The following is a 52,152-nucleotide window of genomic DNA, read 5'->3' as shown; positions in this document are numbered from 1 at the left end:
ACGGAGATGCGACAGCTGATCTCTCCCTCGGCGCCGCTGCCCGTCGCGCCCACCGCGAGCACGTTCTCGTCGACCGGGATCCTGCCGCGCCACGGCGTCTCCACGAGGAACCCCTCCTCGTTGCCCACCTGCACGGTGCTCACGCCCACCACGCCGTCGGGCCCGGACGGCCCGGGGCTCGGGGACGCCCCGCCCTCGTCCCGCACCACCGTCGCCGCGTACCCGACGAGGACCTGCTCGCCGGGCGTGGCGGTGGTGATCACGATCTCGACGAAGTGGTCCGGGTCGGGGTCCGGCGCGATGCGCTCGCCCTCGATCGTGTACCAGCCGTCGGATGCCACGCTCGGGCCCGGCGGGTTCGCGAGACGGTCGTACAGCGTCCACGCGCCCACGGGGACGAGCAGGCCGGCAAGACCCGCCGCGACGACCTTCAGCGCGGCGGTCCTCCTCCTGCCGGCCCGGGAGGCCCGGGAGGGACCGGCCGGGCTCCCGTCGGCGAGCGGGCTGATCTCCTCGGTCTCCTCGGCCTCGCTCCTGGCCTCCAGCGCCCGGACCGCCTTGGCCCGCGCGGCGATCATCGTGTTCAGCGCCGCCGTGGTCCGCCACGTGACGGGCCTGGCCGTGCGGCGGGTGATGCGTTCGACGATCTGCTGCGGGGTCGGCCGGGCCGCCGGATCCTTCACGAGACAGTCGCGGATCAGGACCATCAGCTCCGGCGGCACGCCGTCGAGGTCCGGCCCGGTGTGCACCACGCGATAGGCGACGGACTCCGCCGGGCCGCTCCCGAACGGCGACCTGCCCGTGGCGGCGTAGGCCAGCAGGCAGCCGAACGAGAAGACGTCGGAGGCCGGGCCGGCCTCGTGCCCGCGCACCTGCTCGGGCGACATGTACGACGCCGTGCCCAGCACCTGGCTGACGGACGTGAGCGCGGTGGCCTCCAGCGCCCGGGCGATACCGAAGTCGATGATCCGCGGGCCACCCGTGGTGAGCAGCACGTTCCCGGGCTTCAGGTCGCGGTGCACGAGACCGGCGCCGTGGATCGTGGTGAGGCCCTCCGCGAGACCGAGGCCGAGCGCGCGCAGGGTGGCGACGTCGAACGGCCCGGACTCGCCGATCGCCTCCCGCAGCGACGGGCCGAGCACGAAGGCGGTGGCCATCCACGGCCGGCGGGCGTGCGGGTCGGCGTAGACCAGGCCCGCCGTGTGGCTGCCCGACACCCGGCGCGCGGCGTCGACCTCCCGCGCGAACCGTTCGCGGAACTCCTGCTCGCCGGTCAGGTCCAGCCGGACCACCTTGACGGCGACCTTCTCGCCCTCCGGCGTCCGGCCGAGGTACACGGTTCCCATCCCACCGGAACCGAGCACACCGAGCAGCCGGTACGGCCCCAGATGACGCGGGTCCTCCGGACGCAGTGGCGCGGCGGCGCCTGCGGCCCCGGGCACGCCGGGACCAGCCTCGATCGACACGCTGTGATTCCCCCTCACACGCGAATCTCGTCTGTTCTCGGCTCGTCGGCCGCGGGCCGCGCCCTGCCGAGCCCGCACGTGCCCGGGGCGATGCTACTGGTGCGCGACCGGGCGGGCGAAATCAGCAGGGGCCTTGACGAACAGCATCAGGATCAGTCCGGCGAGGACGACCGCGACGATACCGAGCGTGCCCCAGATGGTGGCACCGGTCAGGGTGATCATCACGGTCCACAGCCCCGCGGACATGAACGACGCCGCCCGGCCGGTCGTCGCGTACAGGCCGAAGATCTCCGACTCCTTGCCCGCGGGGGTGACGCGTGTGAGGAAGGACCGCGACGCCGACTGGGCCGGTCCGACGCAGGCCGAGAGGACCATGCCGCCGATCCAGTACACCATCGCGCCGCCGTCGCGGGCGAGGACCACGAACAGGCCCGCCGCGACGATGATGCCCAGCGCCCAGAGGATGACCGCGCGCGGACCGAATCGGTCGTCGGCGCGGCCGGCCAGGATGGTGCTCGCTCCGGCAACCAGGTTCGCGGCGATGCCGAAGATGATCACCTGGTCGTTCGTGAAGCCGAAGCTGACCTTCCCGATGATCGCCCCGAACGCGAACACACCCGCGAGGCCGTCGCGGAACACCGCACTGGCCAGCAGGAACCAGAACGTGGGGCGGGACGTGCGCCAGAGCGCCGCGATGTCCTGGACGAGCACGACGTAGCTGCGCAGGAACCCGACGGGCGACCGGGTCGCGTTCGGCGGCGGCTCGGGCACGTAGGCGAACAGCTGCCACGCGAACGCGCACGCCCAGATCGCCGACCCGATCGCGATGACGCGGAACGGCAGGCCGTCGTCGGTCGGCATCCCCCACCAGTCGAACGCGTTCGCGATGACGACCAGCACCAGCGCGAGGATGCCACCCACGTACCCCAGACCCCAGCCGAGGCCGGACACCTTGCCGACGGTCCGCGGCGTCGAGACGCTCACGAGCATCGCGTTGTAGTTCACGCCCGCGATCTCGCTGAACACGCTGCCCAGCCCGATGAGGAGTGCGCCCAGCACGAAGTAGCGCGGGTCGGCCTCCACGAACCAGAGCGCCGCCATGCAGGCGATGAGCCCGATCGTCCCGCCCGCGAGCCACGCCTTGCGCCGGCCGGACGCGTCGGCCCGCTGCCCGAGCACCGGCGCCAGCACGGCGATGAGGATGCCCGCCACGGTGGTCCAGAAGCCGAGGCCGCTGGTCAGCTCCGCCAGGCCCCGCTCGTACTCCGGGCTTCCCTCCCCCAGCGCGGCGACGTCGGGCGGCAGGAACGACTCCGTGGTCAGGTACAGCGCCGTGAAGACGAACGTCAGGATCACCGTGTTGAACGGCTGCGTGCCCCAGTCCCACAGGGCCCAGGCCAGGACGCGCTTGCGCGGGATATCGGCGTCGGCCTGCAGCTCGAGCCCCGTCGCGGGGGCGGCATTCTCGCTCATGGGACGGAACTCTCCTCGATGGGGATGAACGAAAGGTAGCGCAGGTCACCCGGCGAGGTGCCGCCCGGTGTCCCCGCCGCGGCCGTCCGGCGCGCTCAGAGGGTCTCGATCGGGGATTCCTTGTGCTGCCAGTGCCAGGGCTCGGGGACGCGGCCGTTGGGTGCGGCCCATCGGGGGTGGACCCAGCCATGGGCGGGTGCGTTGGCCTGCATCCACTCGTGCTGGGGGGTGCCGAAGGTCTGGATGCCGCCGCCGAGGTCGATGGCGAGGCCGAGGCCGTGGGTGGAGCAGCCGGGGGCGGCGGCGAAGGGTGAGGTGGGGTCGTACAGGCCGGCCTGGTCGTCAAGGGTGCGGTAGGCGGAGTTGACGGTGAGGTCGGTGCCGAAGTGCGCCCGGTAGGCGTTGTTGAGGGAGACGAGGTCGTCGAGGAGGTCGGCGCGGACGCGGAACCGGGTGTCCCAGGGGACGGGGGTGAGCCGGTCGTCGGGGATGCGGCCACTGTCAGGGGTCCACAGCTGGTCGGGTGCGGGGCAGGTGGCGGCGTCCTGCGCGGTGACCATGGAGTCGGTGGTGGCGCTGAGCTCCGCGTGACGGGCCGTGAGGTCGTCGACCGCTTCTGCGAGCTGGGCGAGGTCCGCGCCGGCGAGGCGGTCGTCGCGGGTGCGGGTGCGGGTGACCTCGGCGGAGTCGAGGGCGGAGCGGAGAGCGGAGCGCGTGAGGTCGTCGCCGTCGAGGGCATCGGTGACGGTGTAGACCTTCTCGGCGTGGACCATCGTCCTCTCGAGCTCGTCGCGGCCCGTGGTGATGTCGTTCCTGGCACGCTCCACCATCGAGGCCCAGACGCGGTCGGAGGCGGCGATGAGGCCCTCGGTGGCGTCGACGGCCTCACCCGGCTGCCGGTCGACGAACGGGGTGCCGTTGAGGACGTCGTCGGCGGCGGTCAGCTGCTCGGCAAGCGCCTCGCGGATGGCGGGGTCGGCGACGCGGCCCTCCGACTGCGCGAGCAGGGTCTCGGCGGATTCGGCCTGCCTCGCCAGGTCGTCGGCCTCGCGCTCCAGGTACCAGTACGCGGCGCCGGCCGTCAGAGACAGCAGGAAGGCGACGACCGTGACGATGATGGTGTTGGTGCGACCGCGGTGGCGCTTCCTGGGCTGCTTCGCGCGGACCGGTTCCGGGAACGGCGGCGGCTCGGCGGCGGGAGGTGGGAAGGCCGTCTGGGTCACAGCGTCAGAACCTACGGCACGACGCGGTGACGTGGACAATCGCGGCCGGGTGATTTCGGCTCGCGCGGCGGGGATCCCGGGCGGGGCGTCCTACCGTAGGGCTCATGTCGCGAACCCCCCTGGCCCTGCTCACCGTCGTGGTGCTGTCCGTGTCGGCCGGTTGCGCAGCCTCCGGTGGCGCCGGGATGCCGGGCGCGACGGCCGGCACGGGTGCCGGCGCGAGCCCCGGTGCGGCGTCCGCGAGCGCCGTGGGTCTTCCTCCGGCGGGCGGGCGGCTGGACTATCAGCTCGGTGCGGCGTACGAGCCGGGGGGTGGTCTGGACGTCGTGGTGCGGGACGCGTCGGCGGAGCCGTTGGCGGGCGTGTACTCGGTGTGTTACGTCAACGGGTTCCAGACGCAGCCGGGTGAGGCCGGCCGGTGGGTCGGCGGGAACGAGGATCTGCTGGTGCGCGACGGTGACGGGGAGCTGGTGGTGGATCCGGACTGGCCCGACGAGTACGTTCTCGATCCGTCGACGGCCGGGCGGCGCGCGCGGATCCTGGCGATGGTCGGTCCGGTGATCGCCGGGTGTGCCGCGGACGGGTTCGACGCGGTGGAGATCGACAACCTGGATACGTGGACGCGGTTCGGTGATCCGGATTCGGGGCTGGTGGAGCGGGCCGGGGCGCTGGCTCTGGCGCGCGGTTACGTCGAGGTGGCGCACGGCGCGGGGCTCGCCGTCGGGCAGAAGAACGCGGCCGAGGCGGCGGAGGCGGGGCGTGATCTGGGGTTCGATTTCGCTGTGGTCGAGGAGTGCGGGGCTTATGCGGAGTGCGGGGCCTACCGTGCCGTGTACGGCGGCCGGGTGCTGCAGGTCGAGTACACGGACAACGTGCCGGTGTCGTTCGCGGAGCTGTGCGCGGATCCGGACCGTGCGCGGCTGGTGGTCCTGCGGGATCGCGATCTGGTGGGGCCGGGTGAGCCGGGGTATGTGCTGGAGCGGTGTGGTGGGCGGTAGCGGAGTGGTGGGTGTGTCTCTGCCCGCGTCGTGGGCGGGGTGGCGCCGGCGGCCGGTGTGGTCGGTCCTTGTGTGAGTGGTCGGCACGTCGAACTGCCGATCATTCGTGGACGGACCGACCACGCCCCGGCCGTGCCGCCGCCCGTGCACGCGTCACGCGCCGCGGTAGGCCTCCAGCCAGTTGTCGGCGATGAGGCGGGAGCCGGCCAGGGTCGGGTGGACGCCGTCGGGTGCGAGGCGTTCGGGGTCCTGGCCTGCGGCCTCGGTGAGGATGCGGTGGAGCGGGACCAGGCCGGCTCCGGTGTCGCGGGCGATCCGGGCGACGGCGGCGCGCTTGGCGTCGAGGTCCTCCAGCCAGTCGCGCTGGGCGTCGTGCACGGGCAGCACGAAGGGTTCCATGAGGATCAGCCGCGCCCCGTCGGTGCGTGCCACGAGGCGGCGGTAGGTCGCCTCGAAGTCCGCGGCGCTGGTGGGGTCGTCGCTGTCGAAGCGGCGCCAGGTGTCGTTCACGCCCACGTAGACGGTGAGGACGTCGGCGGCGGCCGGTTCGACGTCGTCGGCCCATCGCCGCTCGAGGTCGACGGCGCGGTCGCCGCCGATGCCGAGGTTCACGACGACGTCGTCCGCGACCTCCTTGGCGATGAGGCTCACGTAGCCGTCGCCGAGCGAGGCGGTGTCGGCGCGGTCGCGGTCGGCGTCGGTGATCGAGTCGCCGACGAAGACCAGGCGTGCGGTGCTGGGCATGCTGCCCCTCCTTGGATAGCGTTTACCGTGTTGCGTAGGCTAGCTCAGGTCCCGGCGCGTCCTGGTCTTGCCCCGCTGTTTGCTGACCGGTTGCCGGATCCCGGGCTACCATCCATCCGTGCCCGAACCTCAGCCGTCCGCGTCGTCGCAGGTGCCTCTGCGCTGGCAGCCCGACACGTTGCTGGGCGAGCCGTTCGAGCAGAGCAAGCTCGGTCCGGCGACGCTCGTGCGCTACGTGCCGGCCGGGCCCGTGGCCGGCCGGGGTGAGCCTGGCGGGGCGCCCGACGCCGTCCTGCCGCCGCACGCCGCCGTCGTGCACGTGCACGGCTACAACGACTACTTCTTCCAGGAGCACCTCGCGCGCGCCTTCGCCCGCGCCGGGTTCGCGTTCCACGCCGTCGACCTGCGCGCGGCGGGCCGTTCCCTGCGCGAGGGACAGGTGCCGCACTACGTCGGGGACCTGCGCGAGCAGGCCGCCGACATCGACGAGGCCGTACGGGCCGTGCGGGGCCTGCACCCCGGTGTCCCGCTGGTGGTGCACGCCCACTCCACCGGCGGGCTCACCGCGGCCCTGTGGGCGCACGCCCGCCGCGACACGCTCCCCGACGGTTCCTACCAGGGTCCCGACCTGCTGGTGCTGAACAGCCCGTTCCTCGACCTGCCGGGCACCCTCTTCGAGCGCACCGTGGGCACGTGGATCCTGCGCATCGCCGCGCCCGCGAGCCCGCACCGGGTCGTCACCGACGGCCGCAGCGAGTACGCCACGCACCTGCTGGCCGCGAACGGCGGCCGGTGGGAGTTCGACACCCGCCTCAAGAAGCCCGGGGGGCAGCCGGCCCTGGCCCTGTGGATGCGCGCCGTGCGGCGGGTCCAGATGCAGGTCGCGCGCGGCCTGCGGATCCCCGTGCCGGTGCTCGTGGCGCGGTCCGACTCCTCCGGGCCGGACCGCGCCGACAACCCGCTGCTCGACGCGCAGGACACCGTGCTCGACGTCGACCAGATCGCGCGCCGTGCCCGCCGGCTCGGCGACGACGTCACCCAGCTCGTCGTCCCCGGCGCCGTGCACGACCTGGCGCTGTCCGCGGACGGGCCGCGCACCGAGTACCTCGGCAAGCTGTTCGCGTGGCTGGAGGAACGGCTGTGACGGGCGGCGCGCACGCCGCGGCCACCGGCTACTTCGACGCCCCGCACGGGTTCGCCGCGCTCGCGCACCGCGGCTTCGCCCGCCCCGGCGGCGTCGACAACGGGCTCGAGAACTCTCTGGCCGCCTTCGCCGCCGCCGTCGCCCTGGGCTACTCCTACGTCGAGACGGACGCGCACGGCACCCGCGACGGCGTCGCCGTCGCCCTGCACGACGAGTCTCTCGACCGCACCACCGACGCCGCCGGACTCGTCGCCGACCTGCCCTGGAGCACGGTCCGCACCGCCCGCATCGGCGGCACGGAGCCCGTGCCCCGGCTCGACGACCTCCTGGGCACCTGGCCCGGCCTGCGCGTGAACATCGACGTCAAGGCCGACTCCGGCGTGGCCCCCGTGGCCGACGCCGTCGAACGCACCCGGTCCCACGACCGCGTCTGCGTCACCTCGTTCTCCCCCGCCCGCCGCCGCGCGACGCTCGCGCGCCTGTCCCGCCCGGTCGCGACCTCCGCCGGACGCGGCGAGGTCGCGCGCTTCCTCGCCGGGGCGCGCGCCCGCGTCGCCCCGCTCGCACGGCACGCCCTGCGCGACGTCGGCGCCCTCCAGGTCCCCGTGACGGACCGCGTGCCCGTCGCGGGACGGCTCACGGTGGTCGACGCCGTCACCGTGCGCACCGCCCACCGCGCCGGCAAGCAGGTCCACGTGTGGACCATCGACGACGCCGCCGAGATGCACCGCCTCATCGACCTCGGCGTCGACGGCATCGTCACCGACCGCGCCGACGTCCTCAAGGACGTGCTGACGGCCCGCGGCCTCTGGACCTGACCCACCTGCGGCGCTGGGCGACCTCCGGTCAGGGGCGCACTTGGCTCGTCACGGCTCGCTCCGGGGGAAGCACTGCACCGACGAGGGTGTGGTCGGGGCCGTGCCCGAGCCGATGAAGCCGTACGTCGCCGACTGGCCCGAAAGCACACGGCCGTTCCACGCGACGTTGCCCACGGACACCGTCCCGCTCCCGCTGTACAGCTCACCGTTCCACAGCTGCGAGACGCTCGATCCGGACAGCATGAACCGGGTCTGCCAGTCGAAGATCTGGTCGTTCGTCGCGGTCACCGTGACCTCCGCCTGATAGCCGCCCTGCCACGCGTTGACGACGGTCAGCACCGCCTCGCAGGTCCCCGACGGCGGCTGCGAGAACGTCGGATCGTCCGTCGGATCGTCGGTCGGGGTGGGAGTGGGCGTCGGCGTCGGCTCCCCGCCGCCCTCGTCCAGGCCGCCGAAGAACTCCATCGCGTACCCTGCCATGCCCGTGCGGTACAGGTCGTGCGGGTACCCCTGCAGGCTGATCGACTGGAACGCCGGGCGCGCGGCGTCCCCGTACGTGGTCCGCGTCCAGTCCGGCTGCGGCTGATCCACCACGCCCGAGCCCTGCGCGAGCCCGTGCAGGTTCGTCCACTGCTTGACCTGCTCGCCGAGGTTCGGGTACGCGAGCGCCGTGTCCTCCGTGCCGTGCCACGTCTGGAACCGCGGGTAGGAACCGCCGTACCCCGGGTACATGCCCCGCGCCGCGTCACCCCACTCCTGCGCCGTGCGGATGTCCTGCCCGCTCGAGCAGGTGCTGTTCCACGTGTTGTCCGCGCTGCCCGTCGCGAAACAGGTCGCCGGGACCCCCGCGAACGCCGCCCCGGCCGCGAACACGTCGGGATACAGCGCCAGCAGGACGTTCGTCATCATCGCGCCCGACGACACGCCCGTCGCGTAGATCCGCGAGGTGTCCACGCCGTACTCCGCCGTCGCGTGGTCGATCATCGACCTGATCGCCACCGGGTCGCTGCCGCCGCCGCGCGTCAGGGCGTCCGGTGAGTACACGTCGAAGCAGTGCCCCTCACGCGTCGCCTCGGGGAACACGATGACGAAGCCCTGCTCGTCGGCCGCCCGGACGAACTCCTGCGCCCCGCCGCTGAAGTACGCGGGCGCCGAACCCGTGCAGTAGTGCACCGCGACCAGGAGCGCCGGGTCCGGGTCCACGTCGTCGGGCACGTACACGTACATGTTCAGGCCGCTCGGGTTCGGCCCGAAGTCCGTCACCTGCTGCAGGCTCGCCGCCGACGCCGGCCGCATCGCCGCGCCGACCCAGAGCACCCCGAGCGTCAGGGCGAGCGTGGCCGCGAGCGCCCCGGCCACCGGGCGCAGGAATCGGCTTCTCGAGGCTGCGTGTATGCGGCTGCTCATCATCGAGCCCTTTCGTCGGGGTGCCGGGAGGACGCCGGAGTGCGACGACGCCGGCCGCCCCCACCCAAGCGACGGCGGGCCGCGCGGTCCACACCCTGAACCGATTAAGTGATCGGGCCGGTAGAAATGAGGTCGGGGACGCCGACCTCGTTCCTCCTGGCGGAAGCCTCCAAGCCCGGACCCGGCGCTCAGCCCAGGGTCAGCTGTGTCTCGCGGCCCGCCGGGGGTTCCTTGGACACCTCGGCGTACGCGGCCGCCAGCAGGGTCGGGTCCGGGCCTTCCAGGCGGACCGGGCGGGCGACGTCGTCGAGCACGACGAAGCGCAGCATGTCGCCACGGGACTTCTTGTCGCGGCGCATGGCGCCGAGCAGGTCGTCCCACTTGTCGCCGCGGTACGACGTCGGCAGCCCGAGCGCGGCGAGCAGGTCGCGGTGGCGGTCGACGACGGCGTCGTCGAGCTTGCCGGCGAGCCGGGCGAGCTCGGCGGCGAACACCATGCCGACGGCGACGGCGGCGCCGTGGCGCCACTGGTAGCGCTCGGCGAGCTCGACGGCGTGTCCGAAGGTGTGCCCGTAGTTGAGGATCTCGCGCAGGCCGGACTCCTTGAGGTCCTCGCCCACGACCCTCGCCTTGACCCGCACGGAACGGGTGACCAGTTCGGCGAGCACGTCCCAGGTGGCCGCGGGCGCGTCGGCGCCCTGCCAGCCCTTGAGGTCGGCGGCGTGCTCGTTGACGAGGCGCAGGATCTCCTCGTCGGCGATGAAGCCGGTCTTGACGACCTCGGCGAGCCCGGCCACCAGGTCCCACCGGTCCAGGGACTCCAGGGCGGCCAGGTCGCACAGCACGCCGGCGGGCGGGTGGAAGGCGCCCACCAGGTTCTTGCCCTCGGCGGTGTTGATGCCGGTCTTGCCTCCGACGGCGGCGTCGACCATCGCGAGCAGCGTGGTGGGCATGTGCACGACGCGGATGCCGCGCAGCCAGGTCGCGGCGACGAAGCCGGCCAGGTCCGTCGTCGCGCCGCCGCCCACGGACACGATCGCGTCGGACCGGGTGAAGTCGGCCTGCCCGAGGACCTGCCAGCAGAAGGCGGCGACCTGCGCGGTCTTCTGCTCCTCGGCGTCGGGCAGCTCGACGGCGAACGCCTCGTAGCCCTGGGCCTTGAGGTCCTCGCGCACGGTCTCGCCGGTGGCCTGCAGGGAGGCCGGGTGCATGACGAGCACCCGCCGCGCGTCGCGGCCGATCATCGCGGTCAGCTCGCCGAGCAGGTGCTTGCCGATGACGACGTCGTACGGGCGCTCTCCGGGCACGGTCACGCGGGTGGGGCTCACTGCTGGTCCTCCTGCTCGGTCCGGGCGGGCCGCGTCGTGGGCGTCTCGTCGTCCGGGTGCTCGTCGTCCAGGTGCTTGGGATCGGCCAGTTCGGCCACGGGCTGCAGCCCGAGCGCGGCGACGATCTCGGCCGCCGCCTCGGCCGCGGGACGTTCCGTGGACTCGACCCGCAGGGTCGCGAGTCGCTCGTAGGTGGGGCGGCGTTCGTCCATGAGGGCCTGCCACCGCTGCCGCGGGTTGCCGAGCAGCAGCGGGCGGGCCTGGTTCATGCCGACGCGGGGCGCGGCCACCGCGAGGGTGACGTCGAGGAACACGACGTTGCCGCCGCGTTCGGCGTAGGCGGTCAGGGCGTCGGCGGTACCGGGGTCCATCACCGCTCCCCCGCCGAGTGCCAGGATCCCGTCGTGCTCCTCGAGCGCGTCCGCGACGGCCCGGCGTTCCATGGCGCGGAAGGCGGGCTCGCCGTCGTCGACGAAGATGTCGGAGACGGGCTTGCCCGCGCGCTCCTCGATGTCGTGGTCGGTGTCGCGCACGCCCAGGCCGAGGCCGTGGGCCAGGACGCGCCCGAGCTTGGACTTGCCGGAGCCGGGCGGGCCGACGAGGACGAGGACGGGGCCGGGAGCGGGGCGGGTGTCCGGGCTCGCCGGCGGTGTCGTGCCGGCGGCCGGGGACGCGTCGTGGCTCATCGCAGCGCTCGCGGGATCGTGGCGAGGTAGGCCTCGGCGTTGCGCCGGGTCTCGGTGAGCGAGTCCCCGCCGAACTTCTCGATGGCGGCCTCGGCGAGCACGAGCGCGACCATCGCCTCGGCGACGACGGCCGCGGGCGGCACCGCGCACACGTCCGAGCGCTGGTGGTGGGCGGTCACGGCCTCACCGGTGGCGACGTCCACGGTCGGCAGGGCGCGCGGCACGGTGGAGATGGGCTTCATGGCGGCGCGTACCCGCACCGCCTCGCCGTTCGACATGCCGCCCTCGATACCGCCGGCGCGGTTCGTGCCGCGGGTGATCCCCGGCCCGCCGTCGTCCCCCGCGGCGCCGCTGCCGGGCAGGATGGCGTCGTGCGCCGCCGTGCCGCGGCGGCGGGCGGTGCGGAAGCCGTCGCCGACCTCGACGCCCTTGATCGCCTGGATGCCCATGAGCGCCGCGGCCAGCCGCGCGTCGAGACGCCGGTCGCCCTGGACGTACGTGCCCAGACCCGACGGGACGCCGTAGGCGACCACCTCGACCACGCCGCCGAGCGTGTCGCCGTCGGCCTTGGCCAGATCGATCTCCTCGACCATCAGCTTCGAGGTGGCGGCGTGGTGGCAGCGCACCGGGTCGGCGTCGAGCGCGGCCACGTCGCCGGGCCCGGGCACCGGCGCGTCGCCGGGCACCTCGACCGGCCCGATCCCGACGACGTGCGAGACCAGCCGCACGCCCAGGGCCTGCTCGAGGAACTTCGCGGCCGCCGTCCCGAGGGCGACGCGCATCGCCGTCTCGCGGGCGCTGGCGCGCTCCAGGACGGGGCGGGCGTCGTCGAACGCGTACTTGCGCATCCCCACCAGGTCGGCGTGGCCGGGCCGGGGGCGGGTGAGGGGCCGGTTGCGGGCGATCTCCCGCTCGTCGCCCGTGCCGGCGTCCCTCAGGAGCGCCTCACGTGGCACCGGGTCGGCGGACATGACCTCGGTCCACTTCGGCCACTCGGAGTTACCGATCTCGACGGCGAGCGGCCCGCCCTGCGTGAGCCCGTGCCGCAGGCCGCCGAGCACGCGCAGCTCGTCCTGCTCGAACTTCTGCCGCGAGCCGCGCCCGTAACCGAGACGACGACGGGCGAGCGCCGCCCGGATGTCGTCGGTGGTGAGGGCCACACCCGCCGGCAGACCCTCCATCACCCCCACCAGGGCAGGACCGTGCGACTCTCCCGAGGTCAACCAGCGAAGCATGCCGCAATCCTTACACGTCGAGCGCGGCCGCGAGCGCCGCGTCCATCGCGGCGAGCACCCCGGGGAGCGGGCCGGTGCCGCCGGTCATCAGGCGTACCTGTTCGACGGCCTGGTGCAGCAGCATGCGTTCGCCGCTCACGGCGACCCCGCCCGCGGCGGCCCAGGCGGTGTGCAGGGCGGTGGGGCGCGGGTCGTAGGCGACGTCGAGCAGGACGCCGCGGGGGGCGTCGAGGTGGCCGACGGCGGGGGCGAGCGGGTCCGCGGCACGGGGCGGCAGCGTGGACACGACGACGTCTGCCGCCGCGAGCTCCTGGGCGACCTGGCCGTCCGCGCCGGTCAGGTCCGCCTCGGCGAGCTCGGGGGTGACGCCCATGCGGGCGATCGCGGCGCGCAGCTCCCCGATCCGGTCCAGGGAGCGGACCAGGACGCGGGCGGAGGTGCAGCCCAGCTCCGCGAGGGCGGCGAGCGTCGAGGCGGCGGTCGCTCCCCCGCCGAGGACGACGGCGTTCGTCACCGCGGCCGGCCGGGACGAGAGTCCTTCGCGCAGCGCCTGCACGAGTCCGTACACGTCGGTGTTGGTGCCGGTCAGCGTGACGCCGCCCGCGGGGCCCGCGGGCGAGACGAGCACGGTGTTCACCGCGCCGACGGCGGCGGCCGGCGGGTCGACGTGGTCCACCAGTTCCAGCGCGCGGTGCTTGAGCGGCATGGTCAGGGACAGGCCTGCCCAGTCGCGGTCGACGCCGGCGAGGAACTTCTCCAGGTCGTCCTCGGCGACGTCGTGGCGGCCGTAGTCCCAGTCGTCGAGGCCGAGGGCGCGGTAGGCGGCCGTGTGCAGGGTCGGGGACAGGGAGTGCGCGATCGGGTGGCCGAGGACCGCTGCCCTCACGTCCAGGCCTCGCCGGTGAGGGTCTCGTAGATCTCGATGTACCGGGCCCGGGTCTCGGCCACGATGTCGGCGGGGATCTCGGGGCCCGGGTCGGTGCGGTCCCAGTCGGTGAGGCCGGCGGACCAGTCGCGCACGTACTGCTTGTCGAACGACCACTGCGGCCGGCCCGGCTCGTACTCGGACGCCTTCCAGAAGCGTGAGGAGTCCGGGGTGAGTACCTCGTCGGCCAGGGTGAGGACGCCGTCCGCGTCGTACCCGAACTCGAGCTTGGTGTCGGCGATAATGACACCGCGCTCGCGGGCGATCTCCGAGCCGCGCGCGTAGACGGCGAGGGTCAGGTCCCGCAGTCGCGCGGCCGTGTCCGCGCCGGTCGTCGCGACGACCGTCTCGAACGGGATGTACTCGTCGTGGCCCTCGTCGGCCTTGGTCGACGGCGTGAACACCGGCCGCGGCAGGCGGTCCGCCTCCACCAGCCCGGGCGGCAGCGCGACGCCCGACACGGCGCCGGACTCCTCGTAGGAGCGCAGGCCCAGGCCCGCGAGATAGCCGCGCGCGATGCACTCGACCGGCAGGATGTCGAGCCGCTTGCAGCGGATCGCCCGGCCCTTCCACCCGTCCGGCACGTCCTCACTGATCACATGGTTCGGCACGAGGTCGGCGAACTGCCGGAACCACCACAACGACAACTGCGTCAGGATCGCGCCCTTGTCCGGGATCGGCGTCGGAAGCACCACGTCGTACACCGACACCCGGTCCGAGGCGACCAGGACCACGTCCTGCCCGTCCGCGTACACCTCACGCACCTTGCCCTGGCGAATCAGTTCCACGCCGGAAATGCTACGTCACTCGTGCCAGTCCGGGTGCTCCGCCTCCCACTGCCGCAGCTCGGCGACCAGCTGGTTGAACTCGTCGTTCGTGGTGGCGAACTTCGTCTCTCCGGACTCGTGGTTGACCGTCACCCAGTACATCTCCGTGCCCTCGGCCGGGTGCAGCGCCGCGTCGATGGACGCGCGGCCGGGGTTGGAGATCGGGGTGGGTGGCAGGCCCTTGTGCTTGCGCAGGTTGTACTCGTTGGACACGTCGTCGAGCTCCGACCGGGTCAGGGCGCCGTTGGTGCGGCCCGTCCCGTACAGGATCGCGGCGTCGATACCCAGGTACCAGTTCTGGTCCAGGCGCCGCTGGATGACCCCCGACATCCGGGGCCGGTCCTCGGGGCGAGCCGCCTCCCGCTCGATCAACGAGGCGCGGATGAGGATGTCCTCCCACCGCTCCTGCGGCACGCCCGCGTCCTCGAGCTGGGAGATCGTCATCTGCGCCATCATCCGCACGACGTCGGCCGCCGGCGTCTTCTCCGGGTCCGCCTCGTACGTCTGGGGGAACAGCCAGCCCTCGGCGTTGCCGCCGGCCTGCTCCGGCAGGTACTGGGAGACGTTCGCGAAGGCCTCGTTCACCTGCTTCTCCGGCCAGCCCTCCGCGATCATGCGCTGGCGGACCTGCTCCACGGTCAGCCCCTCCGGCACGGTGAAGCCGCTGCGGTCGACGTCGTTCCGCGCCAGCATCGCCACCGCGTCGGCGGCCGCCATCTGCGCCAGCACGGTGTGGGTACCCGGCTGGATGCCCGCGGCGCCCGGGTCGGCGTCGAACGCCCGCTTGAACGCACCGTAGGACGCCACGACGTCGTTCTCCAGGAGCACCTCGCCGATGACCGCGCCACCGGCTCCCTCCGGGATGTCGACCTGGATCTCCGCGCCGCCCGGGCCGGCGTAGTCCTCCGCGGCCAGCGGCGTCGCGATGCCGAAGAGATAGCCGTCGTTCTTCCACGTCCACGCGCCGAGCCCGCCGACGACGAGCAGGAGCACGATCACCAGGACACCGCCGGTGCGCCCGCCGCGGCCCCCCGATCCTCCGCGGCGGCGTCCCTGCGCCGCGCGGGTTCCTCGCCCGCCGGAGCGGGTGCTCCGGCGATTCCCGGTTCCTGCCCAGTGGCGTGGCGGTCCCTGGTTCGACACGTCTGCCATCGGCGCGCGGTTCACCCGTCTCTCGTGCTCGTCTCCCTCGCCGCGGCGCGAGGCCCGTGCTGCGGCGAGACGGTTATATCAGGTCTGCGTACCGGGCCCGGACCCGGCCGCCGACCCCGGATCAGCCCTGCTTCGCCTGCCACTGGCGCAGCTCGGCCACGTAGGCCTGGTGCTGCGCGTACGTCTCGGAGAACTTCGTCTCGCCCGTGTCCAGGTTGACCGTGACCCAGAACTTCCAGGCGCCCTCGGCCGGGGACAGCACGGCGTCGATCGACTCCGCGCCCGGGCTCGCGATCGGACCCGGCGGCAGGCCGACACGCCGCTCCAGGTTGAACGGCGTGTCGGCCTCCTTGTCGGCGTTGGTCAGCTCGGTGCCGGGCTTGTCCAGCCCGTACGCGAGCGACGCGTCGATCTGGAGCTTCATGTCGTCCTCGAGCCGGTTCTCGATCGCACGGGCGATCTTCGGCCGGTCCTCGGCGATCATTCCCTCACGCTCCACGAGCGAGGCCTTGATCAGCACGTCCTGACGTTCCTTCGCCGGCACGTCCCGGTCGTCGAGCTGCTCGACCGTGTTGCGCACCATGCGCGCCAGCACGTCGGCGGCCGTGTCCTCCTCGGGATCCACCGGGTAGGTGTGCGGGTAGAGCCAGCCCTCGGCGTTGCCGCCCGCCCGCTTCGGCAGCCCGAACGACCCGGGCCGATCCAGCGCCTCGGTGAAGTCCGCCACGGGGATCCCGGAGACGGACGCGAGCCGCTCGACCGTCTGCGCGACGGTGAAGCCCTCGGGGATCGTCACCTCGAGGTGCGCCATCTCGTTCTTCGCCAGGAGCGCGACCGCGTCCGACGCCTTCATCTCCGTGAGCATGTCGCGGGTGCCGGGCCGGATCCCGCCGGCGTCCGGGTTCTCGCCGAATGCCTTGACGAAAGCGTCCTTGCTGGCCACGACACCGGCGTCGTACAGCACCTCGGCCATGTCGAAGCCGGTGGCGCCCTCCGTGACCTCGATCGTCACGTCCTCGGTGCCGGGGCCCGGGTAGTCCTTGGCCTCGATGGGGCGCTCGAAGGAGAGCAGCATGTCCCTCTGCTCCCACACCAGGTAGCCGGCCCCGGCCACGAGACCGAAGGTCACGAGCAGCACGACGAACGACCGTCCTTGACGGCGCCGGCGCATGCGCCGGGAGCGGCTGTCGCGCGGGTTCCGGGTGCGGGGACGTACAGCGGTGGCCGGCGAGCCCTCCTGAGTGCCAGGGGGCGCCGTGAACAGGTCCGTCACCTCGTCGATCCTTCACTTCCGGGAAAACGTGCTGGGGGGTGCGCGTGCGTGTCGTGCACGGTCTACGTCTCGATGCCGGTGCCGGCACGAGCCCCTGTCGCCCGCTCGGCATCGAGTGCGGATTGCAGAATGATAACGGCAGCCGCCTGGTCGATCACAGACCGATGCCTTCGGGTGTTTCGTCCGGCCGCGTGCAGGGCCTGCGTCGCGGTGACCGTGGTCATCCGCTCATCGACGAACCGCAGCTCCGTGTCCCCCTGCCCGGCGTCGGCCAGGGCACGGGCGAGACCCCCGGCGAACCTGCGCGCGTCCGCGCTCGACGCACCCTCCCTGCCGTTCAGGTGTCTCGGCAGGCCGACGTAGACCACCGCGGCGGGCCGCTCCGCGGCCTCGTGCGCGATGCGGCGCAGCGCCGCCGGTTCGGGGGTGCGCGGCACCGTCTCGACGGGCGTGGCCACGAGGCCGTCGGGATCGCTCGCCGCCAGGCCGACGCGCGCCCTGCCCACGTCGATCGCGAGGCGGGCGCCCCGGGGCAGGGGTGCCCGCCCGGGGGCGTCCGCCGGATCCTGCGACGCCATCACGCGCCGACCGCGGCCAGCCGCACGCCCTCCGCGACCCCGGCGAGCGCCTCGCCGAGCCTCGCCGGATCCTGGCCACCGCCCTGGGCGAGGTCCGGCTTGCCGCCACCCCCGCCGCCGAGCGTCCTGGCCGCGGTGCGCACCAGGTCCCCGGCCTTGTGCCCGGCCGCGCGCGCGGCCTCGTTCGTCGCGACGACCACGATCGGCCGTCCCTCGGACGTGCCGCCCGCGGCGACGACCACGGGCTCGGCCTCGCCCAGACGCGCCCGCACGTCGAGCACGAGGGCGCGCAGCCCGTCGGCGCCGGCCTCGCCGGCGTCGTGGGTGACGACGCGGACGTCGCCCACCCGTGGCGCCTCGGCGGCCAGCGTCCCGGCAACCGCGAGCAGCCGGGCCTGACGCATGGCGGCGAGCTCCTTCTCGGCGTCCTTCAGCCGGGTCAGGAGCGAGCCGACACGGTCGGCGAGCTGGTCGTGGCGGACGTTCAACATCCCCGTGAGCTGCCCCACCAGGGCGTGCTCCGTGGCATGGAAGCCGTACGCGCCGTCGCCCACGAGGGCGTCCACGCGCCGCACGCCCGAGCCGATGGACGACTCGCCCAGGAGCGTCACGCGCCCGAGCTCGCCGGTCAGCTTCACGTGCGTGCCGCCGCACAGCTCGCGGGACCAGTCCCCGCCGATCGACACGACGCGCACGACGTCGCCGTACTTCTCGCCGAACAACGCCATGGCGCCGAGCTCCTTGGCCTCCGACAGGGGCATCTGCTGGTCGGTGACCTCGAGGTTCTCGGTGAGCAGCGTGTTGACGCGCTCCTCGATCTCGCCGAGCGCGCTGGACGGCACGGCCTGCGGCGAGCGGAAGTCGAAGCGGATCCGGCTCGGGGCGTTCTCCGAGCCGGCCTGCGTGCGGTCCGGGCCGACCAGCTCGTGCAGCGCCTTGTGGATCATGTGCGTAGCCGAGTGGGCCTTGCTGATCGCGGTGCGCCGGGCCAGGTCGATCGTGGCGGTCCCGGGGTCGCCCAGCGCAACCGTGCCCTCGGTCAGGCGGCCGCGGTGCACGTTCAGGCCCTTGACAGGCCGCTGCACGTCGTCGACCTCGATCGTGGCGCCGCCGTCGAGCACGATCGTGCCCTGGTCGGCGAGCTGTCCGCCGGCCTCGGCATAGAACGGGGTGCGGTCCAGGATCACCTCCACGTCGGCGGGCGCGGTGACGGCGGGCGCGGGGGCGCCGCCGGACAGCAGGCCGACGACCCGCACCGTGGCGTCGTGCTCGGTGTAGCCGAGGAACTCGACCGGGCGGGTCAGCTCCTTGGCGACCGACTCGTAGGCCGCGACGTCGACGTTGCCGTGGCGCTTGGCCATCGCGTCGGCACGGGCGCGGGTGCGCTGCTCCTGCATGAGCGTGCGGAAGGCCTGCTCGTCGACGCGCACGCCCTGCTCGGCGGCCATCTCCAGGGTGAGGTCGATCGGGAAGCCGTAGGTGTCGTGCAGCTGGAACGCGGCGTCGCCGCCCAGCACGAGGGAGCCCGCGCCGGCGGGGGTCTGCGCCTTCAGCTTCGACACGGCGGTGTCCAGGATCGTGGTGCCGGCGGCCAGGGTGCGGCGGAACGCCTCCTCCTCGGCGTAGGCGACCTCGGAGATCTGCTCGAAGTTCGTCTCGAGCTCCGGGTAGGAGGCCTTCATCGCGTCCTTGGACACGGGCAGCAGGGACGGCAGCGCGACGTCGTCCACGCCGAGCAGGCGCATCGCGCGCACGGAGCGGCGCAGCAGGCGGCGCAGCACGTAGCCGCGGCCCTCGTTGGAGGGGCGCACGCCGTCGCCGATGATCATCAGGGCGCTGCGGACGTGATCGGCCACGACGCGCATGCGCACGTCGTCCTCGTGGTCCGCGCCGTACGTCCTGCCCGAGAGCTTCTCGGCGGCGTCGATGACGGGGCGCACCTCGTCGATCTCGTACATGTTGTCCACGCCCTGGAGCAGGAACGCGACACGCTCGAGGCCCATGCCGGTGTCGATGTTCTTCGCCTTGAGGTCGCCGACGATCCGGAAGTCGTCCTTCGCCTTCACGTCGTCCAGGGCGTACTGCATGAACACGAGGTTCCAGATCTCGATGTACCGGTCCTCGTCGGCCTCGGGGCCGCCCTCGACGCCGTACTCGGGCCCGCGGTCGTAGAAGATCTCCGAGCAGGGGCCACCCGGACCCGGCTGGCCGGTGTGCCAGTAGTTGTCCTTCTTGCCGCGCGACTGGATGCGGTCCTCCGGCAGGTCCGTGTCCTTCTTCCAGAGCTCCCGTGCCTCGTCGTCCTCCTCGTAGACGGTGGCCCACAGGCGGTCCGGGTCGATGCCGAGGCCGCCGTCCTCGCGGGAACCGGTGAGGAACTCCCAGGCGAACCGGATCGCGTCCTCCTTGAAGTAGTCACCGAAGGAGAAGTTGCCGTTCATCTGGAAGAACGTGCCGTGCCGGGTGGTCTTGCCGACCTCGTCGATGTCGAGGGTACGCACGCACTTCTGCACGCTCGTGGCGCGCCGCCACGGCGGGGTCTGCTGGCCCGTCATGTACGGGATGAACGGCACCATGCCCGCGATCGTGAACAGCGTGGACGGGTCCGGGCTGATCAGCGACGCAGACGGCACCACCGCGTGAGCCCTTGCCTCGAAGAAGTCGAGCCAACGCTTGCGGATCTCGGCGGTGCGCATCTATTGCGGTCCTTGTCTCGTGGGCCGGCGCGCGACGCGCGCCGGGAGTCGGTCTACGTGGTCCTAGTCTCCCGCGCCGGAGGGCGAAAGACGAAACTGATTGTGGTGCCCTGTGGACAACGTCGCGCGGCCGCGCGAAAGTCCGTGCGGGCCCCGCTGCGACGTCCGTGTGGTCGCCGGCCGGCGGCGCGCCGAGCGGTCAGCGGCCGGTGCGGCGGCGCAGGTCGTCCAGGTCGTGGGTGCCGCCCGCGCCGTCCGACAGGAGCGAGGCCATGAGCTCCGCCTCCCGCTCGGCGCGCGCGGACCGGAAGTCGCCCGCGAACCCGCGCGCGCCGCGCACGAGCCGTACCCCGGCCGCGTCGGCCGCGTCGACCGCCCTGGCCCCGGCGGCCGCCGCCATGTTCGCGGGCGTGTACCTCGCGGCCAGGCGCTGCCCGCGCCGGATCACCACGACGGTCACGACGACGCCGACGCCGATCCAGAACAGCCGGGCCCTCACCGGGTGCCGCCCTCGGGTCCCGCGGCGTGCCGGCCGGTGCCGGGCGCGCCGTCCGCGCCACCTCCGCCGTCGTACCGTCCGGTGGCCTTGGCGAACGCCTGCCGCACGCCGTACGAGAACGCGGCCACCTTCACCAGCGGGCCGCCGAGCGTGGCGGCGTACAGGCCGGTCAGGGCGCTCACGTTCTCGCTGACCGACGCGGCGCTGGTGGTGACGACGTCCACCTTCTCCAGCTGCGTGTTGGCGCTCGCCACGGCGGTCGCGGTCTCGTCCAGGATGGGCACGGAGTGCTCGGTCACCTCGCGCAGGCCGGACCGTGCCTCTTCCAGCACCCGGCCGAGCTTGATGAGCGGATAGGCGAGGAAACCCACGAGCAGCAGGAACGCGATCGCCGCGAGCAGTCCCGCCACGTCACCGAGGGAGAAAGTCATGGCCGCAACCCTAACGTGGGACGACGACGCCCCGCCCGGGCACGAGGGCGCGGACGGGGCGGAACCGGACGACGACGCCCCGCCTGGGCGTGAAGCACAGACGGGGCGTCGGGCTGGCTACTTACCGCGCGTAGTACTCGGTCGCTGAATTCCGGGTTTGCCGCAGCATCAAGCCGTTTCCGGCGTATCGCGCCTCGGCCGACACGCCGGGTCGCAGAGGGTCGGAAGTTGGCGTGTCGTTACCACGGTAACGGGCGGACCGGGCCAGCACGCGGGCCCCTGCGCACCGAGCCGGGAGGAGCCTCTCCCCCGGGGCCGAAGCGTGACCGCCGTCTACAGATTGTTTACGAATGGTCAACTGAGAGTGTACGGAATTCCGTACACCCGGAATCATCGGGCGCACGAGTAGGACACCTTTCATGTCCAGCGAGCAAGAACGAGCAAGCATTTCTCGGATGTGCTCGGCGAGCCGTCCCGCCGGAGTGGACGGGGCGTCCCGTCCGAGTAGACGCAGGTCACGCCGTGTGGGTGATCTTTCGCGTGCGGATTCTAATGCCACTATTGGCCCGACCTGGGAAAACGCTGTCATGGGTGAGGGCGTGCGTGAATTCGGAGACAGTGATTACCCTTTACGCCCGCAAGAAATGAGCGCATGATCGGCTCATGACCGAGGCCGACACGCCTGACATCGGAGACTCGCCGGGCGAACTACCGCTGCACCAGCCGCGCGCCGCAACGCGCGCGGCGTGTCCGATCACTTGGTGCCGTGCGACCTGGTGCGCCCAGCACGTTGAACACGTGCCGGGTTTGGGCCGTGGGCAGGACGGGACGGGGCTTGGCGCGTGTCCCCGGCGGCGGGCGCCGCGGGATGCTCACCATTGCGCGGGCGCTCGGGAAGGGGTGGGGGCTCGGACTCCCCCACGGTGATCTCGGCTTCGGGCGGATCCATGTGGCCCATGTCGACGAGGAAGGCGTCGAGCAGCTCTTGCCGGTCAACCTGGGCTTCGCGAGCGGCGGCGGCGATCACCTCTGGCTTGGGCAGGCGATTCAGGCCGCGCTTCCATGAGTTGAGAGCCTGAGCGCTGATGCCAACACGGCGCGCAAAACCGGCCTCGCTCACCTGGAAGCGATCCAGATGGGCCTGGATGAGGCCCCAGGCTCTACTGCTCATCGTCTACCTCCGTGCAGGTCCGTCCATGGCGTCTTTGGAGGCTGCGCACACACCTTCCGTGTACCAGCACGGAGCCTCATCATGCCCCACTCTCCTGCGTGAGCGGAAGTGCTGCCACCTCTGCCGTGTACCAATACACGGCGTCGCGAGGCGAAACATACGGCGACACTTGACACCACGATCGTGTACGGGCATGCTCGTGCCATGCCTCAACTCACCTCCCCGGACACGCTGCGGGCTCTGATCAAACAGCGAGGCCTGTCCTACAGCGAGCTCGGCGCGAGTGCGGGGTGCGGCAAGAGCTTCATCGGGCACCTGGTGGCCGGTCGCAGGGCGAGTGCCAGCGACGAACTCGCCATGCGCCTCGTGGACGCCCTCGACGTGCCCGCCGACCTCCTTTTCCAGCCCACCGCATCAGGCGAGACCGTAGATATCACCAGGTCTCGCGAGACCACCGCGGCCTGACGGATTCAGGCACAAACCAGCGCCCGCCCCAGGGAACCCATCGCCAGACAAGGCCCAAGGGCGGACGCCGACGAGAGGAATCTTCCCATGAACCGCATGTACCCGGCGAAGCCGCCGGAGACCGCGAACCCCGACGACCCGACGTCCATGGCCCTGCCCGTGATCGGTGACCGCGTGCTCCTGCATGACGGCACCCAGGCGATCGTCGACAGCCGCCACCGCTACCAGGACGGCGACGGCCGGGTCCGCCGGTGGAAGGTGAATCCGGTCGACGGGTCGGCGCCGCGACAGGTCACCCTCGACGAGATCGCTGGCTACCCAGAGGGCGAGCCGGAGCCGACCAGCCCTGCCGGCGGAGGCGTCCTGAGCCTGGAGCCCATCACGGAGCGCGGCCTCCAGGCCGTCATCGAGGTCGGGAGCCGCGCCTCGTCGCAGGCGGGCCTGGCCGGCATCCGGCCCGCCCTCGTCCAGCTCGACCACGCGGACGCCGCCGCACGTGCGCTGGACGTGCTCCTGGAGTGGGAGGAGATCTACCACGGCAGGGTCCAGCCCGGCGAGAACCTCATCGGCCTCGTGGACCGGCTCGCCGACGCCGCCCGCGACTACCGCCAGGCGGTGGCCCGATGAGCGAGCACACCGACTTCACCGTCGGCGAAGAGGTCGTCACCCCCCGGGGCGTCGGCATCGTCGAGCACACCGACATCGTGTCCGGCGTCACGGTCCGCTTCGGCGACCCTGACGGCGAGGCCATGCGGTACAACCCCGAGCAGCTCCAGAAGCCGTCCGCGCGCCGGGCGGCCCTGGCCGCCGACCTGCGCCGCCTCGCACATCTGGCCGAGTCCGGGCTCCTGGACGGTGAGCACATCGCCCTCGACGTTCACGTCGACAGCGCCGCCCGCGTGCAGGTGGTCGTTGACGCGCTCGGCGGCGAGGTTCGCCGCTACCGCTCGCACACGGAAACCGTGCAGGCGAGCACGTCCGGGGCCTACGTCGGGTCGGTGCAGGTCGTCGCACTCGTCAACACCGACGCCCCGTGGGACAGCGACTCGGACGAGACGTGGGCCGCGCTGGTCCAGGACGGCGCCGCGATCAACGGCGCCGTGGAGTTCCGGGTCGGCGACCGCTACATGTACGACGGCATGCTCGTCGAGGTCACGGTCATCGACGGGGACCAGATCGAGTTCCGGGCCGTCCACGACCAGGAAGCGATCGCCCGCAGCTGGTTCCCGACGTCGTACGACACCTACGAGGCGTCCATGAGCATCGCTGACTTCCGCACGATGGTCGACGGGGGTTCCCGATGAACCGCGACCACGCCTCCATGGCCACCCGCCGCCGCGTCGAGGCTGGATGGATCGTCGTGATCCTCTTCGCCATGGCCGCCGGATACGGCATCCGCGTCCTGCACGAGGGCGACCTGGAGCCCGGCACCTACCAGATCGTCCCCATCGAGCGTGTCGAGCGCACGGCCGCGTGCCGCTGCGGTGACAGGGGGGCCGACCAGTGAACGCCCTCATCGAGGAGGGCCGCCGCCAGGAGCGTATCCAGGCCGCGCGCAAGGAGCTGGTCGACGTCATCGGCGATTTCAAGGGAGACCCGAACCTGCCGCCGCAGATCCTCGCGGCGTGGGTCGAGTGCAAGGAGGCGGAGCGGTGAGCCGCCGCGAGATCCGCCACCCGATCGTGGCCGTGGTCGCGATCGTCCTGATCGCCATCGCGATCGACGCCATTTTCCTGGCGGTGAGTGCCCGATGAGCTGGCTCCCGGAGCACGACCGCCCGATCCCGTACATCCCGGCCGACGCCCTCCCGCAGCGCGAGGCCGGAGCCGCCCTGCCGCCCGTGGAGCGGGCGCTGCTGATCGTCAACCGCGAGGCACGACGCGCCGAAGCAGAGCAGAAGGAGACCTCATGACGCTGCCCGAACAGCGCCTGCTCACGACCGCCGAGCTGGCCGAATACCTGCAGCGCCCGCCGCAGTGGGTCCGGATGAACGCCCCGTCCTTGGCCGGCGTGAAGGTCGGCGCGCTCTGGCGCTTCGACCTCGCCGAGGCCAAGGCCGCGATCAAGGCCAAGCGGAACCCCGACCTGTCCGAGAAGCGGCCCGACGGCACCCACCCCTGGGCCCCCACTCCCCTGTCCGCGAAGCGCCAGGCCGCGAAGAACCGGAGGGCCGCCCGATGACGACCACGATCCCCCGCTGGCTCCACTGGCTCGTCAGCCCCGACCCGCAGCCCGAGCGCGCTACCCCGCCTCAGCCCGTGCGCCTGCCGCACCGCCCCGTCTACCCGATCGTGCGCGTCGACCTGACCCCGTCCGAGGTGTACGGCCTCGCGTTCGGCGGACCGGGCAAGGCGCCCACCACGGGCCGCGAGGCGGCGTGCGGGCAGCCCGACTGCCCCGTCCACGGCGACGACGCACCCGAGCAAGGACCGGAGGAGCCGTGATGTCCACCGCCATCCCCGACGCTCTCGCCGTCGCGCCGAGCAGTCCTGACGGCGCCGAGCTGCCCGCGTGGCTCGACACCGAGCGCGAACTGCTCGACGCCGTCATGGCACACCCGGCTGGCGAGATCGCCGCGGCGTTGCAAGCCACGGGCACGACCGACCTGCCGACGCTGCTCGCCGTCCTCGACCCCGCCGCCCGGCGGGCCGCCGAGGAGGCCGCCATCGCCGCCGAGCTGCGCGAGATCACCCGCACACGCAAGACCAGCCTTCTGACCGGGCTGGCCGACCGAATCGAGGCACTCCAGTGAGCAGGACCAAGATCATCACCGACCCCGATGAGATCGCGAAGGGCCCGCGCCTGGGCGACATCGTCACCGAGCGCGTCGACGCCGTCGGCCCCGTGACCGACGGTGGCTCGTGGGGCGGGACCATCGTGCGGATCGAGCGCGAGGTGCCCGACTCCACCACCCTGACCGTCCCGTTCGGGCCGAAGATGCTCCGAGAGACGTTGTGCGCCGCGCAGGCAGGGATTCGACGCTCAGACGTCCAGCCCGACCGTGCCGACGAGCACGTTGCCCGGCTGGAGCAGCTGATCGCCGAGTGCGACCGCCACCGCCCCCTCGGTCCCGACGGGAAGCACGGGCAGCTCCACACGGCGACCTGCGGGTGTGACGACGTACCCGAGCGGTACCGGCCCGAGGCCCCCGAGTGGAAGCCCGGCACGGTCGGGACGGCTGAGACCCCCGACGGCCCTGGGCGGCGCGTGATGCGCACCGAGCCGCGGGACCTGGACGCCGGGGATCCGCGGCGCGGCTTCATCCGCACCGTGTGGGTCGACGCTCATGGCACGTGGCTCACCGATGGCGAGGTCGACTCGTTCGCCCCCGACGGCGCCGAGGCGCTGAGGACCGAGGCTGCCCGGCTGGGTGCCGCGTTCGACGACCTGACCGAGCGGTGGAAGGTCCAGAACTCCGACCTCGCGCGCCTGCGCCGCGAGCTGGAGGCGGAGCAGCGGGGGCGCAACACGCTGGCCGCCGGGCTGGAGGCCGAGCGGGACGAAGCCCGCGAATTCCTGGACCACCTCGGGTTCTGGCTCGTCGCCGAGACGCGCCGAGAGCCGGTGACGCGCGAGCAGGCCGTGAAGTACGCCATCGCCGAGATCGAGGAGTTGCAGGCCGAGGTCAACCGGCTCAACGGGCTCATCCAGTCGGACGCCGAGACGTCGCGGAAGGCGCTGACCGAGGTCGAGCGCCTGCGCGCCGCCCGCACGCTGCCGATGCGGGTCCAGGTGGCCGAGGCCCTCGCTGGGCACATGACGATGACGGTCACCGACATGCACCGGTGCGCCTGCCACGCGCCCCTCGCGCCGAGCGTCGACCCTCACATGGCCGAGCAGGCGCACCTGACGCACGTGGCGGAGGTCGTCCTCGCCCTCTTCGAGCAGGGCGGCGCGGCGCCGAAGGTGGCGCGGGAGCAGGCGGCCGAGGTGCTGTACCTGAACGAGTGCGACCACGCGTGGAGCGAGGCCAACGAGCAGGACTGGGGCGTCTACATGAACGCCGCGGCCGTCGTGATCGCTCGGATGGGCGGTGCCGAGTGAACACCCGCCCGGGGTATGCCCCGCCGAACGCCGAGGTCGAGCCCTTCGTCGAGACGCCCGCCGTCGGCACGTACGTCGTCGAGGACGGCGACGTCTACACGGCCGAGCTCGCGACCAACTCGCACGCCGCATGCATCTGCACGGACGGCCGCCACCGCACCTGGGACCGCAGCGTCGGGGCCCGCACCCTCACCGAGGCTCAGCGGTTCGCCGACAGCCGCGAGGAGGGGCACGTCGTGTCGCTGCGGAGCGTGACGGTCGTCTCGGAGGTGCGGGCATGAGCGCCCCGGAGCCCACCTTCACCGAGCGCCAGGCCAAGGCGTGGACCGAGGCCGTCGCGGACATCCGGTCGCGCGGCGTCAACGTCGACTCGGACATCAACGGGTCGTTCTACTGGACGCCCCGGTGGGAGGACGAGGTCCGCCCCGGGCGCGGCCACCTCCTGGACGCCATCTGGATCGACGGCGAGCACTTCGTCCAGGTCCGCATGGACGTGTACGGCTATCCGTCCATCAGCATCGCAGCGCTGGAGTGGCTGCACGCCTCGGAGGACGAGGAGTGCGGGTGTGACCGGTGCGAGGCCGAACGCCGCGAGGACGACGAGGAGATCGACGGGCGCAAGGTCGTCGACGTCGTCGTGGTCGGGGGTGTCCTGTGATCCGCCGCCGTACCTGCGAGGACTGCGGCGAGCAGTTCGCCCCGACCCGCATCGACGCACGGTTCCACACCGACGCCTGCCGCTACCGCGCGCGGCGCAACGCCGACGCGCTACCCGTGCGGATCCGTGCGGCGAAGAACGCGCTGTCCGCGCTCGTCGAGGTCGGCGCGAACGAGGACGAGGCGTGGTGGGCGCTCACGCTCGACGACCTGCTGGACCACATCCGCACGGAAGCCGCACGGATCGGCGACGAGACGGAGGTTCCGTGATGCCCACGTGCATGAGGTGCGGACGCTCCGGTGTCGTGACGAACGACGGTATCTGCAAGCCCTGCCAGAGGACCGAGGACCGAGAGGAGAACAACCGTGACCATGACCGCTGAGACCGTCACGACCGCGCGCACCGGCCTGGTGCTCGGCATGAAGGACGTCGACTACCACGGCGGCCCGGAGCTGAGCAGCACGGGCGCGAAGGCGATCCTCCGTTCGCCCGCGAAGTACGCGTACGAGCGCGAGCACCCGGTGCACAAGGACGTCTACGACGTCGGCACCGTGGCGCACGCGCTCGTGCTCGGCACGCCGCTGGACGTCGCCGTGATCCCCGGCCCGTGGAACACGAAGGCCGCCAAGGCCGGCGTCGAGCAGGCCCGCGCCGACGGCCAGGTCCCGCTCAAGCCCGAGGCGTGGGAGCAGATCCAGGACATGGCCGCCAAGGTCCTGGAGCACCGCGCGGCCCGGGCGCTCCTGGAGCGCGACGGCGTCGCCGAGGCGTCCGCGTTCTGGACCGACGACGAGACCGGCGTGGCCTGCCGCGCTCGGTTCGACTGGCTCACCGAGAACGGCGGCCGTGCCCTGATCGGCGACTACAAGACCACCCAGGACGCCAGCCCGCGCGGGTTCGCCTCCTCGGTCGCGAAGTTCGCCTACTACCAGCAGGACCCCTGGTACATCGACGCCGCCGAGGCCCTCGGCTACGACGACCCGGCGTTCGTCTTCATCGCGCAGGAGAAGGAGCCGCCCTACCTCGTCGGCACCTATGAGCTGCGCGCCGCCGATCGGGAGATGGGCCGGGAACGCAACGCCCTGGCCCGGGAGATCTTCCGCGACTGCACCGAGGCCGGCATCTGGCCCGCCTACTCCGACGACGTCCAGTTCCTCGACCTGCCCAAGTGGGTCGGCTACCAGCATATGGAGGACTTCCAGTGACCGCACAGACCGTATCCCTGCCCTCGCGCCGCGACGGCAGCGCCCCGCCCGTCGGACGCGCCACCTCCCAGGCCACCGTCGTGGAGCAGTCCCGCGCCGTCGCCGAGGTCGCCGCCGCCGTCCAGGTCGCCCAGACCTTCCCCCGCGACCTCGACCGCGCCATGGCCGACATGCGCGACACCTGCTCCCGGATGGCCGTAGCCAACCGGGCGTTCTACTCCGTGCCCCGCGCCGGCGGCCGGGTCGAGGGTCTGTCCGTGCACCTCATGCGGGAGATCGCCCGCATCTGGGGGAACCTCGACTACGGCGTGCGCGAGCTGCGCCGCGACGACTCGGCCGGCGAGTCCGAGATGCAGGCGTGGGCGTGGGACCAGCAGACCAACACCCGCACGACCCGCTCGTTCATCCAGCCCCACCAGCGCATGATCGGCAAGGGCGCGGACAAGCGGCGTGAGGCCCTCGTGGACCTCAACGAGATCTACCTGTCCAACCAGAACGTGGGCGCCAAGGCCGTGCGTGAGTGCATCGCCTCGGTGCTGCCGGACTGGGTCATCGACGAGGCGCAGGGGATCTGCCGCCGCACGCTCGAGCACGGCGAGGGCAAGTCGATCGAGGTCCGCACCCGCGAGTCCGTGGCCGCCTTCGAGCAGCTCGGGGTCACGCGCGCCCAGCTCGAGGAACACGTGGGCGCCAAGGTCGGGAAGTGGACGCCGGTCATGCTGGCCGACCTCGCCCGTGCCTACACCTCGATCACCCAGGAGGGAATCGCGGCCTCGGAGTTCTTCCCCGAGCGCCCGGTGTCCCTGGACAAGACCCCGCAGGGGGCGGCTCCCTCCGGTACCACGGGCGCGGCCACGCCCGCCGTCGAGGTCGAGGGCACGGACGCCGCAACGTCCGACGCACGGCCCCCTGCGGACCCCCCGGCGGAGGCCCCCGTCCTGATGGTGACCAAGAGCCAGCTCGCCAAGATCGGCGCCCAGATGCGCGACCTGGACATCACCGAGCGGGACCACGCCCTGGCCTACATCGAGAAGGCCATCGGCCTCAAGATCGCGTCCCGGTCCGAACTGACCCGCGAGGAGGCGAAGCGGCTGATCGAAGCCCTCAACGAGGACATCGCGCAGTCGAACGGCGACACGAGCGAGACCACCTCCTCCCCCGACGGCAACGCCGAGTCCTGATCCACCGCCCGGGGTCGCGCCGTCGGCCCCGGGCTCAGCTCCGGAGACACACCCAGTGACCCCACCCCCGAGCCTCAACCATCTGCTCGCCACCGTGCTGGGCGGCCAGATCAAGGACGCCACCGACGCCGAGAAGGACAAGGCCCGCCGCCAGGTGAAGAAGCACAGCAAGACCCCCGCCGAGGAGAAGGCCGCGCTCAAGCAGCTCGGCTTGGAGGAGAAGAAGTGATGAGCGAGAACACCAACCCCAACCTCGGTGACCTGGTCGACGTGGGCCCCGTTCCCGGCGTCAGCGTCGAGGAGATGCGCGGCGCCGCGGTCGGTCTCGTGGCCGGCGGGATCGGCGTCGGCGCTACCCGGGACGAGATCCGCGATGTCCTGGAGACCGCGCTCGGCATCGAGGTCCCGTCGTGACCGGCCCGCGGAACGTCGCCCACCTGGACGCACGCATCTACCGGCCCGTCAGCATCGAGTGGCGGGAGGACGCGCGCTGCCTCGACGAGGACCCCGAGCTGTTCTTCTTCGTCGACGAGGAGCGCGGGGAGCCCAAGCGGCGGCACATCGCCGAGGCGCGGGCCGTGTGCCGTGAGTGCCCGGTGGCGATGCAATGCCTGGCCGATGCCCTCGCGACGAAGGAACGCAACGGCATCCGCGCGCTGTTCGACTTCTCCAACCCTGCCGAGCGCGAGCAGGCCGAGCGCTTCCTGGCAGGGGCCACCGAGGGCGCGGCATGAAACGCGTCAACGCCTGGTGCGACTGCGGCTGGCACGGCTCCTACGCGTCAGAGGGCATCGCCGACTACGCGCGCCGCAAGCACTCCTGCAACCACTGGCGAGCCAAGCGCGCCAAGGCCCGCCGCGGCGCTGACCGGATGCGCGCCGTCGACCGCACCCCGAAGCCCTGCCCGCACGACGGCCGCCACGAGCACGGCACCCGCAACGCCTACGTGCTGGACAGGTGCCGGTGCCTGCCGTGCGCGAAGGCCGCCTCCGAGTACGAGTCGTGGCGCAAGCGCCAGCGCGCGTACGGGCGCGACGCCTTTACCGACGCCGAGCCCGTGCGCGAACACGTGCGCCGGCTGATGGACGCCGGTATGGGGCTCAAGACCGTGGCGGCCCGCACCGGCGTCTCTCACGGCACCCTCGCCAAGCTGGTCTACGGGACGCGCCGCCCGGACGGAACGCGCCGCGACCCGTCCAAGCGGGTCACGCTCGCCACAGCCAGGAAGCTCCTCGCGCTACGCCTCGACGTCAGCGACCTGGCCGACGGCGCCCGCATCGACACCACCGGCACCCGGCGGCGCCTCCAGGCCCTCGCATGCGCCGGCTGGTCGGTCGGCAAGCTCGAGACGGCCTCCGGGGTAGACCGCCAGGCGCTGGACAAGATCCTGCGTGGCGGCACGAGAACCAGCGCCCGCACCGTCAAGGCCGTCGCCGACATCTACGACCAGCTGTGGGACCAGGTGCCACCGCACGAGCAGTGGCACGACAAGGCCGCCTACGCCCGCACCATCAATCGCGCCAACTCGGCCGGCTGGGCGCCCGCCATGGCCTGGGACGACGAGACGATCGACGACCCGACCGCCGAGCCTGCCGACGCCGCCTCGACGGTCGGCGCCGACGACCGGCTCACCGAATGGCTTCACCTGGTGCGCTCCGGCGAGGACCACGGCCGCGCCGCCGCGCGGGTCGGGATCACCCTCGAATCGGTCGAGCGCAGCGCGTACCGCCTCGGGCGGGACGATGTCGTGAAGGTCCTGACCGCCGCCGCTGCCGCCCGTCGTGAGGAGCACACACACGTCATCCCGACCGAGACCCGTCCGCGCAAGAGGCGGGTGGCGGCATGACGTACTACCACGGCGGCGTCCCTGGACTGCGTCCGCGCGACCTCATCACGCCGCGTGAAGCGGACGACGCGAGTCACCTGGTCGACGGCTGCCCGACGTGCGAGGCGCGACGAGCAGGCAGCCAGCTCGCCACCGACCCGAACGACCCGCGGTTCGTCTACGTCACCCAGGAACGCCAGTACGCGCGCGTCTACGCGGCCGGCTACCCCCGAGGCGCGCTGTACCGAGTCGAACCCGTGGGCGAGCTCGTAGCCACGACCGACGACCCAGTGCCGTCCTGGGCGGTCCCGGCCGCCCGTGTGCTCTCCGTACTCGACCCGCTCGTCATCATGCGCCCGGCCGAGGTGCGCCGAGCGCTGCGCCGGTTCGTCGAGGGGGCATAGGTGGGCGCCCGCAACGTCTCCGCCGCCTTCGCCATGTACCCCGACCTGGCGCCCCTACCCAAGCTGCTCCTGGTCTGGATGGCGCTCAAGTCGCTGGACAGCGCGAGCAAGGACGGACGGCCGCCGCGCGTCTACTTCGACGGCGAGCAGTCGCTGATCGAGGCGGGCGGCCGTTCGCGGCGCCAGGTCTACGAGGGTCTCAAGGTGCTCCGCGAGGCGGGCGCGGTGGAGGTGCTGCAGGCCGGCCGACTGAAGTACCGGGCTGTGTACAAACTCCACCTCGACCCGCTGGCTGCCCCGTCCAGTGTGCGGAAAACCGCACCCAAGAGTGTGCGAGAAACCGCACCCAACAGGGTGCGGAAAACCGCAAACGAGGGTGCGGAAAACCGCACCCCTAAGAAGTACGTAGGAGGGACGGAGGAAATCACGGAGAGGAATAACCCTCCTCATGGGACCAACCTGAGTGCCCCTGTGGATAACTCCGGCCACGAAGAGATCGACGCCGAGATGACCACCGAACAGGCGCACCGAACCCTCATCGACCGCCACGGCACCCGCGTCCACGACGTCATCGCCCAGCACCAGCGGCAGTGCGACTGCCCCGACCCCGTCCGCCACCTGCTCGCCACACCCCAGCTCCGCGTCATCGAAGGAGGCGCAGCGTGACCACTGACCAGACCAAAACCTGCACTCAGTGCGGCGAGACGAAGGCGCTCGACGAGTTCAGCCCTCACCCGAACTGCCTCCTCGGCCGAGACGCCCGGTGCAAGTTCTGCAAGGCCGCTAACGCCCGCCGTCGCTACAAGGAATACCCCGAGCGCCAGGCTGAGATCCAGCGCCGGTATCGCTGGAAGCACACCGACGAGGTTCGAGAGCGCGACAGGCGAAAGAACCGCAAGCGATACGAGATCGATCCAGAGAAGGAACGTGCGCGAGTCCGCGCGTACCGCGAGGCCACCCAGTCGCAATCGCTGCCGGGGGCTACGAACCGGAACAAGCAGTGGACCGGTCCGGAACTCGAAATGGCCGCCGACCTGCGCAGGACTGCGGCCGAGGTTGCGCTATCCCTCGGTCGGACCGTGAGGGGAGTCGAAGCCATGCGTCACAAGCTCCGCACCGACCCCCGCAAGATCAAGGTCGCTGGCATCCCGGAGCGTGACGAGCCATGACCGAGAACCCCTACTACGCCGGACCACCACGCGGCTACCACCCCGCCGACCCCCGCGACCTCATCGACCCCGAGATCCAGGCCGCCACCAACCGGCGCGGCGCCCTACTCGTCCGCGAGGTCCTCGCCGACTGCGGGGCCAGGACGGCACCCAAGCCCGGGGAGACCTGCGTGCACGGGAACCGCGCGGACCGGACACCCGCCGGGGATGCGTGGTGCGGCGACTGCCGGCGGGACGAGAGCGGGCCGCGGCTGCGAGAGCTGGCGGACGAGCAGGTGCCGGACGACGAGAACGAGCCGCCCGAGGAGGACGCATGGTGACGCCCCGGGTCGGCGAGACCTACCGCCTGCGGTCCTTCACCGGCAACCAGCCACCCCGCGAGACCTGGACCGACGTCGTCGTGACCGAGATCGAGCCACCCAAGGCCCACATGCACAACGGGCGCGTGCACTACCTGCGGCTCGACTGGGGCAGCGGCTCGTGCCTCAACACCGAACTGTTCACCCGGCGGGCCCGCAGGCCCCTCGACCCCACACCACCCGGACTGCCCCCGACCGGGGAGCAGGACGCACTGGAACTGGAGATCCGATGACCGAGACCACCCCGGCCCGCTGGCGCGTCGGCCGGCACGACTTCCGCGAGGGCGACAGGATCGACGGCGCCGACCTCGCCGTAGTCCTCCGCGCCGCGCCCGTGGGCACCATCGTCAAGGACCACCACGACGGCGGCCATGAGTTCCAGCGCGACGCCGACGGACACTGGTTCGCCGACGGCGGCTCCTGGCACATGACCGCCACCCGCCTCGCCGAACGCGGGCCGCTGACCGTCGTACGCGTCGCCCCGGGGTCGCTCGGAGATCGGCTACGGGACGAGGCTCACAACCTCGGCATCACCAGACTGCACGAGTGGGGCGACGAGGCCGACCGGATGGAGCGTGAGCGGGACCGGGCGGTCACCGAGCGGGACGAGGTGCTGGCGGGGCTCGACGGCGGCGAAACCGTGCCGGCCCAGATCGCGGCGCAGCACATGCGCGAGGTCACCGTGCCGCGGCTGACCAGCGAACGCGACCAGGCCCGCGCGGACCTCATGACGCAGGAGAGGATCACGGCCGAGCTACAGGCCGTCGCCCAGGTCGTGCACACCGTCCGCACGCGCGGCGGCGTGGGCGAGCTGCCCGGCGTGCGGATCGAGCGCGTCGAGGACGGGAAGACGGCGACCATGCGGCGGCTGGAGGAGGCGCGCCAGATCGCCAAGGACGAGTCTGCGACGCGCAGGGGCCTCGCCAACAGGCTCACCGAGGTCGAGAACCATCTGCGCGAGGCGCACACCTCGCTCCTGACCGCCGTGGAGGGCAACGCGCCCCTCGTGAAGCGGGCCGAGGAAGCCGAGGCGGTGATCGGGCGCGTGCGAGGGCTGCTGGAGCGCTGGAACAAGGACCCGCTGTACGACACCGACGACATGGTGACCGAAGCGCTCCGAGCGCTCGCCGGCGGGACGGAGGCGGACCACGTGCACCGCTGGCAGGACCAGACCACCCACGCCGACCGAAAGCGGCGGCTCGTCTGCACGGTGGACGGGTGCGGGGAGACGCGAGAGGAGCGGCGGCCGTGAGCGAGCTGACCGAGGCACAGATCGAAGCCGCCGACCGGCTCAACGCCTGGTTTGCCGGGGTACAAGTCGATGCGCGCAAGGAGCTGCTGGAGGAGATGCGCGCCGAGGTCGCGACCTGGCACGTCTACGAGACCCGCGACATCGGCGACGCCTTCCGGGCTGACGCCGTCGTGGACCTGATCCAGGACCGCCTGGACGGACTGGCGAAGGAGGGGACATGAGCGACTACACGCCGACGACGGACGAGGTGCGGGGGGCGTGGGTGACGGCGCGCTGCACCCGCGACGAGGACATCCCGGGGCAGGTCGCCGAGTTCGACCGCTGGCTCGCCGAGCATGACCGTGAGGTGGCCGCGCGGGCGCTGGAGGCGACGGCCCGCGCCTGGCAGCGAGGCGAGTGGGCTAACGCGCCGCGCTACGCCGACCCCGCGCGAGAGCGGATCGCCACCGCCCAGCACGTCACGGAATGGCTGCGGGCACGGGCGAAGGAGGGCCGGGCGTGACGGCCGGTGCAACCTACATCTGCGGCGGCGACCAGGCGCCGGGAGCCCGCGGGACCGAATGCCCCGACGCCTGCCACGACCACCCTCTGCCCGATGGGTACGTGGACGCCGCCGAGATGGCTGGATCGCGGCTGTACCAGGGGTGGAGCAGCCGGGAGTGCCCCAGGTGTGGCCTGCACGGCTGGTGGCCGCCCATCAACACCGACACGGAGGTCCGAGCATGAGCCGACGTCGGTCGCGAGCGGTCGCCCCGCTGCTCGCCCGCGCACACGAAGACGCCGCCGCCCGCCTGGCCGACATGACCCTGCGCGACGACCTCCTCACAGTGGCCGACCTCTGGCCCGACGTCGCCGCACGCCGCGCGGGAGGAGGCGGGCGGGCGCTGACCGGAATGCCGTCGGCCGGCGACCCGTCACGCATCCCCGTCAACCTCGGCGCCGCCGACGTGTGCGCCGAGATCGACCGCACGTTCGCCTACCTGGTGCTCGCCCTCGGCGACCGCGGCGTCGACCTCACGGCCCGCACGCCGCCCGGACGCCTCCGCCAGGCCGCATACGAGGCGTGGCGGCTCGACGAGCACGAACGCATCGACCTGCGGGACACCGCGGCCGAGCTGCGACACCGGTGCGAGACCGTGCTCGGCGGGACCGTGCGCGCCGACTGGTTGGGGCCCTGCCCGACGCCCGGATGCGTGGCCGAGGTGCACATCGCCCCGGGGCGGCAGGCGCGGACGTGTCGGGAGTGCGGGGCCGAGCACACACGGGACGAGCAGGCGGCGTACATCCGGGAGTGCCTGGAGGGGCGCCTCATGACGCTGTCGGAGCTGACCAGTGCGCTCAAGGTGTGCGGGCTGGAGACCCCGTTCCGCACCGTACAGACCTGGGCGCGGCGCAGGAAGCTGCCCGAACGTCTCCGGTGGGACCTGTGGGCCGGCGTGCCGTACCTGCCGCCCGGAGACGGGCTCTACCCGTTCAGCACGGCCCTCGGCCTCGCCATCGTGCGGTGGCAGCGTGGGGCGCGGGCGAACGTGGAAGGATCGGCGGCATGAGCATGCTCGACGACGTCCGGTTCTGGGCACAGGTGTACGAGGACTCACGGCGTACGCTCATCGTGCCGCCCGACCTGGAGTCGCGGGCGGTCGAGACGGTCAAGGCACGTGGCCTCGAAGGCATCGTGACCGTCAGGGTTTCCCGCTGGCTGCCCGCCGGGATGGTCTTCCTCATCGACGAGCAGGCGATCGAGGCGGACTGGCGCCACACGATGCAGCAGTGCTCGATACGCCCGATGCTGTGACACGCTGCACGGCACGCCGCGTTGCGGACGCCAGTCTGAATCCCTAGAGTGTGCTCTGCTGGAGAATTTCCCGCAGAAGGCCCGGAGGACGTAACCGTTCCCGGGCCTTCTGCGTGCCTGGACGGGGGCGAGGTGGTCGCGCATGGCCGCCAGATCCAACAGTTGGAGCGCCGAGGAAGACGAGGCGCTCCGCCAGCTCGTCGCCCAAGGCGTCCCGCAGTCCGAGATCGGCCGGCGGATCGGCCGCAGCCGTGGGGCTGTGGCGAACCGGGCACGAGCGCTCGGGGTGCGGTCGGACCGCACGGTCACCGTCGCGGCGACACAGGCGAAGGTTATCGACGCCAAGGCACGCCGGGCCACGCTCGAGCTCCAGCTACTCGAGGACGCCGAGAAGCTACGCGCCCAGCTCTGGCAGCCCCACGAGTACATCGACCATGGCGGCAAGGACTACGTCCGCGTCACCTGGACCCAGGACGAGCCCACCCCCGCCGACAAACAGCGGCTCATGCAAGCCGCCGTCGTCGCCGTCGACCGGTCCCTCAAGATCGCCACCCACGACGCCGACACGGGCGTCGCCGAGGCCGTCGGAGCGCTCGACCAGATCGCCGACGCACTCGCCGAGGTCGCCAAGACGCTGCCCGACATGGGGCCCGACCAGTGACCACCGCAGCTGCCCTGTCCGCCGCGCTCGTGACCACGATCCTCGCCGGGTTCTCCCCCCGGCAGGTCTGGTCCATCGTGCGGGCCACAGCGCGCGTCAACGTCTGGGTCGGCGCCATCCGCTCCGGCAAGACCATCGCGTCGCTGCTGGCGTGGCTCCTGTACGTCCGGTCGGCGCCCACGACCGGCGCGCTCGTCGTCGTCGGACGGACCAGGGAGAGCGTCGCGCGCAACGTGTTCGTGCCGCTCCAGGACCGCGCCATCTTCGGCCGCTTCGCCCAGTTCGTCAGCTACACGCCCGGAGCGCCCACCGGCGTCATCCTCGGCCGCACCGTGCACGTCCTCGGCGCCAGCGACGCGCGCGCCGAGATGGTGCTTCGCGGCCTCACCGTGGCCGGTGCCTACGTCGACGAGTCCACGCTCGTGGCCGAGGCGTTCTGGACGCAGCTCCTGGGCCGCATGTCGGTCCCCGGAGCCAGGCTCTTCGCCACCACCAACCCCGACGGGCCCGCGCACTGGTTCAAGAAGCAGGTCGTCGACCGCGCCGCCGAGCTCGGCTACCGGGTCTTCCGCTTCACGCTGGTGGACAACATCCACCTGGCCGCCGAGTACGTCGCCCAGATCAGCCGCGAGTACGTGGGGCTCTGGTATCGGCGCTTCATCCTCGGCGAGTGGGTCCAGGCCGCCGGCGCGGTCTACGAGGGCTGGGACGAGGCACGGCACGTGATCCGCGCCGCAGCGATCCCGGAGATAACCCGGGTTCTCACGCTCGGCGCCGACTACGGCGACGTGCACGCCACCCGCGGGTACCTGCTCGGCCTCGGACCCGACATGCGGCCCGGCCACGACGGCGAACACCGGCTGTACGTCCTCGACGAGTGGGCGCCTGGCTCCATGACCGTCGGCCAGCACTCCGCGGACCTGCGCCGCTGGCTTGCCGAGCGCGACCAGTGGCCGCCCGAGTGGATCGCTTACGACCACGCGGCCTCGACCTTCGGCCACCAGCTCTGGCACGACGGCTACACCAACGTCATGAAGGCCCACAAGGCCGTCCTGCCCGGCATCCGCACCGTCGCCGCGCTGCTCGCCGTCGACAAGCTGGTCGTGTCTGACCGGTGCAAGCACCTGATCGAGAAGATCCCGGGCTACGTCTGGGACGAGAAGGCCACAGCCCGCGGCGAGACCGCGCCGGTCAAGGCCGACGACGACGAGGCCGACGCGCTCCGGTACGCGGTCTACACGCCCCGGGACCGCTGGCGCGGGCTCATCCCGCTCACACCGGCCTACGACAGCGCACCAGGCGCCGGAGAGGAGTGACCGAATGCCGCTCCCCACCACGGACCTGATCTGGCCGCCGGAACAGCTCAAGAACATCACGCCCCGGCTGCACGAGTGGGACGCCTGGTACGTCGGCACGCCCGAGCGTCTGGAGAAGGTCTACGGCCGCAGCATCACCGGCCCGCGCGCCGTCCAGCGCCCCAACGGTCCGATCGGCCGGATCTACACGCGGCTCTGGTGGGGCCGGCAGACGTCGCAGGAATCCCAGCGCGGCGACCACATGCACATCCCCATCGCCGCCGACCTGGCCCGCACCTCGGCAAACCTGCTGTACTCCGAGCCGCCCAGCCTCTTCGCGACCACGAGCAGCACGCAGACGCAGGACCGCCTCGACGAGTACGCCGAGGGCGGCCTGCACGACCTGCTCGCGACCGGCGCGGAGGTCGGTGCAGCGCTCGGCGGGCGCTACCACCGCGTCACCTGGGACCCGTCCGCCGACATGCCGTTCCTGTCCACCGTGGACGCCGACGCCGCCTGGCCCGAGTTCGTCTGGGGCAACCTGGTCGCCGTCACGTTCTGGACCGTGGTCGCCCGCAACGGCAACGTCGTACGCCGCCACCTCGAGCGGCACGAGCTCGACAGCGCCGGCATGGGCACCGTCTCGCATGGCCTGTACGAGGGCAGCGAGAACCAGCTCGGCCGGCCCATCCCGCTCACCGAGCAGCCCGAGACTGCGCCGTACGCCACCCGCGTCGGCATGGACGGTGCCCTCGTCGACCTGCGCACCCCGGGCCTGTGCGTCGCCTACATCCCGAACGCGACCCCGGCCAAGGAGTGGCGCACCGACCCCGTCGGCCGCGACCTCGGCGAGTCCGACTGGGCGGGCCCGATTATGGGCCTGATGGACGCCGTCGACGAGGAGTACTCGTCCCTGCTGCGCGACATCCGGCTCGCCAAGGCCCGCATCATCGTGCCGTCCTCGATGCTGGATTCCAACGGCCCCGGCAAGGGCGCCAACTTCGATCTGGACCGCGAGGTCTACGAGGGCGTCAACGCACCGCCCACCGAGGACGGCAAGCAGGAGATCACGCCGCAGCAGTTCGACATCCGCGTGGAGGAGCACCTCGCCGCCGTAGCCGACGGCGTCAAGCGCGTCATCAGCGCCGCCGGGTACGCCTCCGCGACGTTCGAGGACGGCACCGACGGCATCATGACCGCGACCGAGGTCCACTCGCGGGAGCGGAAGAGCTATCAAACCCGGGGCCGCAAGATCCGGCAGGAACAGCCCGCCGTCGCCTACCTGTCGCGCAAGATGATGTCGATCGACGCCGCGATCTTCCGCACCCCGGGCCTGGACTGGCTCGACCCCGTCAACGTCGAGTTCTCGGACACCGTGCAGGACTCGGCCCTGTCCATGGCGCAGACCGTGCAGTCGCTACAGATCGCCCAGGCGGCGTCCGTGGAGACGCGGGTGCAGATGGTCCACTCGGACTGGGACGACGAGCAGATCAAGGAGGAGGCGGCCAAGATCATGGCCGAGACCGGCACGCCGCTGCCCGACCCGTTCCAGATCCAGGCATGACCGATGCCCCGGTTCATCCCCGACCGCCGCGACGGCCTCGACGCCGTGATGGTCGAGCTCGTGGAGCTGTTCACCTCGGCCGAGCGCCGCCTCGTCGGGTCCGTGGCGCTCCAGGTGCGCGCCGGCCTCGGCGCGGGCGAGACCTCACCCGATCGGATCCTGCGCCTGGGCGAGCTCACGGCCGAGGCCAGGCGCGTGGCCAACTGGCTGCGCCAGACCTCGCCCGAGGTGCTCGACCGTGTGCTGGCCACCGCGGAGGAGCGCGGCATAACCGCGGCCCTGGACGAGCTGTCCGACGTCGTCGGCACCACCGGTGCGCGAGAGGGAGTTGCCCCCGGCACGTCGCTCGTCCGGCCCACGGAGGCGATCCCGGGCGCGGGTGCCGCGTCGGCGATCCGCGCGGACCTGTCCAACGCGCTGGAGGATGTGACCCGGCGGGTGCTCAGGTTCCCGCAGGACGTGTTCCAACGCGCCGTCGCCACGTTCTCCACCGACGTCACGCTCGGTCTGGGCACGACCCGCACGGCCCAGCAGGGCGCGTGGGGCAAGCTGCTCAGCCAGGGCGTGACCGGCTTCGTCGACAAGGCAGGCCGCCGGTGGAACCTCGCCAGCTACGTGGAGATGGCCACGCGATCAGCCACGAGGCGCTCGTACGACGACGCCAAGGTCACGGCCATGCAGGACAACGGCGTCGACCTCGTGTCCATCGTCGTCGGCGCCGGAGCGTGCGAGCGCTGCGCGCGTTGGGCCGGGAAGATCCTGCGCACCAACTCGGGGCCGACCGGCCGCACCAGCGTCCCGAGGGCGAACGGCGACGGCGAGGTCACGGTCACCGTGGCCGGGACCATCGACGAGGCCAAGCGGACCCGGTGGCGTCATCCGAATTGTCGCTGTTCCGCAGTTGCATACTTGCCCGGCCTCTCGGTGATCGCGGACGTCACGCACTACGACCCCGAGGCTGAGGCCGAGCGGCAGAAGCTCCGGCGCCTGGAGCGCGAGGTCCGCAAGACCAAGCTGGAGGCCATGGCCGCCGTCGACGACGAGACCAAGCGCGCTGCGAACGCGAAGATCCGGACGCTACAGGCGCATATCCGTGCTCACGTCGCCGAGACCGGGCTGATGCGGCAGCGAAACCGCGAGCAGCCCGACCTCGGCAACGTGCGTGCGTAGAGCTGTCAGTGCGACGCCTCAGGCGCCGTGAGAAACGCATACGCCTCAGCCAGGTCCTTCGCTGCTGCGGCACAGGTCGCAGCCAGGGCGGCGTTCGAGCCCGTGGCGGACTTTGCCCTGTCGGCGCACGCCTTCGCGGCGTCCAACGCGGCTATACATGCCGCGTCGTGGGCTTCGGTAATGGTGGAGCTCATCCCTTTCCTTTCGCTCTTCCCTGCACGCCCGGTGCGTGGCAGGGGTCACCGCTGAACCTATCTGCGGTGTCTGACACTCGACCGCGCCCAGGAGGCCGATCATGTCCCGCAACACCCGCCTGCCGATCCTGCCCACCCCCGGCCTGGACCACCCGCGCTTCACGCGGCTCCGGTTCCACGCCCAGGACCCGGCGAACGGCACGCCCGGGGTGACCCCGGCAGCTCCGGCTCCCGCAGCTCCGGCTGCACCTGCGGTCCCCGCAGCGCCCGCGGTCGACCCGGCCGCTGCGACCCCGCCGGCCCCCACGCCGCCTGCGCCCGGTGCGCCGCCGGCCACGGACCCCCCGGCGAACGACAGCCCGTGGAACGACCCCGAGAAGGCCAAGGCCGAGATCGAACGCCTCCGCCGCGAGAACGGGGCCGACCGCACGAACGCCAAGGCCGCCGCCGCTGACGAGGCCCGCCAGGAGCTGGCCCAGACCATCGGCAAGGCGCTCGGCCTCGTCCAGGACGACACCCCGCCCGACCCCGCAGCACTCGCGACCGCGGCCCAGGAGGCCACGGCATCGGCGAAGGCCGCACAGGTCGAACTCGCCGCCTACAAGGCGGCTGGCAAGCATGGCGCCGACCCCGCCGAGCTGCTGGAGCGCAGGTCCATCGTGGCCCAGCTCGAGGCACTCGACCCGGCCGCCGCCGACTTCGCCACCCAGGTCGACGCCCTCGTCAAGAAGGCCGTCACCGACAACCCACGGCTCCTCGCACAGGCCCCGGTGGCCGGCGCATCGAGCCCGCAGCACCCCGGCGGGTCCGGGGAGCTCGTGGACATCGACGCCCAGATCGCCGCTGCCGAGAAGGCTGGCGACCACCGTCTCGCCATCGCCCTCAAGCGGCGGAAGGCGAACGTCTGACCTTGTCCTGAGGAGGACCCATCATGGCCGGTATCACCGGACTCGGCACGACCTTCAACCTGCCGAACTACCACGGCGAGCTCATCTCGCTCACCCCCGCCGACACGCCGTTCCTGTCCGCCATCGGCAGCCTGAACAGCGGCGGCGGCCAGACCACCAGCGCCGAGTTCGAGTGGCAGGGCTACGACCTGCGTGAACCGGGCCAGAACACCGCGCTGGAAGGCGCCACGGCACCGACCGCGCAGGGGCGCGTGCGCACCAACTTCTCCAACGTCTGCCAGATCCAGCAGGCCAAGGTGTCGGTGTCGTACACCAAGCAGGCCTCGGTCGGGCAGTTCGCCGGCGCGAACATCGCCGGGACGAACCCCGTGACCAACGAGCTCGACTGGCAGGTCGCCCAGGAGCTGACCCAGCAGGCGCGCGACGTCAACTGGAGCTTCATCAACGGCGTCTACCAGAAGCCGGCCGACAACACGACGGCCCGCAAGACCCGTGGCCTGTTCGCCGCCGCGGCGACCCGGGTCGACCTCGGCGACAACGTCGCCACCGGCGCCTCCTCAGCGACCACGGTCATCACCCCCGTGGGCGGTCACACACTGTCGGTGAACGACAAGATCGTGTTCACCGACGTCGGCGACATGACGAACGTCGTGGTCGGCCGCATCTACTACGTGACCTCGGTGTCCACCACGGTCTCGTTCGAGATCGGTGCGACCCAGGGTGGCGCCGACATCACGCTCGGCACTAGCACCGCGAACGTCGACTACCACTCGGTGTCGGCCTCGGCCCTGGCCGCGGACGACATCCTCGGCATGGTGCAGGACGTGTTCGACGCCGGCGGCCTCACCGGTGGCGCCGCCTCGTTCCTCGTGAACTCGACGCAGAAGCGGGCCATCACCCGCGTCTTCGCCGACCTGTACGGCAAGGCGGACCCGCTGGTCTCGGGCGAGCGCATCGGTGGCGTCGCCGTCGACAGCGTCCTCACGGACTTCGGCACGCTCGGCATCATGCTCGACCGTGCTGTGCCGCAGGACGCGATCGGCATCGCGACGCTGTCCGAGTGCCGCCCGGTCTTCCTGAACACGCCCGGCAAGGGCGTGTTCTTCGAGGAGCCGCTGGCCAAGACCGGTTCGTCCGACGACGTGCAGATCTACGGCGAGGTCGGCCTGGACTACATGAACGCGTCCTCGCACGGCGTCCTGCGCGGCGCCCTCGCCTGACCTGCAGCGCGCGGGCGCCCACTCACACGGGCGCCCGCGCGCACCCCCTGGAGGGAAACGACATGCCCCTGTTCAAGAACGCCGCCGACGGCCGCACGGTCCACGCCTCCGGCGCAGTGGCCGAGGCCCGATACGCGGCGAGCCCGCATTGGGCGCCGGTCGAGCCGGAGCCCGAGCGCGCCTACCCCGAGGGCCAGGACCCGGCCGAGGGCTGGACCGTCGCCCAGCTCACGGCGTGGGCGGGCGACAACGGCGTCGATGTCCCGGCGGGCCCGAAGCCCGCCGTCGTCGAGGCCGTCCTCGCCGCCGTCGCCGAGCGTAAGGCGAAGGCCGAGGCCGACGCGGCGAACACCCCGCCGCAGTCCTGAGACCGCACGGGGGCAGGCCCTGCCGCCTGTCCGCGTGCCCCCATCTGGTGACGGGCGTCAACGGTGGCCCGGAAAGGTCCACGCTGCACCTGTTGACTCCACCGAAGGTCGAGTCGGGGCTGTCCATCCGGGCACTTCCGGCCCTGTCATGACTCGTCCTGCGCCCGTCACCGCTTCACCTGGAGATGCCCATGGTCCTCGTCTACGCCACCACCAGTGACCTCGCGGCGTCTCCGTGGGGCCTGACCGACCCGCCCGCGAACGTCGCCCGGCTCCTGGCCCACGCCTCCGGTCTCGTGCGCACCGCGACGCTCACCGCGGTGTACGACGTCGATGCCGAGAGGCTGCCGACCGACACCACGGTGGCCGAGGGATTCCGTGACGCCGTCTGTGCACAGGTCTCCACCTGGGTCGAGGCTGGCATCGACCCGGCGCAGGCGGGCGGCGGCAATCCCGGCGTCGTCGCCTCGAAGTCTCTCGGCCCTCGCAGCGTGCAGTACGCCGTGTACGAGCGCGACGCGTCCCAGCGGCGCTACATCACCACGCACCTGACCGACGAGGCCGCGGGCTACCTGTGGGACCTCGACATCTGGCCCGGTGTGCAGGTGATCGGATGAGCGAGGTCTGGGCCGACTGGGAGGACCAGGCGGTCACGATCCGGCCGCTGACCGGCTCCGGCGGCATGGGCGACATCTACGGCCCCGCCGTCGAGGTCGATGCCCTGGTCGACGAGTCCACGCGGCTCGTGCGCGGGCCCGATGCGGCCGAGGTCGTCTCATCGGCGACCGTCTACGCGCCGTCGGGCACGATCGCCCCCGCGGGGTCGCTCATGCAGCTGCCCACCGAGACCACCGAGCGGCGGGTCATCACGACCGCCACGCACCACGCCGACGACCCGGATCTGGCAGGCGTGGAGGTGATCCTCGAATGAGCGTAATGAGCGCCGCCGAGATGGTGCGCCGCGTGCGTGAAGGCGCTGCCGAAGGGCTGACCCTCGCAGCTGAGCGCGTCCGCGCCGTCGCGGTCCCACGCACGCCGCTGGAGTACGGCGACCTGCGCTCCGCACACACTGTCGTGCCCGCCACCCCGGACGACCTGGGGTCGGCCGTGGTGAACGACCTCCCCTACGCCGTCAAGCAGCACGAAGACCTCACCCTGCGCCACGACGACGGGCAGGCGAAGTTCCTGGAGTCCGCCGCTCTGGACTCGGCGCGCGAGGTCGAGCAGATCGTCGCCGCGTCAGTGCGCCGGCGGCTGGGATAGCGCTCCATCCCGGACGGCCCGCAAGTCCTCCGCCCCGCGGAAGAAGACGGCCGCCGCCTCGAACAGGACACGCAATCCGAGCGCGCCCAGGACGGTAACAGCGGGCACGACTACCGCGCCCAGCATCACCATCCACACCGCGCCGCTGGCGAGGAACGCGATGGTCAGCACCACGCCCGTGAGTAGGTGCAGACCGAGCGCGATGCCGTACACGAGGCCGAGCAGCTGCCGCGAGATCAGACGGTCGAACCGGACGTCAAAAAGTGCCGCGATGAGAGACATGCCGTCGATCGTCCTCCCGCGCCTGCGCGAGCACCAGGAAATCAGGGGGTGAACCGTGAACGACTCAACCCTGATCCAGACCCTGGCGCAGATCCTCGCCGATCAGGGCATCGGCGTGTGGCGTCCGAGCGGCCCGGCATACACGGCCGCCGAGGTCGGGATCTGGTATGGCGCGATCGGCGCCGACCCGGACCGCGCGATCGGGATCACTCGCTACGGCGGGACCGGCGTGCGAACCAACGACGGCGACCGCGGCCCGCGCCTCGTGCAGATCCGTGTACGCGGCTCGTCCGGCGACCGCACCTCGGCGGACGACATCGCTGACGCCATCGATGCCGTCCTCGCCCAGATGACTCGCGTCTCTGGCCTCAACTCGGAGTGGGTCTCGGGCCCACTGCCCCTCGGCGCGGACGGCAACGACCGCCCCGAACTCACTCTCAACTACCTCGTCACCCCGGAGGGCTGACCCATGCCTTACGATTCCTCACTGCCCGCCGGCGCCGAACTCGCTCGCCGGTACGAGCACCTCATCGACATCTGGGACGAGTCCCTCGCGACCCCGGCCTACATCTCGATCCGCCGGGCCGACCAGGTCGTGCCGACGTTCACGCCGGTGCTCGACAACGCCCAGACGAACGACGACCTCGGGGCCGCAAACTCCGACGTCTCGGCGTGGAACTGGACACTCGGCTTCCGCGTCATCCCGTCGCGTGACAGCACCACTCAGGCGCTGGTCGACGAGTACGGCATCCTGAGCGCCGCCGTGGGCGACGCGATCGGGACCGTGGCCGTCGTCAAGGTGCGCTTTTACCACGCCCCCAAGACAGGGACTGTGGGCGACCCGAAGGGCGCCTGGGAGGGCGACGCCACCGTCGCGATCGCGCCTGTGGACGACGGCTCGATCGAGCGCTGGCAGGTCACCCTGACCGGCAAGGGCTCGCCGACGCGCCTCGCGACCAACCCGTTCGACGGCCGGGTCTGATCGATGCAGCTCACGGGCCTGGTCGATCTGCTCGACCATGCGGTGGAACGCGACTCGATCCAGCTGCCGTGGCGCGGGGAAACATACGTCATCCCCGCGCCCGGCACGGAGCGCCGCCTGCGCTGCGCTGCGCTCCTGGCCGCCTACCGGCTGCCCGAGGGCGAGCGAGCGGCGGCCATCAAGCAGGTCGCGGGTGACGAGAGCGCCGAGGACATCATCCTCGGTGCCGAGATGGCCCAGCGCATGCACGCCGACGGCATCCCGGAACGCGCGCTCGGCTACCTCACCACCATCGCACTGTTCGCCTGGGTTCAGGGCGAGGAGAAAGCGCAGGCGTACGTGAACGCGCTCCAGGCGGGTGATGTCGGCCCAAAAGCGAAGGCGTCATCGAAACGGTCGAGGACTGGGACCAGTACGGACGCGGCGCCTACGACGAGAACACGGGCCTCTACGAGTGGTACGACGTCCCGCCGGAACGGGTCGCGCAAGCGCAAGGGGGGCCGGGGCGGTCGGTCGACTGGTGGGACATCCTGACCCGCTGGCACCTCGTCACCGTCGACCTCGCCGCCCTGTACGGCATCGCTCCAGCGCAGATCCTCGAGCAGCCCTGGCCCGCGCTGCGCGACCTGATCTCCGGCCTCCTCAGCGAGCGAGGCTCACGGCTCCGCAAGGCCCTCGGGGGGTGATCGCGTGATCGTCGCCGAGCTCGAGTCCATCTTCACGGGCGACGTCCGAGGCTTTACCCAGGCAGCGGACCTCGTCGAGACCCGCGGCAAGAAACTGGATGCACGCCGCGTCGCTCTGGATATCGGCGCGAACGTGCAGGACGCCCTGGCTGCGTCCTCCCGCGTAGAGGCCGAGGCAGACCGCATCGGAGGGCTTGACCCCGAGATCCAGGTGGACGCCGACACGTCCGCCGCAGAGAGCGCACTCGACGGTCTCGCGGACGGGGCCGAGAGGAGCGGCAGCGAGGGCGGCTCCCGTGGCGGCGACGCTCTCGTCGGCGGGATCGTCGGTGCACTGGCAACCATCCCAATCGCAGGCGCCATCGTCGGGATCGCGCACACCGCCGCCGACGCGGTGATCCAGGGTTTCAAGGACGGCCTCGGGGTCGAAGTGCGCGAGGATCTCTTCTCCGCACGAACCGGCCTCGACGAAGCCACAGCAGGGAAATTCGGTGCCGCCGCTGGCGAGGCGTACGCGTCCAACTGGGGCGACTCCGTGGCGGCCAACATGGACACCGCCCGCCAGGCAGTGCAGGCCGGACTGCTCGACCCGGACGCCACCCAGCGCGACGCGCAGCAGATCATCGAGTCCCTGTCCGGCGTCGCCCATGTCATCGGCGAGGACATCCCTCGCGTGACCCGCTCGGCGCAGCAGCTCCTGCGTACCGGCCTGGCCCGGGACGCCAGCGAAGCGTTCGACATCATCGTGCGCGGCCAGCAGGCCGGTCTGAACGTCTCCGAGGACTGGCTGGATGTGCTCGACGAGTACTCCACCCAGTGGCGCGTGCTCGGCCTCGAGGGCGAACAAGTCCTGGGGCTGCTGTCCCAGGGCGTGCAGGCAGGTGCCCGCGACACCGACATCGCGGCGGACGCCCTCAAGGAATTCGCCGTCCGGGCGGTCGACGACTCCCAGACCACAGCCGACGGATTCGCGACCATCGGGCTGTCCGCCTCTGAGATGGAGGAGGCAGTCGGCAAGGGTGGCGAGACCGCATCTGAGGCGCTCGGGCGGACCCTGGACGCCCTGCGCGACGTCGAGGACCCGATCGAGCGCAACGCGGCGGCTGTCGCGCTCTTCGGCACCCAGGCCGAGGACCTCGGCGCCGCGCTCTTCGCGATGGACCTGGACACCGCGGCCAGCGACTTCGACAACCTGTCGGGAGCCGCTGCCCGGGCGCTGGACACCATCGGGGACAACGCTTCCGGCAAGCTCGAATCCGCCGTGCGCAACATCGAAGTGGCCGGGAACAGCATCAAGGGTGCGCTCGCCGAGGCGTTCTCACCCCAGATCGAGGGCTTCGCGGACTTCGTCTCCCAGAATCGCGAAGCAGTCACAACCTTCCTCTTCGATGCCGCTGAGGGCGCACTCGATTTCGGGCGAGCGCTGGCCGAAGGTGCCGCCGCAGGGACCGAGGGATTCGGCGACATGGTCGCCACAGTCGGCCCCGGCATCCTGGGCCTGATCGGATCCCTGATCGAGGGCATCGACTCGATCCCCTTCGTGGATCTCGAAGATGCCGTCGAAAAATTCGACGAGATCCGCGAGGGAGCCGAGGCGTCGTTCGCCGAACTGGACGCCGGATCCGAGGCGGCAGCCGACGCCATCCGCGCCAACCTGATCCAGAACGGCCTCGACCCCGCGCAGGAGAAGCTCGACGAGCTGCGCATCCCGGCCGAAGCCGCCGCGCGCCTGTCGGACACGAGCAAGCGGCTCGCGGGCGCGATCGGCGAGGTCGGCTACGAGGCCGACGGATCCAAGTCGTCCCTGGACATCCTGGACGGCCAGATCGACACCACGACCCGCTCGGGGCGCCGGCTGGATGACCAGATCCGGGGCGTGTCCGACTCGCTGCACGACCAGGTGCGCGCTGCGGCAGATGCCGGAGAGAGTCAGGCATCCCTGCGCGACCGCGCGAGCCAGGCCCGGAAGGCTTTTCTGGACCAGGCCGAAGCGCTTGGCGTCACGCGACGCGACGCCAAGCGGCTGGCAGACCAGTACGGGCTGATTCCGAAGGAGATCGTCACCGAGATCGTCGCGGACACCTCCAGGGCCCGTAGCGCCGTTCAGTCGTTCATCACGGACGCATCAGGCCGGACCGTGGGAATCCGCGTCGACAGGCACCTCGAGGCCCGAGCGCACGGCGGGCCGGTCTGGCCTGGTGAGGACTTCCTAGTCGGCGAGGAGGGCCCGGAGTTGGTCCGCTTCTCGCAGGTGGGGACCGTGGTCCCGGCCGCGCAGACGGCGCAGGCACTGTCCTCGGCACCGGCCTACCAGTCGTCGGGGTCGTCCATGGGTGACATCCACATCACCCACTACGGCGGCACGGACGCGGCGATCGAGCGCGGACTGACACGCGCCTACCAGAAGCGCGAACTGCTCAGGGCAGGGGGAAGCGCATGACGTTCTACGTGCTGGCCTCGGTCCAGGAGCCGCCCCCGCCGACCACGGCCGCACGCGACCTGACGCTGTGGCTGGAGTCCTGGGACGGAACTCGGCGCGTCGAACTGTCCACGGGACCGATCCGGTGGAAGGCCGGCGCGACGGGGCTCGAGGAGGCACCGACCGAGATCCTGGAGGAGTACACGCCTGGGTCGGCCGGGTCGCAGGTCGTCGGCGTCGAGTACCCGCCGCGTGACGCACTGCTGCCGGTGACGATCGGCGGGCGCGACTGGGTCGATCTGAACGCGAGCCTCCAGCGGCTCAAGAACCTCACCAATCCGCGCAACGGAATGACCGAGGATGGATCGTTCCGCCTGGTGGTGAAGTCGCCGAACGGTACTCGGCAGATCGGCATGGTGCGTCGCGGCGGCCTGGAGGGCAACGGGAGCCCGTCGCAGGTGCGACAGAACCGCGTGCTCGACCTCTTTGCGCCGCACCCGTTCGCGGAGGACCGCGCCGACGCGCCGCCGTTCGAGGTCGGCCTGGGTGCGGGAGCCGACAACTTCTTCGCCGTGGACGACCTCGACGCAACCGCGCCGAACTTCGAGGACCTGGAACTCGCACCCAGCGTGATCCTCGGCGCGGACATGCCCCTGCCGATCACCTCGGAACTACCGCCCTACGCCACGATCGAGATCGACGGCCCTACTGGTGCCGGCCTGATCCTGGAGGCCAACACAGGCCTCTACCTCGAGGTGCCCGACGGTGTGCCCGACGGCGACACGCTTCGCGTGGTGACCGACCCCCGCCGCAAGTCCATCCGCCTGAACGGGTCGCCGGCCGCGGGCAAGGTCGCGCTGGGATCGAACCTGGCGCCCCTGGCGGTCGGGGACAACCTCATCTCGATCACGGCCACCGGCGCCACCGCGAACACCCGCTTGCGGCTGACGTGGCGGGGGCAGTACGGGGGCATGTGGTGACCTGGACCATCCACCCGCGAGACGCGAACCTCGAGCGCACCCTGGACCCACTGAGCTCCTGGTCGCAGCTGGACGTCGTGGAGCGGCACGTGTCCAACGGGCCGCCCATGTGGATCCTGACCGGCCGGTCAGACGCTCTGCCGACGTTCACGCCCGGCATGGGCACGATCCTCTACGACGACGGCGCGTTCGTGACCTCGGGGCGGATGCGCACGATCGACCGCGCCTACGACGCCGACCCGCTCACGGGCAGGTTGGCCGACATAACCACCCTCGGGTTCATCGGCGATCGTGACGAACTGTGGTCCCGTCGCTGCTGGCCAGACCCGTCTCATGCCCTGAGCTCCACGCCATCCAGCTTCTCGGCGTCGCACGACGTTCGCACCGGCGCGCGCGAGGACAGCTTGCTGGGCTACATCGCCGACAACCTGGGCCCGGCCGCTCCGATCGCCTCGCGCCGTCTGGCCGAGCTGCTCGTTCCCACCTCGGCCGGCCGCGGCGGCACCGCCACCTACGAGGCGCGCATGGACGCGCTCGGGCAGGTAGTGGCCGACCTCGCCGAGGGCGGAGATCTCGACGTCGACATCGTGCACGACGAGTCCACAGGAACACCGCGCCTGGCCGTGGTCGTCACTGACGTGGATGACGTGTCCGCCGACATTGTGTTCGGCTCGCTCACCTCGGCCCGCACCTCAGGCAAGGTCACTGCCTGGCGGTACCGGATGCAGGCGCCCGAGATTACCGACGCCGTGGTGTTCGCTGCCGGCGAGCTGTCGGCCCGCGAGGCGGCGCTGTACACGAACGAGGGCGCCGTCACCCTGTGGGGGCGCCGCCGCGAGGCGCTGGTGGACCAGCGCCAGACCAGCGACTCGACCGTCATGGCTGACGCCGCCAACCGTGAGCTCGAACGCGGCGCTACACCCGTCGCGGTCACGCTCACCCTGGCCGACGGCGGCGACGCCGTCTACCGCGACACCTACGGACTCGGCAGCCGTGTCGGCGTAGAGCTGCCCGGCCTGCCGCTGGCGATCCCGAACCCACGCGTTCGCGAGGTCATGACCACAGTGCGACCCCGCGAGGTCGTCGACCGCAAGGTCACCGTCGGAATTCCCGGCGCCACCACCATCCAGGACCCCACAGACGCGCAGATGGTCGAGCTCCAACGACGTCTCGCACAGCTCGAAAGGAGCCGCTGACGTGCCTACAGGAATCGAGCTTTCAGGGCCGCTGCCGGGCGAGAAGTTCACTCTCGCGCGGTGGGCGCAGATTTTCGGTGACGACACCGGGATCATCAGTGACACCGACGGCAGCGCCTACGACCTCACGCTGCCGTCCGGCTCGGACACAGCTGAGATCGGATCGGCCACGATCGAGTCCATCGCGCTCATCCACGGCCACCCGCACATCGTCCCGGCCGGGCAGACCCAGTCGATCGATATCCCAGAGTCGTCCGGTGGCGGCGCAACCGGCCGAACCGACCGCATCGTGCTGCGCCGCGACCCGGCCACCTACGGCACAGCCCCCGGGCCGATCCGGATCACGCGCATCCCAGGCACCGAGGGCTCGGCGGACGCGCCCGACATCGATCCACAGACCGACCTCAAGCTGTACCGGGTCACCCGCATCGAGGGGCAGTCGCTGAACCAAGCATCGGCCATTCCAGAAAAATCCTGGCTGGGACGCACCATCCTGGTCGAGCCAGGCGCCACCCTGCCAGCCGCGCCCCTGA

Annotated in this window: 69 protein-coding genes (1 of these 69 only partly in view); 50 read left to right on the top strand and 19 right to left on the bottom strand. The window is 71.7% G+C overall.

The window, feature by feature from the left end; genetic code table 11:
• The 3 genes from ACYVK5_RS13715 to ACYVK5_RS13705 form a co-directional block, all read right to left on the bottom strand.
• Window positions 1-1,466 carry the 5' portion of a serine/threonine-protein kinase gene (locus tag ACYVK5_RS13715; RefSeq protein WP_460705843.1) on the bottom strand. It extends 181 nt beyond the left edge of the window, so 1,466 of the gene's 1,647 nt are visible here — the first part of the coding sequence; its start codon is at window positions 1,464-1,466; its stop codon lies off the left edge, out of view.
• Between the two features lie 93 nt (window positions 1,467-1,559).
• Complete coding sequence (locus ACYVK5_RS13710; protein ID WP_460705841.1) at window positions 1,560-2,939, bottom strand: MFS transporter; 1,380 nt, start codon at window positions 2,937-2,939, stop codon at window positions 1,560-1,562.
• A gap of 95 nt (window positions 2,940-3,034) precedes the next feature.
• A complete protein-coding gene (locus ACYVK5_RS13705) occupies window positions 3,035-4,162 on the bottom strand; it encodes a M15 family metallopeptidase (protein WP_460705839.1) in 1,128 nt (375 codons plus the stop codon).
• A gap of 104 nt (window positions 4,163-4,266) precedes the next feature.
• Here ACYVK5_RS13705 and ACYVK5_RS13700 point away from each other — a divergent pair, with 104 nt between their 5' ends.
• Window positions 4,267-5,160: an endo alpha-1,4 polygalactosaminidase gene (locus ACYVK5_RS13700; RefSeq protein WP_460705837.1), complete on the top strand. Its 894-nt coding sequence runs from the start codon at window positions 4,267-4,269 to the stop codon at window positions 5,158-5,160.
• A 153-nt stretch (window positions 5,161-5,313) separates the two neighbouring features.
• Here the strand turns inward: ACYVK5_RS13700 and ACYVK5_RS13695 are convergent, their stop codons facing one another.
• On the bottom strand, window positions 5,314-5,904 hold the full coding sequence (locus ACYVK5_RS13695; RefSeq protein WP_460705835.1) for an SGNH/GDSL hydrolase family protein: 591 nt from the start codon (window positions 5,902-5,904) through the stop codon (window positions 5,314-5,316).
• Window positions 5,905-6,022: 118 nt separating this feature from the next.
• Between ACYVK5_RS13695 and ACYVK5_RS13690 the strand changes: the two genes are divergently transcribed.
• Complete coding sequence (locus tag ACYVK5_RS13690; RefSeq protein ID WP_460705833.1) at window positions 6,023-7,048, top strand: alpha/beta hydrolase; 1,026 nt, start codon at window positions 6,023-6,025, stop codon at window positions 7,046-7,048.
• The gene (locus ACYVK5_RS13685; protein ID WP_460705831.1) at window positions 7,027-7,866 is read left to right on the top strand and encodes a glycerophosphodiester phosphodiesterase family protein; all 840 of its coding nucleotides are present in this window, start codon (window positions 7,027-7,029) and stop codon (window positions 7,864-7,866) included. The genes ACYVK5_RS13690 and ACYVK5_RS13685 overlap by 22 nt, the downstream gene beginning before the upstream one ends.
• A 48-nt stretch (window positions 7,867-7,914) precedes the next feature.
• Here the strand turns inward: ACYVK5_RS13685 and ACYVK5_RS13680 are convergent, their stop codons facing one another.
• The 13 genes from ACYVK5_RS13680 to ACYVK5_RS13620 all read right to left on the bottom strand — a co-directional run bounded on the left by ACYVK5_RS13680 (window position 7,915) and on the right by ACYVK5_RS13620 (window position 22,074).
• Window positions 7,915-9,273 carry an extracellular catalytic domain type 1 short-chain-length polyhydroxyalkanoate depolymerase gene (locus ACYVK5_RS13680; RefSeq protein WP_460705829.1) on the bottom strand — a complete coding sequence of 453 codons (1,359 nt, stop codon included), beginning with the start codon at window positions 9,271-9,273 and terminating at the stop codon, window positions 7,915-7,917.
• 188 nt (window positions 9,274-9,461) lie between these two features.
• Complete coding sequence (aroB, locus tag ACYVK5_RS13675) at window positions 9,462-10,601, bottom strand: 3-dehydroquinate synthase (RefSeq protein ID WP_460705827.1); 1,140 nt, start codon at window positions 10,599-10,601, stop codon at window positions 9,462-9,464.
• Window positions 10,598-11,287, bottom strand: coding sequence for a shikimate kinase (locus ACYVK5_RS13670; RefSeq protein ID WP_460705825.1), 690 nt, complete (start codon window positions 11,285-11,287; stop codon window positions 10,598-10,600). Before ACYVK5_RS13670 ends, aroB begins: the two co-directional genes overlap by 4 nt.
• Complete coding sequence (gene aroC, locus ACYVK5_RS13665; protein ID WP_460705823.1) at window positions 11,284-12,522, bottom strand: chorismate synthase; 1,239 nt, start codon at window positions 12,520-12,522, stop codon at window positions 11,284-11,286. The genes ACYVK5_RS13670 and aroC overlap by 4 nt, the downstream gene beginning before the upstream one ends.
• Window positions 12,523-12,532: 10 nt before the next feature.
• Window positions 12,533-13,414, bottom strand: coding sequence for a shikimate dehydrogenase (locus ACYVK5_RS13660; RefSeq protein WP_460706299.1), 882 nt, complete (start codon window positions 13,412-13,414; stop codon window positions 12,533-12,535).
• Window positions 13,405-14,235, bottom strand: coding sequence for a phosphoribosylaminoimidazolesuccinocarboxamide synthase (locus ACYVK5_RS13655; RefSeq protein ID WP_460705820.1), 831 nt, complete (start codon window positions 14,233-14,235; stop codon window positions 13,405-13,407). The genes ACYVK5_RS13660 and ACYVK5_RS13655 overlap by 10 nt, the downstream gene beginning before the upstream one ends.
• Before the next feature lie 15 nt (window positions 14,236-14,250).
• Window positions 14,251-15,273, bottom strand: coding sequence for an endolytic transglycosylase MltG (gene mltG, locus ACYVK5_RS13650; protein ID WP_460705818.1), 1,023 nt, complete (start codon window positions 15,271-15,273; stop codon window positions 14,251-14,253).
• A 274-nt stretch (window positions 15,274-15,547) separates the two neighbouring features.
• The gene (gene mltG / locus ACYVK5_RS13645; protein WP_460705816.1) at window positions 15,548-16,699 is read right to left on the bottom strand and encodes an endolytic transglycosylase MltG; all 1,152 of its coding nucleotides are present in this window, start codon (window positions 16,697-16,699) and stop codon (window positions 15,548-15,550) included.
• 62 nt (window positions 16,700-16,761) lie between these two features.
• Window positions 16,762-17,277 (bottom strand): Holliday junction resolvase RuvX, encoded by a 516-nt coding sequence (gene ruvX / locus ACYVK5_RS13640; protein ID WP_460705814.1) that lies wholly within the window; start codon window positions 17,275-17,277, stop codon window positions 16,762-16,764.
• Complete coding sequence (gene alaS, locus ACYVK5_RS13635) at window positions 17,277-19,973, bottom strand: alanine--tRNA ligase (protein WP_460705812.1); 2,697 nt, start codon at window positions 19,971-19,973, stop codon at window positions 17,277-17,279. Before alaS ends, ruvX begins: the two co-directional genes overlap by 1 nt.
• 199 nt (window positions 19,974-20,172) lie before the next feature.
• Window positions 20,173-20,472, bottom strand: a complete 300-nt coding sequence (locus ACYVK5_RS13630) for a hypothetical protein (RefSeq protein WP_460705810.1) — start codon at window positions 20,470-20,472, stop codon at window positions 20,173-20,175.
• Window positions 20,469-20,903, bottom strand: a complete 435-nt coding sequence (locus ACYVK5_RS13625) for a DUF948 domain-containing protein (RefSeq protein ID WP_460705808.1) — start codon at window positions 20,901-20,903, stop codon at window positions 20,469-20,471. The genes ACYVK5_RS13630 and ACYVK5_RS13625 overlap by 4 nt, the downstream gene beginning before the upstream one ends.
• 754 nt (window positions 20,904-21,657) lie before the next feature.
• Complete coding sequence (locus tag ACYVK5_RS13620; protein WP_460705806.1) at window positions 21,658-22,074, bottom strand: helix-turn-helix domain-containing protein; 417 nt, start codon at window positions 22,072-22,074, stop codon at window positions 21,658-21,660.
• A 204-nt stretch (window positions 22,075-22,278) separates the two neighbouring features.
• Between ACYVK5_RS13620 and ACYVK5_RS13615 the strand changes: the two genes are divergently transcribed.
• From ACYVK5_RS13615 to ACYVK5_RS13450, 34 genes are all read left to right on the top strand, one after another.
• Window positions 22,279-22,539 (top strand): helix-turn-helix transcriptional regulator, encoded by a 261-nt coding sequence (locus tag ACYVK5_RS13615; protein ID WP_460705804.1) that lies wholly within the window; start codon window positions 22,279-22,281, stop codon window positions 22,537-22,539.
• 87 nt (window positions 22,540-22,626) lie between these two features.
• The gene (locus ACYVK5_RS13610; RefSeq protein ID WP_460705802.1) at window positions 22,627-23,166 is read left to right on the top strand and encodes a hypothetical protein; all 540 of its coding nucleotides are present in this window, start codon (window positions 22,627-22,629) and stop codon (window positions 23,164-23,166) included.
• On the top strand, window positions 23,163-23,843 hold the full coding sequence (locus tag ACYVK5_RS13605) for a hypothetical protein (RefSeq protein ID WP_460705800.1): 681 nt from the start codon (window positions 23,163-23,165) through the stop codon (window positions 23,841-23,843). Before ACYVK5_RS13610 ends, ACYVK5_RS13605 begins: the two co-directional genes overlap by 4 nt.
• Complete coding sequence (locus ACYVK5_RS13600; RefSeq protein ID WP_460705799.1) at window positions 23,840-24,046, top strand: hypothetical protein; 207 nt, start codon at window positions 23,840-23,842, stop codon at window positions 24,044-24,046. The genes ACYVK5_RS13605 and ACYVK5_RS13600 overlap by 4 nt, the downstream gene beginning before the upstream one ends.
• Complete coding sequence (locus ACYVK5_RS13595; RefSeq protein ID WP_460705797.1) at window positions 24,043-24,195, top strand: hypothetical protein; 153 nt, start codon at window positions 24,043-24,045, stop codon at window positions 24,193-24,195. Before ACYVK5_RS13600 ends, ACYVK5_RS13595 begins: the two co-directional genes overlap by 4 nt.
• 94 nt (window positions 24,196-24,289) lie before the next feature.
• Window positions 24,290-24,451 (top strand): hypothetical protein, encoded by a 162-nt coding sequence (locus ACYVK5_RS13590; RefSeq protein ID WP_460705795.1) that lies wholly within the window; start codon window positions 24,290-24,292, stop codon window positions 24,449-24,451.
• Window positions 24,448-24,720 carry a hypothetical protein gene (locus ACYVK5_RS13585; protein WP_460705793.1) on the top strand — a complete coding sequence of 91 codons (273 nt, stop codon included), beginning with the start codon at window positions 24,448-24,450 and terminating at the stop codon, window positions 24,718-24,720. Before ACYVK5_RS13590 ends, ACYVK5_RS13585 begins: the two co-directional genes overlap by 4 nt.
• Window positions 24,717-24,983 carry a hypothetical protein gene (locus ACYVK5_RS13580; RefSeq protein ID WP_460705791.1) on the top strand — a complete coding sequence of 89 codons (267 nt, stop codon included), beginning with the start codon at window positions 24,717-24,719 and terminating at the stop codon, window positions 24,981-24,983. Before ACYVK5_RS13585 ends, ACYVK5_RS13580 begins: the two co-directional genes overlap by 4 nt.
• Window positions 24,983-25,291, top strand: a complete 309-nt coding sequence (locus ACYVK5_RS13575) for a hypothetical protein (RefSeq protein ID WP_460705789.1) — start codon at window positions 24,983-24,985, stop codon at window positions 25,289-25,291. Before ACYVK5_RS13580 ends, ACYVK5_RS13575 begins: the two co-directional genes overlap by 1 nt.
• Window positions 25,288-26,583, top strand: a complete 1,296-nt coding sequence (locus ACYVK5_RS13570) for a hypothetical protein (protein WP_460705787.1) — start codon at window positions 25,288-25,290, stop codon at window positions 26,581-26,583. Before ACYVK5_RS13575 ends, ACYVK5_RS13570 begins: the two co-directional genes overlap by 4 nt.
• Complete coding sequence (locus ACYVK5_RS13565) at window positions 26,580-26,864, top strand: hypothetical protein (RefSeq protein ID WP_460705785.1); 285 nt, start codon at window positions 26,580-26,582, stop codon at window positions 26,862-26,864. Before ACYVK5_RS13570 ends, ACYVK5_RS13565 begins: the two co-directional genes overlap by 4 nt.
• On the top strand, window positions 26,861-27,241 hold the full coding sequence (locus tag ACYVK5_RS13560; protein ID WP_460705783.1) for a hypothetical protein: 381 nt from the start codon (window positions 26,861-26,863) through the stop codon (window positions 27,239-27,241). The genes ACYVK5_RS13565 and ACYVK5_RS13560 overlap by 4 nt, the downstream gene beginning before the upstream one ends.
• Window positions 27,238-27,510 (top strand): hypothetical protein, encoded by a 273-nt coding sequence (locus ACYVK5_RS13555; RefSeq protein ID WP_460705781.1) that lies wholly within the window; start codon window positions 27,238-27,240, stop codon window positions 27,508-27,510. The genes ACYVK5_RS13560 and ACYVK5_RS13555 overlap by 4 nt, the downstream gene beginning before the upstream one ends.
• 102 nt (window positions 27,511-27,612) lie before the next feature.
• On the top strand, window positions 27,613-28,446 hold the full coding sequence (locus ACYVK5_RS13550; protein WP_460706297.1) for a PD-(D/E)XK nuclease-like domain-containing protein: 834 nt from the start codon (window positions 27,613-27,615) through the stop codon (window positions 28,444-28,446).
• Complete coding sequence (locus tag ACYVK5_RS13545; RefSeq protein WP_460705779.1) at window positions 28,443-29,627, top strand: hypothetical protein; 1,185 nt, start codon at window positions 28,443-28,445, stop codon at window positions 29,625-29,627. The genes ACYVK5_RS13550 and ACYVK5_RS13545 overlap by 4 nt, the downstream gene beginning before the upstream one ends.
• A gap of 55 nt (window positions 29,628-29,682) precedes the next feature.
• Window positions 29,683-29,856 (top strand): hypothetical protein, encoded by a 174-nt coding sequence (locus tag ACYVK5_RS13540; protein ID WP_460705777.1) that lies wholly within the window; start codon window positions 29,683-29,685, stop codon window positions 29,854-29,856.
• On the top strand, window positions 29,856-30,041 hold the full coding sequence (locus tag ACYVK5_RS13535) for a hypothetical protein (protein ID WP_460705775.1): 186 nt from the start codon (window positions 29,856-29,858) through the stop codon (window positions 30,039-30,041). The genes ACYVK5_RS13540 and ACYVK5_RS13535 overlap by 1 nt, the downstream gene beginning before the upstream one ends.
• Window positions 30,038-30,361 (top strand): WhiB family transcriptional regulator, encoded by a 324-nt coding sequence (locus tag ACYVK5_RS13530; protein ID WP_460705773.1) that lies wholly within the window; start codon window positions 30,038-30,040, stop codon window positions 30,359-30,361. The genes ACYVK5_RS13535 and ACYVK5_RS13530 overlap by 4 nt, the downstream gene beginning before the upstream one ends.
• Window positions 30,358-31,473 (top strand): hypothetical protein, encoded by a 1,116-nt coding sequence (locus ACYVK5_RS13525; RefSeq protein WP_460705771.1) that lies wholly within the window; start codon window positions 30,358-30,360, stop codon window positions 31,471-31,473. The genes ACYVK5_RS13530 and ACYVK5_RS13525 overlap by 4 nt, the downstream gene beginning before the upstream one ends.
• Window positions 31,470-31,856 (top strand): hypothetical protein, encoded by a 387-nt coding sequence (locus tag ACYVK5_RS13520; protein WP_460705769.1) that lies wholly within the window; start codon window positions 31,470-31,472, stop codon window positions 31,854-31,856. Before ACYVK5_RS13525 ends, ACYVK5_RS13520 begins: the two co-directional genes overlap by 4 nt.
• A complete protein-coding gene (locus ACYVK5_RS13515) occupies window positions 31,857-32,522 on the top strand; it encodes a hypothetical protein (RefSeq protein ID WP_460705767.1) in 666 nt (221 codons plus the stop codon).
• Window positions 32,519-33,025 (top strand): hypothetical protein, encoded by a 507-nt coding sequence (locus ACYVK5_RS13510; RefSeq protein WP_460705765.1) that lies wholly within the window; start codon window positions 32,519-32,521, stop codon window positions 33,023-33,025. The genes ACYVK5_RS13515 and ACYVK5_RS13510 overlap by 4 nt, the downstream gene beginning before the upstream one ends.
• Window positions 33,022-33,345, top strand: coding sequence for a hypothetical protein (locus ACYVK5_RS13505; RefSeq protein WP_460705763.1), 324 nt, complete (start codon window positions 33,022-33,024; stop codon window positions 33,343-33,345). Before ACYVK5_RS13510 ends, ACYVK5_RS13505 begins: the two co-directional genes overlap by 4 nt.
• Window positions 33,339-33,617 (top strand): hypothetical protein, encoded by a 279-nt coding sequence (locus ACYVK5_RS13500; protein WP_460705761.1) that lies wholly within the window; start codon window positions 33,339-33,341, stop codon window positions 33,615-33,617. Before ACYVK5_RS13505 ends, ACYVK5_RS13500 begins: the two co-directional genes overlap by 7 nt.
• Entirely contained in the window at window positions 33,614-34,636 is a 1,023-nt protein-coding gene (locus ACYVK5_RS13495) for a hypothetical protein (protein WP_460705759.1), read from the top strand. Before ACYVK5_RS13500 ends, ACYVK5_RS13495 begins: the two co-directional genes overlap by 4 nt.
• Window positions 34,633-34,857, top strand: coding sequence for a hypothetical protein (locus tag ACYVK5_RS13490; RefSeq protein WP_460705757.1), 225 nt, complete (start codon window positions 34,633-34,635; stop codon window positions 34,855-34,857). Before ACYVK5_RS13495 ends, ACYVK5_RS13490 begins: the two co-directional genes overlap by 4 nt.
• Window positions 34,854-35,138: a hypothetical protein gene (locus ACYVK5_RS13485; protein WP_460705755.1), complete on the top strand. Its 285-nt coding sequence runs from the start codon at window positions 34,854-34,856 to the stop codon at window positions 35,136-35,138. The genes ACYVK5_RS13490 and ACYVK5_RS13485 overlap by 4 nt, the downstream gene beginning before the upstream one ends.
• Complete coding sequence (locus ACYVK5_RS13480; protein WP_460705753.1) at window positions 35,135-35,362, top strand: hypothetical protein; 228 nt, start codon at window positions 35,135-35,137, stop codon at window positions 35,360-35,362. Before ACYVK5_RS13485 ends, ACYVK5_RS13480 begins: the two co-directional genes overlap by 4 nt.
• Window positions 35,359-36,186 carry a hypothetical protein gene (locus ACYVK5_RS13475; RefSeq protein WP_460705751.1) on the top strand — a complete coding sequence of 276 codons (828 nt, stop codon included), beginning with the start codon at window positions 35,359-35,361 and terminating at the stop codon, window positions 36,184-36,186. The genes ACYVK5_RS13480 and ACYVK5_RS13475 overlap by 4 nt, the downstream gene beginning before the upstream one ends.
• Complete coding sequence (locus ACYVK5_RS13470; RefSeq protein WP_460705749.1) at window positions 36,183-36,431, top strand: hypothetical protein; 249 nt, start codon at window positions 36,183-36,185, stop codon at window positions 36,429-36,431. The genes ACYVK5_RS13475 and ACYVK5_RS13470 overlap by 4 nt, the downstream gene beginning before the upstream one ends.
• A 142-nt stretch (window positions 36,432-36,573) precedes the next feature.
• A complete protein-coding gene (locus ACYVK5_RS13465) occupies window positions 36,574-37,092 on the top strand; it encodes a GcrA family cell cycle regulator (RefSeq protein WP_460705747.1) in 519 nt (172 codons plus the stop codon).
• Entirely contained in the window at window positions 37,089-38,408 is a 1,320-nt protein-coding gene (locus tag ACYVK5_RS13460; RefSeq protein WP_460705745.1) for a PBSX family phage terminase large subunit, read from the top strand. Before ACYVK5_RS13465 ends, ACYVK5_RS13460 begins: the two co-directional genes overlap by 4 nt.
• Before the next feature lie 4 nt (window positions 38,409-38,412).
• Complete coding sequence (locus ACYVK5_RS13455) at window positions 38,413-39,951, top strand: phage portal protein (RefSeq protein WP_460705743.1); 1,539 nt, start codon at window positions 38,413-38,415, stop codon at window positions 39,949-39,951.
• Window positions 39,952-39,954: 3 nt separating this feature from the next.
• Entirely contained in the window at window positions 39,955-41,121 is a 1,167-nt protein-coding gene (locus ACYVK5_RS13450; protein WP_460705741.1) for a phage minor capsid protein, read from the top strand.
• Between the two features lie 5 nt (window positions 41,122-41,126).
• Here ACYVK5_RS13450 and ACYVK5_RS13445 read toward each other — a convergent pair whose 3' ends face one another.
• Window positions 41,127-41,315, bottom strand: coding sequence for a hypothetical protein (locus tag ACYVK5_RS13445; RefSeq protein ID WP_460705739.1), 189 nt, complete (start codon window positions 41,313-41,315; stop codon window positions 41,127-41,129).
• Between the two features lie 101 nt (window positions 41,316-41,416).
• On the opposite strand from ACYVK5_RS13445, the gene ACYVK5_RS13440 reads away from it, so the two are divergent.
• The 6 genes from ACYVK5_RS13440 (at window position 41,417) to ACYVK5_RS13415 (ending at window position 45,074) form a co-directional block, all read left to right on the top strand.
• The gene (locus ACYVK5_RS13440) at window positions 41,417-42,223 is read left to right on the top strand and encodes a hypothetical protein (RefSeq protein WP_460705737.1); all 807 of its coding nucleotides are present in this window, start codon (window positions 41,417-41,419) and stop codon (window positions 42,221-42,223) included.
• 23 nt (window positions 42,224-42,246) lie between these two features.
• Window positions 42,247-43,443: an SU10 major capsid protein gene (locus ACYVK5_RS13435; protein ID WP_460705735.1), complete on the top strand. Its 1,197-nt coding sequence runs from the start codon at window positions 42,247-42,249 to the stop codon at window positions 43,441-43,443.
• A 62-nt stretch (window positions 43,444-43,505) separates the two neighbouring features.
• Window positions 43,506-43,811, top strand: a complete 306-nt coding sequence (locus tag ACYVK5_RS13430; RefSeq protein ID WP_460705733.1) for a hypothetical protein — start codon at window positions 43,506-43,508, stop codon at window positions 43,809-43,811.
• Between the two features lie 191 nt (window positions 43,812-44,002).
• Window positions 44,003-44,428, top strand: a complete 426-nt coding sequence (locus tag ACYVK5_RS13425) for a head-tail connector protein (protein WP_460705731.1) — start codon at window positions 44,003-44,005, stop codon at window positions 44,426-44,428.
• A complete protein-coding gene (locus ACYVK5_RS13420) occupies window positions 44,425-44,742 on the top strand; it encodes a hypothetical protein (RefSeq protein WP_460705729.1) in 318 nt (105 codons plus the stop codon). Before ACYVK5_RS13425 ends, ACYVK5_RS13420 begins: the two co-directional genes overlap by 4 nt.
• Window positions 44,739-45,074: a hypothetical protein gene (locus tag ACYVK5_RS13415; RefSeq protein ID WP_460705727.1), complete on the top strand. Its 336-nt coding sequence runs from the start codon at window positions 44,739-44,741 to the stop codon at window positions 45,072-45,074. Before ACYVK5_RS13420 ends, ACYVK5_RS13415 begins: the two co-directional genes overlap by 4 nt.
• Here the strand turns inward: ACYVK5_RS13415 and ACYVK5_RS13410 are convergent.
• A complete protein-coding gene (locus ACYVK5_RS13410) occupies window positions 45,051-45,356 on the bottom strand; it encodes a DUF4282 domain-containing protein (RefSeq protein ID WP_460705725.1) in 306 nt (101 codons plus the stop codon). The genes ACYVK5_RS13415 and ACYVK5_RS13410 overlap by 24 nt on opposite strands.
• A gap of 55 nt (window positions 45,357-45,411) precedes the next feature.
• Between ACYVK5_RS13410 and ACYVK5_RS13405 the strand changes: the two genes are divergently transcribed.
• From ACYVK5_RS13405 to ACYVK5_RS13375, 7 genes are all read left to right on the top strand, one after another.
• The gene (locus ACYVK5_RS13405) at window positions 45,412-45,822 is read left to right on the top strand and encodes a minor capsid protein (RefSeq protein ID WP_460705723.1); all 411 of its coding nucleotides are present in this window, start codon (window positions 45,412-45,414) and stop codon (window positions 45,820-45,822) included.
• 3 nt (window positions 45,823-45,825) lie between these two features.
• Window positions 45,826-46,338, top strand: coding sequence for a hypothetical protein (locus ACYVK5_RS13400; RefSeq protein ID WP_460705721.1), 513 nt, complete (start codon window positions 45,826-45,828; stop codon window positions 46,336-46,338).
• Between the two features lie 3 nt (window positions 46,339-46,341).
• Window positions 46,342-46,872 carry a DUF7426 family protein gene (locus tag ACYVK5_RS13395; RefSeq protein WP_460705719.1) on the top strand — a complete coding sequence of 177 codons (531 nt, stop codon included), beginning with the start codon at window positions 46,342-46,344 and terminating at the stop codon, window positions 46,870-46,872.
• A 156-nt stretch (window positions 46,873-47,028) separates the two neighbouring features.
• Entirely contained in the window at window positions 47,029-49,464 is a 2,436-nt protein-coding gene (locus tag ACYVK5_RS13390; RefSeq protein WP_460705717.1) for a phage tail tape measure protein, read from the top strand.
• On the top strand, window positions 49,461-50,423 hold the full coding sequence (locus tag ACYVK5_RS13385) for a phage distal tail protein (RefSeq protein WP_460705715.1): 963 nt from the start codon (window positions 49,461-49,463) through the stop codon (window positions 50,421-50,423). The genes ACYVK5_RS13390 and ACYVK5_RS13385 overlap by 4 nt, the downstream gene beginning before the upstream one ends.
• Entirely contained in the window at window positions 50,420-51,619 is a 1,200-nt protein-coding gene (locus tag ACYVK5_RS13380) for a Gp37-like protein (RefSeq protein WP_460705713.1), read from the top strand. The genes ACYVK5_RS13385 and ACYVK5_RS13380 overlap by 4 nt, the downstream gene beginning before the upstream one ends.
• 1 nt (window position 51,620) lies before the next feature.
• A partial coding sequence (locus ACYVK5_RS13375) for a hypothetical protein (RefSeq protein WP_460705711.1) occupies window positions 51,621-52,152 on the top strand: 532 nt, incomplete at its 3' end.

This window comes from Myceligenerans halotolerans (genome assembly GCF_054782975.1).
The sequence above is the reverse complement of the archived record's forward strand: the minus strand, read 5'-3'. Positions and strand labels throughout refer to the sequence as shown.

Bases quoted from the DNA above. Each gene is read 5' to 3' on its own strand.
- ACYVK5_RS13525 (WP_460705771.1), top strand. From the start codon at position 30,358: ATGAAACGCGTCAACGCCTGGTGCGACTGCGGCTGGCACGGCTCCTAC.
- ACYVK5_RS13590 (WP_460705795.1), top strand. From the start codon at position 24,290: ATGAGCTGGCTCCCGGAGCACGACCGCCCGATCCCGTACATCCCGGCC.
- ACYVK5_RS13585 (WP_460705793.1), top strand. From the start codon at position 24,448: ATGACGCTGCCCGAACAGCGCCTGCTCACGACCGCCGAGCTGGCCGAA.
- ACYVK5_RS13535 (WP_460705775.1), top strand. From the start codon at position 29,856: ATGAGCGAGAACACCAACCCCAACCTCGGTGACCTGGTCGACGTGGGC.
- ACYVK5_RS13440 (WP_460705737.1), top strand. From the start codon at position 41,417: ATGTCCCGCAACACCCGCCTGCCGATCCTGCCCACCCCCGGCCTGGAC.
- ACYVK5_RS13560 (WP_460705783.1), top strand. From the start codon at position 26,861: ATGAGCGCCCCGGAGCCCACCTTCACCGAGCGCCAGGCCAAGGCGTGG.
- ACYVK5_RS13430 (WP_460705733.1), top strand. From the start codon at position 43,506: ATGCCCCTGTTCAAGAACGCCGCCGACGGCCGCACGGTCCACGCCTCC.
- aroC (WP_460705823.1), bottom strand. From the start codon at position 12,522: ATGCTTCGCTGGTTGACCTCGGGAGAGTCGCACGGTCCTGCCCTGGTG.
- ACYVK5_RS13395 (WP_460705719.1), top strand. From the start codon at position 46,342: ATGCAGCTCACGGGCCTGGTCGATCTGCTCGACCATGCGGTGGAACGC.
- ACYVK5_RS13605 (WP_460705800.1), top strand. From the start codon at position 23,163: ATGAGCGAGCACACCGACTTCACCGTCGGCGAAGAGGTCGTCACCCCC.
- ACYVK5_RS13550 (WP_460706297.1), top strand. From the start codon at position 27,613: ATGACCGCTGAGACCGTCACGACCGCGCGCACCGGCCTGGTGCTCGGC.
- ACYVK5_RS13505 (WP_460705763.1), top strand. From the start codon at position 33,022: ATGACCGAGAACCCCTACTACGCCGGACCACCACGCGGCTACCACCCC.
- ACYVK5_RS13385 (WP_460705715.1), top strand. From the start codon at position 49,461: ATGACGTTCTACGTGCTGGCCTCGGTCCAGGAGCCGCCCCCGCCGACC.
- ACYVK5_RS13420 (WP_460705729.1), top strand. From the start codon at position 44,425: ATGAGCGAGGTCTGGGCCGACTGGGAGGACCAGGCGGTCACGATCCGG.
- ACYVK5_RS13400 (WP_460705721.1), top strand. From the start codon at position 45,826: ATGCCTTACGATTCCTCACTGCCCGCCGGCGCCGAACTCGCTCGCCGG.
- ACYVK5_RS13575 (WP_460705789.1), top strand. From the start codon at position 24,983: ATGTCCACCGCCATCCCCGACGCTCTCGCCGTCGCGCCGAGCAGTCCT.
- ACYVK5_RS13495 (WP_460705759.1), top strand. From the start codon at position 33,614: ATGACCGAGACCACCCCGGCCCGCTGGCGCGTCGGCCGGCACGACTTC.
- ACYVK5_RS13610 (WP_460705802.1), top strand. From the start codon at position 22,627: ATGAACCGCATGTACCCGGCGAAGCCGCCGGAGACCGCGAACCCCGAC.
- ACYVK5_RS13700 (WP_460705837.1), top strand. From the start codon at position 4,267: ATGTCGCGAACCCCCCTGGCCCTGCTCACCGTCGTGGTGCTGTCCGTG.
- ACYVK5_RS13670 (WP_460705825.1), bottom strand. From the start codon at position 11,287: ATGAGCCACGACGCGTCCCCGGCCGCCGGCACGACACCGCCGGCGAGC.
- ACYVK5_RS13415 (WP_460705727.1), top strand. From the start codon at position 44,739: ATGAGCGTAATGAGCGCCGCCGAGATGGTGCGCCGCGTGCGTGAAGGC.
- ACYVK5_RS13465 (WP_460705747.1), top strand. From the start codon at position 36,574: ATGGCCGCCAGATCCAACAGTTGGAGCGCCGAGGAAGACGAGGCGCTC.
- ACYVK5_RS13485 (WP_460705755.1), top strand. From the start codon at position 34,854: ATGAGCGACTACACGCCGACGACGGACGAGGTGCGGGGGGCGTGGGTG.
- alaS (WP_460705812.1), bottom strand. From the start codon at position 19,973: ATGCGCACCGCCGAGATCCGCAAGCGTTGGCTCGACTTCTTCGAGGCA.
- ACYVK5_RS13500 (WP_460705761.1), top strand. From the start codon at position 33,339: ATGGTGACGCCCCGGGTCGGCGAGACCTACCGCCTGCGGTCCTTCACC.
- ACYVK5_RS13600 (WP_460705799.1), top strand. From the start codon at position 23,840: ATGAACCGCGACCACGCCTCCATGGCCACCCGCCGCCGCGTCGAGGCT.
- ACYVK5_RS13680 (WP_460705829.1), bottom strand. From the start codon at position 9,273: ATGAGCAGCCGCATACACGCAGCCTCGAGAAGCCGATTCCTGCGCCCG.
- ACYVK5_RS13620 (WP_460705806.1), bottom strand. From the start codon at position 22,074: ATGAGCAGTAGAGCCTGGGGCCTCATCCAGGCCCATCTGGATCGCTTC.
- ACYVK5_RS13435 (WP_460705735.1), top strand. From the start codon at position 42,247: ATGGCCGGTATCACCGGACTCGGCACGACCTTCAACCTGCCGAACTAC.
- ACYVK5_RS13580 (WP_460705791.1), top strand. From the start codon at position 24,717: ATGACGACCACGATCCCCCGCTGGCTCCACTGGCTCGTCAGCCCCGAC.
- ACYVK5_RS13695 (WP_460705835.1), bottom strand. From the start codon at position 5,904: ATGCCCAGCACCGCACGCCTGGTCTTCGTCGGCGACTCGATCACCGAC.
- ACYVK5_RS13520 (WP_460705769.1), top strand. From the start codon at position 31,470: ATGACGTACTACCACGGCGGCGTCCCTGGACTGCGTCCGCGCGACCTC.
- ACYVK5_RS13425 (WP_460705731.1), top strand. From the start codon at position 44,003: ATGGTCCTCGTCTACGCCACCACCAGTGACCTCGCGGCGTCTCCGTGG.
- ACYVK5_RS13455 (WP_460705743.1), top strand. From the start codon at position 38,413: ATGCCGCTCCCCACCACGGACCTGATCTGGCCGCCGGAACAGCTCAAG.
- ACYVK5_RS13615 (WP_460705804.1), top strand. From the start codon at position 22,279: ATGCCTCAACTCACCTCCCCGGACACGCTGCGGGCTCTGATCAAACAG.
- ACYVK5_RS13470 (WP_460705749.1), top strand. From the start codon at position 36,183: ATGAGCATGCTCGACGACGTCCGGTTCTGGGCACAGGTGTACGAGGAC.
- ACYVK5_RS13475 (WP_460705751.1), top strand. From the start codon at position 35,359: ATGAGCCGACGTCGGTCGCGAGCGGTCGCCCCGCTGCTCGCCCGCGCA.
- ACYVK5_RS13410 (WP_460705725.1), bottom strand. From the start codon at position 45,356: ATGTCTCTCATCGCGGCACTTTTTGACGTCCGGTTCGACCGTCTGATC.
- ACYVK5_RS13445 (WP_460705739.1), bottom strand. From the start codon at position 41,315: ATGAGCTCCACCATTACCGAAGCCCACGACGCGGCATGTATAGCCGCG.
- ACYVK5_RS13625 (WP_460705808.1), bottom strand. From the start codon at position 20,903: ATGACTTTCTCCCTCGGTGACGTGGCGGGACTGCTCGCGGCGATCGCG.
- ACYVK5_RS13450 (WP_460705741.1), top strand. From the start codon at position 39,955: ATGCCCCGGTTCATCCCCGACCGCCGCGACGGCCTCGACGCCGTGATG.
- ruvX (WP_460705814.1), bottom strand. From the start codon at position 17,277: ATGGCGTCGCAGGATCCGGCGGACGCCCCCGGGCGGGCACCCCTGCCC.
- ACYVK5_RS13710 (WP_460705841.1), bottom strand. From the start codon at position 2,939: ATGAGCGAGAATGCCGCCCCCGCGACGGGGCTCGAGCTGCAGGCCGAC.